Origin of the sequence: Micromonospora sp. NPDC049374 (assembly GCF_040677165.1) — a bacterium.
In the GTDB taxonomy this organism is placed as follows: Bacteria; Actinomycetota; Actinomycetes; order Mycobacteriales; family Micromonosporaceae; genus Micromonospora.
The window spans coordinates 170664-227479 of sequence record NZ_JBFAQH010000011.1; the positions used below are offsets into that span (position 1 = coordinate 170664).

At 70.6% G+C, this 56816-nt stretch carries 55 protein-coding genes and 1 riboswitch (2 of these 56 cut by a window edge); of the genes, 13 read left to right on the plus strand and 42 right to left on the minus strand.

The window, feature by feature from the left end; translation table 11 throughout:
- The 25 genes from AB0J93_RS19535 to paaA all read right to left on the minus strand — a co-directional run.
- Nucleotides 1-755 carry the beginning of an NADH-quinone oxidoreductase subunit M gene (locus AB0J93_RS19535; protein WP_363923699.1) on the minus strand. The gene continues 778 nt to the left of window position 1, outside the view, so only the first 755 of its 1533 coding nucleotides appear in the window; the start codon lies at nucleotides 753-755; its stop codon lies off the left edge, out of view.
- A gap of 79 nt (nucleotides 756-834) precedes the next feature.
- Entirely contained in the window at nucleotides 835-2781 is a 1947-nt protein-coding gene (gene nuoL / locus AB0J93_RS19540) for an NADH-quinone oxidoreductase subunit L (protein ID WP_363923782.1), read from the minus strand.
- A 24-nt stretch (nucleotides 2782-2805) separates the two neighbouring features.
- A complete protein-coding gene (nuoK, locus tag AB0J93_RS19545) occupies nucleotides 2806-3123 on the minus strand; it encodes an NADH-quinone oxidoreductase subunit NuoK (RefSeq protein WP_013731028.1) in 318 nt (105 codons plus the stop codon).
- Nucleotides 3120-3890, minus strand: a complete 771-nt coding sequence (locus AB0J93_RS19550) for an NADH-quinone oxidoreductase subunit J (protein WP_099847902.1) — start codon at nucleotides 3888-3890, stop codon at nucleotides 3120-3122. The genes nuoK and AB0J93_RS19550 overlap by 4 nt, the downstream gene beginning before the upstream one ends.
- The gene (gene nuoI / locus AB0J93_RS19555) at nucleotides 3887-4528 is read right to left on the minus strand and encodes an NADH-quinone oxidoreductase subunit NuoI (protein ID WP_363923703.1); all 642 of its coding nucleotides are present in this window, start codon (nucleotides 4526-4528) and stop codon (nucleotides 3887-3889) included. Before nuoI ends, AB0J93_RS19550 begins: the two co-directional genes overlap by 4 nt.
- Nucleotide 4529: 1 nt before the next feature.
- Nucleotides 4530-5876, minus strand: coding sequence for an NADH-quinone oxidoreductase subunit NuoH (gene nuoH / locus AB0J93_RS19560; RefSeq protein WP_363923705.1), 1347 nt, complete (start codon nucleotides 5874-5876; stop codon nucleotides 4530-4532).
- Complete coding sequence (locus tag AB0J93_RS19565; protein WP_363923707.1) at nucleotides 5873-8368, minus strand: NADH-quinone oxidoreductase subunit G; 2496 nt, start codon at nucleotides 8366-8368, stop codon at nucleotides 5873-5875. The genes nuoH and AB0J93_RS19565 overlap by 4 nt, the downstream gene beginning before the upstream one ends.
- Nucleotides 8369-8426: 58 nt before the next feature.
- Nucleotides 8427-9743, minus strand: a complete 1317-nt coding sequence (nuoF, locus tag AB0J93_RS19570) for an NADH-quinone oxidoreductase subunit NuoF (RefSeq protein ID WP_363923709.1) — start codon at nucleotides 9741-9743, stop codon at nucleotides 8427-8429.
- Nucleotides 9740-10780 (minus strand): NADH-quinone oxidoreductase subunit NuoE, encoded by a 1041-nt coding sequence (gene nuoE, locus AB0J93_RS19575; RefSeq protein ID WP_363923711.1) that lies wholly within the window; start codon nucleotides 10778-10780, stop codon nucleotides 9740-9742. Before nuoE ends, nuoF begins: the two co-directional genes overlap by 4 nt.
- A complete protein-coding gene (locus AB0J93_RS19580) occupies nucleotides 10777-12102 on the minus strand; it encodes an NADH-quinone oxidoreductase subunit D (protein ID WP_363923713.1) in 1326 nt (441 codons plus the stop codon). The genes nuoE and AB0J93_RS19580 overlap by 4 nt, the downstream gene beginning before the upstream one ends.
- A complete protein-coding gene (locus AB0J93_RS19585) occupies nucleotides 12099-12830 on the minus strand; it encodes an NADH-quinone oxidoreductase subunit C (RefSeq protein WP_363923714.1) in 732 nt (243 codons plus the stop codon). The genes AB0J93_RS19580 and AB0J93_RS19585 overlap by 4 nt, the downstream gene beginning before the upstream one ends.
- Nucleotides 12827-13504 (minus strand): NADH-quinone oxidoreductase subunit B, encoded by a 678-nt coding sequence (locus tag AB0J93_RS19590; RefSeq protein ID WP_117229654.1) that lies wholly within the window; start codon nucleotides 13502-13504, stop codon nucleotides 12827-12829. The genes AB0J93_RS19585 and AB0J93_RS19590 overlap by 4 nt, the downstream gene beginning before the upstream one ends.
- A 13-nt stretch (nucleotides 13505-13517) precedes the next feature.
- Nucleotides 13518-13883, minus strand: a complete 366-nt coding sequence (locus tag AB0J93_RS19595; protein WP_093404019.1) for an NADH-quinone oxidoreductase subunit A — start codon at nucleotides 13881-13883, stop codon at nucleotides 13518-13520.
- A 108-nt stretch (nucleotides 13884-13991) separates the two neighbouring features.
- Nucleotides 13992-15266, minus strand: a complete 1275-nt coding sequence (locus AB0J93_RS19600) for a geranylgeranyl reductase family protein (protein WP_363923715.1) — start codon at nucleotides 15264-15266, stop codon at nucleotides 13992-13994.
- A 134-nt stretch (nucleotides 15267-15400) separates the two neighbouring features.
- Nucleotides 15401-15610 carry a hypothetical protein gene (locus AB0J93_RS19605; RefSeq protein ID WP_363923716.1) on the minus strand — a complete coding sequence of 70 codons (210 nt, stop codon included), beginning with the start codon at nucleotides 15608-15610 and terminating at the stop codon, nucleotides 15401-15403.
- Between the two features lie 161 nt (nucleotides 15611-15771).
- Nucleotides 15772-16482: a demethylmenaquinone methyltransferase gene (locus tag AB0J93_RS19610; RefSeq protein ID WP_363923717.1), complete on the minus strand. Its 711-nt coding sequence runs from the start codon at nucleotides 16480-16482 to the stop codon at nucleotides 15772-15774.
- A 137-nt stretch (nucleotides 16483-16619) separates the two neighbouring features.
- The gene (locus AB0J93_RS19615; protein WP_363923718.1) at nucleotides 16620-17804 is read right to left on the minus strand and encodes a cell wall anchor protein; all 1185 of its coding nucleotides are present in this window, start codon (nucleotides 17802-17804) and stop codon (nucleotides 16620-16622) included.
- Nucleotides 17805-18315: 511 nt separating this feature from the next.
- Complete coding sequence (gene mqnC / locus AB0J93_RS19620; RefSeq protein ID WP_363923719.1) at nucleotides 18316-19506, minus strand: cyclic dehypoxanthinyl futalosine synthase; 1191 nt, start codon at nucleotides 19504-19506, stop codon at nucleotides 18316-18318.
- A 110-nt stretch (nucleotides 19507-19616) separates the two neighbouring features.
- Nucleotides 19617-20027 (minus strand): type II toxin-antitoxin system VapC family toxin, encoded by a 411-nt coding sequence (locus AB0J93_RS19625; protein WP_363923720.1) that lies wholly within the window; start codon nucleotides 20025-20027, stop codon nucleotides 19617-19619.
- Nucleotides 20024-20302 carry a type II toxin-antitoxin system prevent-host-death family antitoxin gene (locus AB0J93_RS19630; RefSeq protein ID WP_357581094.1) on the minus strand — a complete coding sequence of 93 codons (279 nt, stop codon included), beginning with the start codon at nucleotides 20300-20302 and terminating at the stop codon, nucleotides 20024-20026. The genes AB0J93_RS19625 and AB0J93_RS19630 overlap by 4 nt, the downstream gene beginning before the upstream one ends.
- Nucleotides 20303-20334: 32 nt before the next feature.
- Entirely contained in the window at nucleotides 20335-21474 is a 1140-nt protein-coding gene (paaE, locus tag AB0J93_RS19635) for a 1,2-phenylacetyl-CoA epoxidase subunit PaaE (RefSeq protein ID WP_363923721.1), read from the minus strand.
- The gene (paaD, locus tag AB0J93_RS19640) at nucleotides 21471-21947 is read right to left on the minus strand and encodes a 1,2-phenylacetyl-CoA epoxidase subunit PaaD (RefSeq protein ID WP_363923722.1); all 477 of its coding nucleotides are present in this window, start codon (nucleotides 21945-21947) and stop codon (nucleotides 21471-21473) included. Before paaD ends, paaE begins: the two co-directional genes overlap by 4 nt.
- Nucleotides 21948-21951: 4 nt before the next feature.
- Nucleotides 21952-22677 carry a 1,2-phenylacetyl-CoA epoxidase subunit PaaC gene (gene paaC, locus AB0J93_RS19645; RefSeq protein ID WP_363923723.1) on the minus strand — a complete coding sequence of 242 codons (726 nt, stop codon included), beginning with the start codon at nucleotides 22675-22677 and terminating at the stop codon, nucleotides 21952-21954.
- On the minus strand, nucleotides 22674-22961 hold the full coding sequence (paaB, locus tag AB0J93_RS19650; protein ID WP_093404003.1) for a 1,2-phenylacetyl-CoA epoxidase subunit PaaB: 288 nt from the start codon (nucleotides 22959-22961) through the stop codon (nucleotides 22674-22676). Before paaB ends, paaC begins: the two co-directional genes overlap by 4 nt.
- Complete coding sequence (gene paaA, locus AB0J93_RS19655) at nucleotides 22958-24019, minus strand: 1,2-phenylacetyl-CoA epoxidase subunit PaaA (protein ID WP_363923724.1); 1062 nt, start codon at nucleotides 24017-24019, stop codon at nucleotides 22958-22960. The genes paaB and paaA overlap by 4 nt, the downstream gene beginning before the upstream one ends.
- 357 nt (nucleotides 24020-24376) lie before the next feature.
- Here paaA and AB0J93_RS19660 point away from each other — a divergent pair, with 357 nt between their 5' ends.
- Nucleotides 24377-25354 carry a hypothetical protein gene (locus AB0J93_RS19660; protein ID WP_363923725.1) on the plus strand — a complete coding sequence of 326 codons (978 nt, stop codon included), beginning with the start codon at nucleotides 24377-24379 and terminating at the stop codon, nucleotides 25352-25354.
- Entirely contained in the window at nucleotides 25354-26286 is a 933-nt protein-coding gene (locus AB0J93_RS19665) for a serine hydrolase (RefSeq protein ID WP_363923726.1), read from the plus strand. Before AB0J93_RS19660 ends, AB0J93_RS19665 begins: the two co-directional genes overlap by 1 nt.
- A 149-nt stretch (nucleotides 26287-26435) precedes the next feature.
- Here AB0J93_RS19665 and AB0J93_RS19670 read toward each other — a convergent pair whose 3' ends face one another.
- From AB0J93_RS19670 to AB0J93_RS19680, 3 genes are read right to left on the minus strand one after another with little or no spacing between them, the layout of a single operon-like run.
- Nucleotides 26436-27287 (minus strand): menaquinone biosynthesis protein, encoded by an 852-nt coding sequence (locus AB0J93_RS19670; protein ID WP_363923727.1) that lies wholly within the window; start codon nucleotides 27285-27287, stop codon nucleotides 26436-26438.
- Between the two features lie 33 nt (nucleotides 27288-27320).
- A complete protein-coding gene (locus AB0J93_RS19675) occupies nucleotides 27321-28682 on the minus strand; it encodes an MFS transporter (protein ID WP_363923728.1) in 1362 nt (453 codons plus the stop codon).
- 41 nt (nucleotides 28683-28723) lie between these two features.
- Nucleotides 28724-29305, minus strand: a complete 582-nt coding sequence (locus AB0J93_RS19680; RefSeq protein WP_363923729.1) for a metalloregulator ArsR/SmtB family transcription factor — start codon at nucleotides 29303-29305, stop codon at nucleotides 28724-28726.
- A 173-nt stretch (nucleotides 29306-29478) separates the two neighbouring features.
- Here AB0J93_RS19680 and AB0J93_RS19685 point away from each other — a divergent pair, with 173 nt between their 5' ends.
- Together AB0J93_RS19685 and AB0J93_RS19690 are read left to right on the plus strand one after the other, a co-directional pair.
- On the plus strand, nucleotides 29479-31554 hold the full coding sequence (locus tag AB0J93_RS19685) for an AAA family ATPase (RefSeq protein WP_363923730.1): 2076 nt from the start codon (nucleotides 29479-29481) through the stop codon (nucleotides 31552-31554).
- 121 nt (nucleotides 31555-31675) lie between these two features.
- The gene (locus AB0J93_RS19690; RefSeq protein WP_363923783.1) at nucleotides 31676-32440 is read left to right on the plus strand and encodes a VOC family protein; all 765 of its coding nucleotides are present in this window, start codon (nucleotides 31676-31678) and stop codon (nucleotides 32438-32440) included.
- Nucleotides 32441-32491: 51 nt separating this feature from the next.
- Here AB0J93_RS19690 and AB0J93_RS19695 read toward each other — a convergent pair whose 3' ends face one another.
- The 7 genes from AB0J93_RS19695 to mqnE all read right to left on the minus strand — a co-directional run bounded on the left by AB0J93_RS19695 (nucleotide 32492) and on the right by mqnE (nucleotide 39825).
- Nucleotides 32492-33361: an ABC transporter ATP-binding protein gene (locus tag AB0J93_RS19695; RefSeq protein ID WP_363923731.1), complete on the minus strand. Its 870-nt coding sequence runs from the start codon at nucleotides 33359-33361 to the stop codon at nucleotides 32492-32494.
- Nucleotides 33358-34461 carry an iron ABC transporter permease gene (locus AB0J93_RS19700; protein WP_363923732.1) on the minus strand — a complete coding sequence of 368 codons (1104 nt, stop codon included), beginning with the start codon at nucleotides 34459-34461 and terminating at the stop codon, nucleotides 33358-33360. The genes AB0J93_RS19695 and AB0J93_RS19700 overlap by 4 nt, the downstream gene beginning before the upstream one ends.
- Nucleotides 34462-34488: 27 nt before the next feature.
- Nucleotides 34489-35424 (minus strand): ABC transporter substrate-binding protein, encoded by a 936-nt coding sequence (locus tag AB0J93_RS19705; protein WP_363923733.1) that lies wholly within the window; start codon nucleotides 35422-35424, stop codon nucleotides 34489-34491.
- Nucleotides 35425-35535: 111 nt separating this feature from the next.
- Nucleotides 35536-35596, minus strand: a riboswitch (cobalamin riboswitch).
- Nucleotides 35597-35768: 172 nt separating this feature from the next.
- Entirely contained in the window at nucleotides 35769-37649 is a 1881-nt protein-coding gene (locus AB0J93_RS19710) for a M14 family zinc carboxypeptidase (protein ID WP_363923734.1), read from the minus strand.
- 231 nt (nucleotides 37650-37880) lie between these two features.
- Entirely contained in the window at nucleotides 37881-38171 is a 291-nt protein-coding gene (locus tag AB0J93_RS19715; protein WP_093403985.1) for a DUF4229 domain-containing protein, read from the minus strand.
- Between the two features lie 37 nt (nucleotides 38172-38208).
- The gene (locus AB0J93_RS19720) at nucleotides 38209-38631 is read right to left on the minus strand and encodes a hypothetical protein (protein WP_363923735.1); all 423 of its coding nucleotides are present in this window, start codon (nucleotides 38629-38631) and stop codon (nucleotides 38209-38211) included.
- A 24-nt stretch (nucleotides 38632-38655) separates the two neighbouring features.
- Nucleotides 38656-39825: an aminofutalosine synthase MqnE gene (mqnE, locus tag AB0J93_RS19725; RefSeq protein WP_363923736.1), complete on the minus strand. Its 1170-nt coding sequence runs from the start codon at nucleotides 39823-39825 to the stop codon at nucleotides 38656-38658.
- 248 nt (nucleotides 39826-40073) lie between these two features.
- On the opposite strand from mqnE, the gene AB0J93_RS19730 reads away from it, so the two are divergent.
- From AB0J93_RS19730 to AB0J93_RS19745, 4 genes are all read left to right on the plus strand, one after another.
- Nucleotides 40074-41678: an NlpC/P60 family protein gene (locus AB0J93_RS19730; RefSeq protein ID WP_363923737.1), complete on the plus strand. Its 1605-nt coding sequence runs from the start codon at nucleotides 40074-40076 to the stop codon at nucleotides 41676-41678.
- 1674 nt (nucleotides 41679-43352) lie between these two features.
- Nucleotides 43353-43640: a hypothetical protein gene (locus AB0J93_RS19735; RefSeq protein WP_363923738.1), complete on the plus strand. Its 288-nt coding sequence runs from the start codon at nucleotides 43353-43355 to the stop codon at nucleotides 43638-43640.
- Nucleotides 43641-43837: 197 nt separating this feature from the next.
- The gene (locus AB0J93_RS19740) at nucleotides 43838-45382 is read left to right on the plus strand and encodes a DEAD/DEAH box helicase (protein WP_363923739.1); all 1545 of its coding nucleotides are present in this window, start codon (nucleotides 43838-43840) and stop codon (nucleotides 45380-45382) included.
- Between the two features lie 77 nt (nucleotides 45383-45459).
- Nucleotides 45460-46089 carry a putative glycolipid-binding domain-containing protein gene (locus AB0J93_RS19745; RefSeq protein WP_363923740.1) on the plus strand — a complete coding sequence of 210 codons (630 nt, stop codon included), beginning with the start codon at nucleotides 45460-45462 and terminating at the stop codon, nucleotides 46087-46089.
- Between the two features lie 72 nt (nucleotides 46090-46161).
- Here AB0J93_RS19745 and AB0J93_RS19750 read toward each other — a convergent pair whose 3' ends face one another.
- A complete protein-coding gene (locus AB0J93_RS19750) occupies nucleotides 46162-47049 on the minus strand; it encodes a GNAT family N-acetyltransferase (RefSeq protein WP_363923741.1) in 888 nt (295 codons plus the stop codon).
- A gap of 862 nt (nucleotides 47050-47911) precedes the next feature.
- On the opposite strand from AB0J93_RS19750, the gene AB0J93_RS19755 reads away from it, so the two are divergent.
- Together AB0J93_RS19755 and AB0J93_RS19760 are read left to right on the plus strand one after the other, a co-directional pair.
- On the plus strand, nucleotides 47912-48439 hold the full coding sequence (locus tag AB0J93_RS19755) for a DUF6232 family protein (RefSeq protein WP_363923742.1): 528 nt from the start codon (nucleotides 47912-47914) through the stop codon (nucleotides 48437-48439).
- Nucleotides 48432-48728, plus strand: coding sequence for a hypothetical protein (locus AB0J93_RS19760; RefSeq protein ID WP_363923743.1), 297 nt, complete (start codon nucleotides 48432-48434; stop codon nucleotides 48726-48728). Before AB0J93_RS19755 ends, AB0J93_RS19760 begins: the two co-directional genes overlap by 8 nt.
- A gap of 44 nt (nucleotides 48729-48772) precedes the next feature.
- Here AB0J93_RS19760 and AB0J93_RS19765 read toward each other — a convergent pair whose 3' ends face one another.
- Together AB0J93_RS19765 and AB0J93_RS19770 are read right to left on the minus strand one after the other, a co-directional pair.
- A complete protein-coding gene (locus AB0J93_RS19765) occupies nucleotides 48773-49864 on the minus strand; it encodes a PLP-dependent cysteine synthase family protein (protein ID WP_363923744.1) in 1092 nt (363 codons plus the stop codon).
- Between the two features lie 38 nt (nucleotides 49865-49902).
- Complete coding sequence (locus AB0J93_RS19770) at nucleotides 49903-50361, minus strand: Lrp/AsnC family transcriptional regulator (RefSeq protein WP_093403973.1); 459 nt, start codon at nucleotides 50359-50361, stop codon at nucleotides 49903-49905.
- Nucleotides 50362-50629: 268 nt separating this feature from the next.
- Between AB0J93_RS19770 and AB0J93_RS19775 the strand changes: the two genes are divergently transcribed.
- Nucleotides 50630-50899: a BldC family transcriptional regulator gene (locus tag AB0J93_RS19775; protein ID WP_281565634.1), complete on the plus strand. Its 270-nt coding sequence runs from the start codon at nucleotides 50630-50632 to the stop codon at nucleotides 50897-50899.
- 27 nt (nucleotides 50900-50926) lie between these two features.
- Here the strand turns inward: AB0J93_RS19775 and AB0J93_RS19780 are convergent, their stop codons facing one another.
- Nucleotides 50927-51556, minus strand: a complete 630-nt coding sequence (locus AB0J93_RS19780; RefSeq protein ID WP_363923745.1) for a UbiX family flavin prenyltransferase — start codon at nucleotides 51554-51556, stop codon at nucleotides 50927-50929.
- Between the two features lie 159 nt (nucleotides 51557-51715).
- Here AB0J93_RS19780 and AB0J93_RS19785 point away from each other — a divergent pair, with 159 nt between their 5' ends.
- On the plus strand, nucleotides 51716-52711 hold the full coding sequence (locus AB0J93_RS19785; protein ID WP_363923746.1) for a terpene synthase: 996 nt from the start codon (nucleotides 51716-51718) through the stop codon (nucleotides 52709-52711).
- Between the two features lie 76 nt (nucleotides 52712-52787).
- On the opposite strand, the gene mqnP is transcribed toward AB0J93_RS19785, so the two are convergent.
- Together mqnP and AB0J93_RS19795 are read right to left on the minus strand one after the other, a co-directional pair.
- A complete protein-coding gene (mqnP, locus tag AB0J93_RS19790) occupies nucleotides 52788-53783 on the minus strand; it encodes a menaquinone biosynthesis prenyltransferase MqnP (protein ID WP_363923747.1) in 996 nt (331 codons plus the stop codon).
- Nucleotides 53783-55243 carry a menaquinone biosynthesis decarboxylase gene (locus tag AB0J93_RS19795; RefSeq protein ID WP_363923748.1) on the minus strand — a complete coding sequence of 487 codons (1461 nt, stop codon included), beginning with the start codon at nucleotides 55241-55243 and terminating at the stop codon, nucleotides 53783-53785. The genes mqnP and AB0J93_RS19795 overlap by 1 nt, the downstream gene beginning before the upstream one ends.
- Before the next feature lie 311 nt (nucleotides 55244-55554).
- On the opposite strand from AB0J93_RS19795, the gene AB0J93_RS19800 reads away from it, so the two are divergent.
- Entirely contained in the window at nucleotides 55555-56442 is an 888-nt protein-coding gene (locus tag AB0J93_RS19800) for a transglutaminase-like domain-containing protein (RefSeq protein WP_363923749.1), read from the plus strand.
- Nucleotides 56443-56460: 18 nt separating this feature from the next.
- Here AB0J93_RS19800 and AB0J93_RS19805 read toward each other — a convergent pair whose 3' ends face one another.
- Nucleotides 56461-56816: the 3' portion of a carboxymuconolactone decarboxylase family protein gene (locus AB0J93_RS19805; RefSeq protein ID WP_363923750.1), read on the minus strand. It continues 205 nt past the right edge of the window; the window shows 356 of its 561 coding nt (coding positions 206-561); its start codon lies off the right edge, out of view; it ends in the stop codon at nucleotides 56461-56463.

Sequence of the window (56816 nt, forward strand, 5' to 3'; positions counted from 1 at the left end):
CCGACCAGCAGTGCGGCGGCACCGGCGGGGGCCGCGCCACCGGCGTCCGGCAGCCAGGTGTGGAACGGGAAGAACGGCGCCTTGATCGCGAACGCGATGAAGAACCCGAGGAACAACCAGCGCTCGGCGCCGGTGGAGATGTCCACCTCCGACAGCGCCACCCAGTCGAAGGTCTTGCCGCCGACCACCCACAGGCCGATCACGGCGGCCAGCATGAACAGGCCACCGACAAGCGAGTAGAGGAAGAACTTCACCGCCGCGTACTGCCGCTGGTGGCCGCCGTAGCTGCCGATCAGGAAGTACATCGGCACCAGCATGACCTCGAAGAACACGTAGAACAGGAAGACGTCGGCGGCGGCGAAGACGCCGAGCATCGTGCATTCGAGGACCAGCAGCAGCGCGAAGTAGACCGGCACCGACCGCTTGGACGACTCGGCGTCGTGCCAGGAGGCCAGGATCACCAGCGGCACCAGCACCGCGATCAGCATCAGCATGACAAGCGCGATGCCGTCGGCGGCGAAGGTGAAGTTGACCCCCCAGTTCGGGATCCACGGGTACGACTCGCGGAACTGGAAGCGCTGACCGTCGACCTGCCAGGTGACCCACATGGCCACCGACAGCGCCAGCACCAGCAGCGACCAGCCGAGCGCGACCTGCTTCGCCAGCGTCGGCCGGCTGCGCGGCAGGAGGGCGACGACCACGGCGCCGACAAGCGGCGCCACGGTGAGCACCGAGAGGAACGGGAAGTCGGACATTATGCGGCCTTACCTCCGTCGTCACTGTGCGGTCCGCCGGCGACGGCCGCCTGAGAGGCCGACAGCCTCAAGAGGTCGATCACGCCAACCACCCCGCCTGTACGGCCAGGAAGGCGGCCACCACCAGCAGCGCGCCGGTCAGGATCGAGGTGGCGTACGACCGGACGAAGCCGGTCTGCAACCGCCGGAGCCGGCCCGATCCACCGCCGACGCCCGCGGCCAGTCCGTTGATCAGCCCGTCGATGCCCCGGTTGTCCAGGTAGACGAGCGCCCGGGTGAGGAAGATGCCCGGCTTCTCGAAGACCGCCTCGTTGACCGTGTCGGTGTAGAGGTTCTTGCGGGCGGCGGTGACCAGCACCCCGGCCGGCTGCGGCGAGATCGCCGTGCCGCCCCGGAACAGGAACCAGGCCAGACCCGCGCCGATGACCGTGACCAGTAGCGCGAGCACGGTGATCGCCAGATGCGAGAGCACCGCCTCGTGCGGCTCGGTCTGGGCGCCCAGCCCGCCAGTCGCCTCCAGCCAGGTGGGAACCGGACCCGCCATCAGCGCACCCGCACCGACCGAGCCGATCGCCAGCAGGATCAGCGGGATCGTCATCAGCGGCGGCGACTCGTGCGGGTGTTCGATGTCCGTGGTCCACCGCTTCGGCCCGTGGAAGGTGAGCACGAACAAGCGGGTCATGTAGAACGCGGTCAGTCCGGCGCCGAGCAGCGCGGCGCCGCCGAACAGCCAGGCGGTCCAGCCCTCCCGGGCGAACGCCTCCACGATGATCGGCTCCTTGGAGAAGAAGCCGGAGAACGGTGGCAGGCCGATGATGGCCAGCCAGCCCGCACCGAAGGTCAGCCAGGTGATCTTCATGTACTTGGACAGGCCGCCGAAGCGACGGATGTCGACCTGGTCCTTCATGCCGTGCATGACCGAGCCGGCACCGAGGAACATGTTGGCCTTGAAGAAGCCGTGCGCCAGCAGGTGCACGATGGCCAGCGCGTACGCCGCGCCGCCCAGCCCGACGCCGAGGAACATGTAGCCGATCTGGCTGACCGTGGACCAGGCCAGCACCCGCTTGATGTCGTCCTTGGCGCACCCGATGATCGCGCCGATGAGCAGGGTCAGCGCACCGACGCTGACCACCACCAGCTGCAACGTGGCGTTCGCCGAGAAGATGATGTTGGAGCGGGCGATCAGGTAGACACCGGCGGTGACCATCGTCGCGGCGTGGATCAGCGCCGACACCGGGGTCGGGCCCTCCATCGCGTCCGGCAACCACGCCTGGAGCGGGAACTGGCCGGACTTGCCGGCCGCGCCGAGCAGCAGCAGCACGCCGAGCACCAGCACGGTGCCGCCGGCCAGCGCGCCGACCCCGTTGAACACCTCGTCGTACTGGGTGGTGCCGAGGGTGGCGAACATGATGAAGATGGCGATGGCGAGGCCGGCGTCGCCGACCCGGTTCATCAGGAACGCCTTCTTACCGGCGGTGGCGGCGGCCGGCTTGGTGTACCAGAAGGAGATCAGCAGGTACGACGCCAGACCGACGCCCTCCCAGCCGAAGTACAGCATCACGTAGTTGTTGCCGAGCACCAGCAGCAACATGGCCGCGATGAACAGGTTGAAGTACGCGAAGAACAGTCGGCGGCGCTCATCGTGCGCCATGTACTCGACCGCGTACAGGTGGATCAGGAAACCCACACCGGTGATCAGCAGGACGAAGACCCCGGCCAGCGGATCGAACAGCAGACCGAAGTCCACGTGCAGGCCGCCGACCGCGATGAAGTCCCAGAGGCTCAGCTGGACCGACCTGTTCTCCAGGCCGCGCAGGCCGAAAAAGTAGCTCAGGCCGAGCAGGAAGGCGGCGCCGACCGCGGCCACCCCGAGCCAGTGCCCCCAGCGGTCGGCCCGCCGACCGAGCAGCAGCAGGATCGCCGCGCTGACCAGCGGGATGGCCACCAGCAGCCAGACGCTGCTCAGCAGCCCGTCCGCCGTCGCGTACGAGACGGTCTCGGCCGGAGCAGCCTGGGCGTACGTCATGATTTCGTCCACCGGTGGGCCCCTCTAGTACTTCAGCAGGTTGGCGTCGTCGACGCTGGCGGAGCGTCGGGTGCGGAAGATCGCCATGATGATGGCCAACCCGACCACGACCTCGGCCGCCGCCACCACCATCACGAAGAACGCCATGATCTGGCCGTTGAGGTCACCGTTCATCCGGCTGAAGGTGACAAGCGCCAGGTTGGCCGCGTTGAGCATCAGCTCGACACACATGAACAGCACGATCGCGTTGCGCCGGACCAGCACCCCGGCGGCGCCGATGGTGAACAGCACCGCGGCGAGGACCAGGTAGTAGTTCGGCTCGACCGAGAAGAAGTCACTCATTTCTCAGTGCCCTTCAGCGTGGTCTCCTCGGCGGTCAGCTCCCGCACCGGCAGGATGTCCGGCGTGCTGCGCTCACTCAGCCGCCCGTCCGGCAGGCGGGCCGGGGTGGCGACCGACGAGGAGGTGGCGAAGACACCCGGGCCGGGCTTCGGGCCGGGGTAGTTGCCGGGCGCGAAGCGGGCCTTCATGGTGGCCACCTGGTCGCGCTTGTCCTCCTTGCGCCGCTCGACGTGCGCGAGGATCATGCCGCCGATGGTGGCGGTGATCAGCAGCGCCGCGGTGAGCTCGAAGGCGAAGACGTAGTCGGTGAAGAGCAACCGGGCGATGCCCTCCACGTTGCCGCCCGCGTTGGCCTGCTCCAGGCCGACCGGCGTGCTGCCCTGGGTGGCCCGGTATACCCCGCTGCCGAGCAGGCCGGCGAAGCCGAGCCCCAGCCCGATCGCCGCGATCCGCTGGCCGCGCAGCACCTCGATCAGCGAGTCGGAGGCTTCCCGACCGACAAGCATCAGTACGAACAGGAAGAGCATCATGATCGCGCCGGTGTAGACGATGATCTGCACCATGCCGATGAACGGCCCTGCCTGGAGTACGTAGAACACCCCGAGGCTGAGCATGGTCAGCACCAGCCACAGTGCCGAGTGCACCGCGTTGCGGGCGGCGACCATGCCGATCGCACCGGCCAGCGCGAGCGGAGCGAGGATCCAGAAGGTCACCGCCTCGCCGCCGGAGACCGCACCGGAGGCGGCGAGCAGCGTCGAGGTGCTCATGCCGAATCCCCCTTCTCCGCCTCGGCCCGCTGGGCGGCCTGCTCGGCACCGGGGAAGGTGACGCCCGGGTGCTCGTCCACCTGATAGCGGCCCGGCCCCATCGGCGAGCGCTCCGCCCCGGCGGAGGTGCCCGGGTTGGTGAGGCTGCCGATGTAGTAGTCCTTCTCGCTGTCACCCAGCCGCATCGGGTGCGGCGGCTGCTCCATCCCCGGCAGCAGCGGCGCCAGCAGCTGTTCCTTGGTGAAGATCAGATCCTGGCGGTTGTCCCGGGCCAGCTCGTACTCGTTGCTCATGGTCAACGAGCGGGTCGGGCACGCCTCGATGCAGAGCCCGCAGAAGATGCAGCGGGCGTAGTTGATCTGGTAGACGCTGGCGTACCGCTCACCCGGCGAGAAGCGCTGCTCGTCGGTGTTGTCGCCACCCTCGACGTAGATCGCGTCCGCCGGGCAGGCCCAGGCGCACAGCTCGCAGCCGATGCACTTTTCCAGCCCGTCCGGGTGCCGGTTGAGGATGTGCCGCCCGTGGTAGCGCGGCGCCGGCTTCGGCGGGGTGAACGGGTAGTCGGTGGTGACGACCTTCCTGAACATGTGCGAGAAGGTGACCCCGAAGCCCTTGAACGTTCCGGTGATCGCGCCCACGTCACACCTCCTCAGAGTCCTGGCCGGCGGGAGCGTTTGCCGGCTCCCGCTCGGCGACCATGCGCCGGGTGCGCGGGCTCGGTGGTACCTGGAGATCCATCGGGGGCAGCGGGAAGCTGCCCGGCGGCCGGTTGTCGACCTGCTCGACGAGCGTCGGCTTCGGCGTCGCCTTGCGGCTCGGCCAGAACAGCGCGGCGAGCAGCACGATGCCGGCCGGGATGCCGATGGCGTACATCCGGCTCTGGGTGTCCCAGTCGTCGATGGTGCGCAGGCCGGCGAGAACCACGATCCAGACCAGGCTGATCGGGATGAGCACCTTCCAGCCGAAGCGCATCAGCTGGTCGTACCGCAGCCGGGGCAGCGTGCCGCGCAGCCAGACGAAGACGAAGACCAGCAGGATGACCTTGCCGAAGAACCAGAGCAGCGGCCACCAGCCGGAGTTGGCCCCCGACCATATGGTGATCGGCCACGGCGCGTGCCAGCCGCCCAGGAAGAGCGTCACGGTGAAGGCCGACATGGTCACCATCGCGACGTACTCGCTGAGCATGATCAGCGCGAACTTGAGCGAGCTGTACTCGGTCATGAAGCCGGCCACCAGCTCCGACTCCGCCTCCGGGAGATCGAACGGCGGCCGGTTGGTCTCGCCGACGATGGAGATGAAGAAGACGATGAAGCTCGGGAAGAGCAGCAGCGCGTACCAGCCGGGCGTCTGGATGTCGGCGCCGAACAGGGTCAGCTCGGTCGTGCTGCCCTGGGCGGCCACGATCTCGCTCGTGGACATCGTGCCGGCGAGCATGAACACCGCCACGATGGACAGACCCAGCGCCACCTCGTAGGAGATCAGCTGGGCGGCGGACCGCAGGCCGCCGAGCAGCGGGTAGGTCGAGCCCGAGGCCCAGCCGGCGAGCACGATGCCGTAGACCGCCATCGACGAGAGGGCGAGCACCACGAGCACCGCGACCGGCACGTCGGTGACCTGCAACGGCGTCTGGTGGCCGAAGATGCTCACCATCGGGCCGAACGGGATCACCGACAGCGCGGTGACCGCGCAGATCACCGAGATGGCCGGGGCGAAGAAGTAGATGACCTTGTCCGCCGAGCGCGGGAGGATGTCCTCCTTGAAGGCCATCTTCAGGCCGTCGGCGAGCGTTTGCAGCAGGCCGAACGGGCCGAGCTGGTTCGGCCCGGGCCGGACCTGCATGAAGCCGACGACCCGCCGCTCGAACCAGACGCCGAGCAGCGTGCCGAGCAGGGCGACCACGAACGCGAAGACAATCTTGCCGAGGACCAGCCACCACGGGTCGTGGCCGAAGTCGGTCAACGACGGTGCCTGCGCCAGCGGGTTCATGCGATACCCCCGGAGGAGTTGAGGATCGGACCCGGCCGGCCCGCCACGTCGGCGGCGACCGGCTCGGTGGTGCCGGGTGCCGAGATCCGTACCACCGCACCGGAGGTAGCGCCCAGGCTGCGCCGCACGGTCGAACCGGGCGAGTTGGTGGGTAGCCAGACCACACCGTCCGGCATCTCGGTGATCGCCGCCGGCAGGGTCAACGCACCCCGGTCGGTACCCACCGTGACCGGGTCGCCGTCGGCGACACCGAGCGCCTCCGCGCTGCCCTTGCCCAGCCGGACCACCGGCGGGCGGGCGGTGCCACCCAGGTGCTCGTCGCCGTCGGTGAGGCTGCCGAGGTCGACAAGCTGGTGCCAGGTCGCCAGCACCGCCTCACCGGTGCCCGGCTGCGGCACCGCCCCCGGCTGCACGGTGGGCGCGGTCGGGCGGTCAGCCCGGGTCACCGGCAGGCTGCCCAGCTCACGCCGGACGGTCAGCACGTCCCCGGTGCCCAGCCGCACGTCCAGCTGGGCGGCGAGCGCGTCGAGCACCCGACCGTCGGTCATCGCGGCGGTGTCCAGCACCGCGTCGAACGGACGCAGCCGGCCCTCCCAGTCCAGGAAGCTGCCGGCCTTCTCCACCACCGGTGCGACCGGCAGGACCACGTTCGCCCGACGGGTGACCGCGCTGGCCCGCAGTTCCAGGCTGACCAGGAACGGCACCGCCTCCAGGGCCTGCTCGGCCAGGCGCGGGTCGGCCAGGTCGGCCGGATCCACCCCGGCCACCACCAGCGCGCCAAGCTGACCCGTGGCGGCGGCACCGAGGATGCCGTCGGTGTCCCGGCCGGCCTGACTCGGGATCACCCCGGCCGGAATGTCCCACGCCTCGCCCAACTCGGCCCGGGCCCCGGGCTCGGTGACCAGGCGACCGCCGGGCAGCAGGTTGGGCAGGCAGCCGGTGTCGACGGCACCGCGGTCACCCGCGCGCCGCGGCACCCAGGCCAGCTTCGCCCCGGTACGCGCGGCCACCTCGGCGGCGGCGGAGAGTCCACCCGGGACGGTGGCCAGCCGCTCGCCGACGATCAGGATCGCCCCTTCAGCGCTGAGCGCCTCGGCGACGGTGGCGTGCTCGGCGAGCACCCCGGCCTCCTCGCCCGGCACGACCCGGGCCAGTTTGGCGCCGAGCTTCTCCAGGCCACGGGTGGCGAACGGGGCGATCGCGTACACCTTCAGCTTGTTCTTCAGGTACGCCTTGCGCAGCCGCAGGAAGAGGATCGGGCACTCTTCCTCCGGCTCCAGGCCGACCAGCACCACCGCCGGCGCGTTCTCGACGTCGGTGTAGGTGACGTCGGTGCTGCCGGCGACCGTGCTGGCCAGGAAGTCGGCTTCCTCGCGGGAGGCCGGACGGGCCCGGAAGTCGATGTCATTTGTGTGCAACGCGACCCGGGCGAACTTGGCGTACGCGTACGCGTCCTCGACGGTAAGCCGACCGCCGGTGAGCACCGCGGCGCCCTGGCCCGTGTCCCGGGCGGCGCGCAGCCCCTCGGCGGCCACGCTGAGCGCCTCGCTCCAGGACGCCTCCCGCAGCTCGCCGGTGTGCTCGTCGCGTACCAGCGGGGTGGTGAGCCGGTCGGCGGCGCGGGCGTACTGGAAGCCCCAACGCCCCTTGTCGCAGTTCCACTCCTCGTTGACCTGCGGGTCGTCGCCGGCCAGCCGGCGCAGCACCTTGCCCCGACGCCAGTCGGTGCGCTGGGCGCAGCCGGCCGAGCAGTGCTCGCACACGCTCGGGCTGGAGACCAGGTCGAACGGGCGGGCCCGGAAGCGGTACTGGGTGCCGGTGAGCGCGCCGACCGGGCAGATCTGCACGGTGTTGCCGGAGAAGTACGAGTTGAACGGGACGTCGCCGTCCTCGCCCTCGGTCCCGTAGTCCTCGTCCCGGTAGATGTTGATCTCCTCGGCGGAGGAGCGGTTCATCAGGTCGATGAACTTGTCGCCGGCGATCTCCTCGGTGAACCGGGTGCACCGCTGGCAGAGCACGCACCGCTCGCGGTCGAGCAGCACCTGGGTGCTGATCGGCAACGGCTTCGGGTACTCCCGCTTGTGCTCGTGGAACCGGGAGTCGGAGCGGCCGGTCGACATCGCCTGGTTCTGGAGCGGGCACTCGCCGCCCTTGTCACACATCGGGCAGTCGAGCGGGTGGTTCACGAGCAGCAGCTCCATGATCCCCTCCTGCGCCTTCTTGGCGACCGGGGAGGTGAGCTGGGTCCGGACCACCATGCCGTCGGCGACCGTCTGGGTGCAGGAGGCGACGGGCTTGCGCTGCCCCTCCACCTCCACCAGGCACTGCCGGCAGGCGCCGGCCGGAGCCAGCAGCGGGTGGTCGCAGAACCGGGGGATCTCGGTGCCCATCTGCTCGGCGACCCGGATCAGCAGCGCCCCCTTCGGGGCGGTGACCTCGACGCCGTCGATGGTGAGGGTGACCGTCTCGGTCGGCTTGGCAACGTCCGTCACAGTGCTCGCCTTTCGCTCGCGGCTGCGGGGCTCGCTCCGCTCACTCCTCGCACTCGCATCAGTGGGCTCCCACCAACTGCTTGTCGGACAACTTCGGCGCGGTCCGTCCCTCGATGTAGTCGAGGTAGTCCTGCTTGAAGTACTTCAGCGACGAGGTCACCGGGCTGGTGGCACCGTCACCCAGGCCGCAGAACGAGCGGCCGAGGATGTTGTCGCAGGTGTCGAGCAGGGTGTCCAGGTCGTCCTGAGTGCCCTGGCCGGCCAGGATGCGTCGGTAGACCCGGACCATCCAGTAGTTGCCTTCCCGGCACGGGGTGCACTTGCCGCACGACTCGTGGTGGTAGAACTCCAGCCACCGGTAGGTCGCGTAGACCGGGCAGTCCTGGTCGGAGAAGATCTGCGTGGCCGTGGTGCCGAGGATCGAGCCGGCGGCGGCCACCCCCTCGAAGTCCAGCGGCACGTCCAGGTGCTCGGCGGTGAGCAGCGGCGTCGACGATCCGCCCGGCGTCCAGAACTTAAGGTTGTGCCCCGGCTGCATCCCGCCGGCCAGCTCGATCAGCTCGCGCAGGGTGATGCCGAGGCCGCACTCGTACTGGCCCGGGTTGACGATCCGGCCGGAGAGCGAGTAGATCATCGGGCCGGCGGACTTCTCCGTGCCCATCGACTTCCACCAGTCCGCGCCGCCCAGCACGATGTACGGCACGCTGGCGATGGTGCCCACGTTGTTGACCACGGTGGGGCTGGCGTACAGCCCGTGGGTGGCCGGGAACGGCGGGCGCAGCCGGGGCTGGCCCCGGAAGCCCTCCAGGGAGTCCAGCAGCGCCGTCTCCTCCCCGCAGATGTACGCGCCGGCACCCGAGTGGACCACCAGGTCCAGGTCGAAGCCGGTGCCGAGGATGTCCCGCCCCAGGTAGCCCTTGGCGTACGCCTCGTTCACCGCGTTGCGCAGCCGGCGGGCGGCGTGCACGGCCTCGCCCCGAATGTAGATGTAGGCCCGGTTGGCCCGGATCGCGTACGAGGCGATGATGACGCCCTCGACCAGCGAGTGCGGGTCGTGGGTCATCAGCGGCAGGTCCTTGCAGGTGCCGGGCTCGCCCTCGTCGGCGTTGACCACGAGGTAGTGCGGCTTGCCGTCACCCTGCGGGATGAAGCCCCACTTGAGACCGGTGGGAAACCCGGCTCCGCCGCGACCGCGCAGCCCGGAATCCTTCACCAGCTGGATCAGGTCGTCCGGGTGGGCCTTGATCGCCTTACGCAGCGCGGCGTAACCGTCCAGCTTCTCGTAGGTGTCGATCCGCCAGGCGTCAGGGGACAACCAGCGCTTGGTGAGCACGGGCGTCAACTTGGCCAGGGTCTCCGGCGCAGGCGTGGTCACTTCTGAGCCCCCTTGTCGTGCGCGGAATCCCGACCGCCGCCGGTCGACTCCGCTTCCCTGAGGTTGCGCTCCTGCGCCCCGGTGTCGTCACCGGCCGGCTTGGCGTCACCCGCCGGCTTGTTGGCCGCCGCACCAGCGGCCTCCGCGGCCCGGGCGTCGTCCCCCGCAGGCGGCTGCCCGTCGACGGGAACCTTGGTGCCGGGGGCGTCCGGCACGGCGGTCTTCGCGTCCGGCTGCCGGGTCTCGGCGGTACGCACCTGCGGCGACTTGCGGTCCGGTGCCGCGACGTCGGGTGCGGTGCTGCCGGTCGGCGCGGCCTTCGCCGGGGTGGCCGGTGCGGGCTTGTCGCCGGCCCGGCCGCTGCGGATCGGGGTGTTCGGGTCGAAGCCCGGCGCCGAGATGCCGTGCTGCTGGGCCAGTCGCAGGCCACGCAGCGTCGGCTCGCCCGGCACACCGTCGGCGACGGCGCCCTCCCGCTCGTCGGCGAAACCGGCGAGCTGGACCGCCATCTCCTTCAGGGTGCAGAGGCGGGCACCCCGGCTCGGCGTGGGCCGGCCACCGGCGCGCAGCTCATCGACCACGCCGACCGCGGTCTGCGGGTCGACGCCGTCGAAGAAGTCGTAGTTGACGGTCATCACCGGGCCGTAGTCGCAGGCGGCCAGGCACTCGGCGTGCTCCAGGGTGACCGTGCCGTCGGCGGTGGTCTCGTCGTGCCCGACGCCCAGGTGCTCGGCGAGGGTGTCGTAGACCTCCTGGCCACCGAGCACGTTGCACATGGTGTTGGTGCAGACACTGACCAGCCAGTCACCGGTCGGCCGGCGCTTGTACATGGTGTAGAAGCTGGCCACCGCGCCGACCTGGGCCTTGTTCAGGCCGAGCACCTCGGCGCAGAACGCCACGCCGGCCGGGGAGACGTAACCCTCCTCGGCCTGCACCAGGTGCAGCAGCGGCAGCAGGGCCGAGCGGGAGCGGTCCGCCGGGTAGCGGGCGATGATCTCCCGAGCCCGGGTCCGCGTCTCTTCGGTGAAGACAGTCACCGGTCACAACCTCCCATGACGGGGTCCAGCGAGGCGCCGCCGGCGATCACGTCGGCGATCAGGCCACCCTCGGCCATCGCCGGCAGGGCCTGGAGGTTGACGAAACTCGGCTCCCGGTAGTGCACCCGGTACGGCCGGGTCCCGCCATCGGAGACCGCGTGCACGCCCAGCTCACCGCGAGGCGACTCGATCGCCACGTACACCTGGCCCGGCGGCACCCGGAAGCCCTCCGTCACCAGCTTGAAGTGGTGGATCAGGGACTCCATCGACTGGCCCATGATCTTCGCGACGTGCTCCAGCGAGTTACCCATGCCGTCGACGCCGATGGCCAGCTGCGCCGGCCAGGCGATCTTCTTGTCGGCGACCATCACCGGGCCGGGCTTGAGCCGGTCCAGGGCCTGCTCGACCAGCTTCAGCGACTCCCGGATCTCGGCCAGCCGGACCAGGTAGCGGCCCCAGACGTCGCCGTCGGGGTGGGTCGGCACGTCGAACTCGTACGTCTCGTAGCCGCAGTACGGCATGGTCTTGCGCAGGTCCCAGGCCAGGCCGGCGGAGCGGAGCACCGGCCCGGTGACGCCGAGGGCCAGGCAGCCGGTGACGTCGAGCACCGCCACGTTCTGCGTCCGCTCCAGCCAGATCGGCTGGCCGGAGAGCAGGTCCTCGTACTCCTTGAGGCGCTTCGGCATGACGTTGAGGAACTCGCGGATCTTGACGATCGCCTCGTCCGGCACGTCCTGGGCGACGCCGCCCGGCCGGACGTACGCGTGGTTCATCCGCAGGCCGGTGATCAGCTCGAAGATCTCCAGGATGTACTCGCGCTCGCGGAAGCCGTAGAGCATGATCGAGATCGCGCCCAGCTCCATGCCCGTGGTGGCCAGCCACACCAGGTGCGAGGAGATCCGGTTCAGCTCCATCATGAGCACCCGGATGGTGTTGGCCCGCTCGGTGACATCGTCGGTGATGCCGAGCAGCTTCTCCACGGCCAGCGAGTACGCCGTCTCATTGAAGATCGGCGAGAGGTAGTCCATCCGGGTCACGAAGGTCGAACCCTGCACCCAGTTGCGGTACTCCAGGTTCTTCTCGATGCCGGTGTGCAGGTAGCCGACGACCGAGCGGGCCTCCCGGACCGTCTCGCCCTCCAGCTCCAGGATCAGCCGGAGCACGCCGTGCGTGGACGGGTGCTGCGGGCCCATGTTGACGACGATCCGACCCTCGTTGATCGGATCGACGCCGGAGACGACGTCGTCCCAGTCCCCGCCGGTGACGGTGAAGACCCGGCCCTCGGTCGTCTCGCGCTCGGTGGCGTAGTTCGACCCGGTCATTGGTAAGACCTCCGCTTGTCGGGCGGCGGGATCTCGGCGCCCTTGTACTCCACGGGCACACCGCCGAGGGGGTAGTCCTTGCGCTGCGGGTGACCCTCCCAGTCGTCCGGCATGAGGATGCGGGTCAGCGCCGGGTGACCGTCGAAGACGACACCGAACATGTCGTACGCCTCCCGCTCCTGCCAGTCGGCGGTCGGGTAGACGGAGGTGACGCTGGGCAGGTGCGGTTCCTCGACGCTGACGGCGGCCTCCAGCCGGACCTGACGCCGGTAGGTCATCGAGGTGAGCTGGTAGACGACGTGCAGTCGGCGAGCGTCGGCACCCAGGTAGTCCACCCCGGACACCGACGAGCACAGCTCGAAACGCAGCGCCGGGTCGTCCCGCATCACCTGGCAGACCTCGGCGATCCGCTCCGGGCGGATGTGCAGGGTCAGCTCGCCCCGGTCCACCACGACCTTCTCGATCGCCTCGCCGAACGCCGGGTACGCCTCCTCCAGCGCGTCCCGCACCTCGTCGAAGTAGCCGCCGTACGGTCGCGGCGAGTCCTCGATCTCGCGGTGCTGCCGGACCAGTCCGCCGAACCCGGAGACGTCGCCGCTGCCCTGGTTGCCGAACATGCCCCGGCCCGCCGGTGCGGCTGGCGGGAACTCGGCCGGGGCACCACTCGTCGCGCCGGCCGGCGTCACCGGAACCGGCACGCCGCCGGTGGTCGGCTTGTCGTCAGTCACTTGATCCCCCCGTACGGGTGGAGGTGGTTCTGGGCCTTCATCCAGTTCTCGATCCGCAGCTGCTCCTCGCGGCCCTCGCGGACGGCCTTCGTCCACTCGGCCCGCCGGGCCTTGTCGTTGCGGTACGACGACGGCATCGAGCCGTACGGCACCACCGGCACGTCACCGCGCGCCTCACGGGCCGCAAGCATCTTGCGGCCGTTCGGGCCGAGCGGCTCGTGGCCGATCTTCTCGCGCAGCTTGAGGATCGCGTCGATGAGCATCTCCGGCCGGGGCGGGCAGCCCGGGAGGTACATGTCGACCGGTACGACGTGGTCGACGCCCTGCACGATGGCGTAGTTGTTGAACATGCCGCCGCTGCTGGCGCAGACACCCATGGAGAGCACCCAGCGGGGCTCGGCCATCTGGTCGTAGATCTGGCGCAGCACCGGGGCCATCTTCTGGCTCACCCGGCCGGCGACGATCATCAGGTCGGCCTGCCGGGGCGAGGCCCGGAAGACCTCCATGCCCCAGCGGCCCATGTCGTAGTGCGGACCACCGGCGGCCATCATCTCGATCGCGCAGCAGGCCAGGCCGAACGTGGCGCCCCAGACCGACGACTTGCGCGACCAGTTGACCAGCTTCTCCACCGAGGTGAGCAGGACGCCGGCGGGAAGTTTCTCCTCGATACCCATAGCCGTTCCTTCCTCAGTCCCAGTCCAGGCCGCCGCGTCGCCACTCATAGGCGTACGCGACGAAGACGGCACCGATGAACACCAACATGGCGACGAACCCGAAGACCGGCAGGATGTCGAAGGAGACCGCCCACGGGTACAGGAAGATCATCTCCACGTCGAAGACGATGAAGAGCATCGCCGTCAGGTAGAACTTGACCGGAAACCGGCTACCGCCGATCGGCTGCGGGCTAGGCTCGATCCCACACTCGTAGGCTTCGAGCTTGGCTTTGTTGTAGCGATGGGGGCCGGCGAACCGGGCGGCGGCTATCGAGAACAGCGCGAAACCCGCGGCGAGGGCGAAGAGCCCGATGATGGGTACGTAAGGCGAGAGCGACATTTCTTCTCCTGCTCGTCCTTCCCTGCCCTCGGTGGTTGGCGAAATTCACACTATTCACATCCCACCCCGCGCCCTTCGGCGGGGGTGGACCTTGCCTGCTCCGCGCCCCTACACGGCCGGCGCGACCCGGGTCATCGCATTGATCACCCGGTCCATCGCGTCACCGCCACGCGGGTCGGTGAGGTTGGCCAGCAGCTTGAGCACGAAGCGCATCAGCGTGGGATGCGGCATGCCGTGCTTGGTCGCCACCCGCATGATCTCCGGACGGCCGATCAGCTTCACGAAGATCCCGCCCAGCCGGTAGTAGCCGCCGAACCGGGTCTTCAACTCCTGCGGGTACGCCATCAGGGCCCGCTCCCGCTCGACGCCGGCCGGCCGGGCCAGCGCCTGAACCGCGACCTCCGCGGCCAGTTCGCCGGATTCCATCGCGTACGCGATGCCCTCGCCGTTGAACGGGTTGACCATGCCGCCGGAGTCGCCGACGAGCATGACCCCCCGGGTGTAGTGCGGCACCCGGTTGAAACCCATCGGCAGGGCGGCACCGAGGATCGAACCCTCGGCGTTGGCCTCGTCGGTCATCCCCCACTCCGGCGGCGTGTTGGCCAGCCAGTCGGTGAGCAGCCGCCGGTAGTTCGTCTTGCCGAACGCCGTGGACGAGTTCAGGATGCCGAGCCCGACGTTTACCCGACCGTCGCCGAGGCCGAAGATCCAGCCGTACCCGGGCAGCAGTTCGTTGGTGCCCTTGGCCCGCAGCTCCAGCCAGGACTCCAGGTAGTCGTCGTCGTGGCGGGCCTCGGAGCGGTAGTAGCGCCGGACGGCGACACCGATCGGGCGGTCCTCCCGCTTGGCCAGCCCGAGGGCGAGCGGGAACCGGCCCGAGACGCCGTCCGCGGCCACCACCAACGGGGCGTGGAAGGTGACGGGTGCCTTGTCCGGCCCGTCCTCGCCCTGCACCCCGATCACCCGGCCGTCGCCGTCCAGCACCGGAGCGAGGACGTTCACGCTGGTCCGTAGCTTGGCCCCGGCCGACACCGCGCGCTGGGCCAGCAGGTCGTCGAAGTCGAGTCGGGTGCGCACCAGGCCGTAGTTCGGGAAGCTGGCCAGATCCGGCCAGTCCAACTCCAGCCGGACGCCGCCACCGATCACCCGCAGGCCACGGTTGTGCAGCCAGCCGGCCTCGGGGGAGGTGTCCACCCCCATCCGGATCAACTGCCGCACGGCCCGCGGGGTCAGCCCGTCGCCGCAGACTTTCTCCCGGGGGAACTCGGTCTTCTCCAGCAGCAGCACGCGTACGCCGTGCCGAGCCAGGTGGTACGCGGTCGCCGAGCCACCGGGACCGGCGCCCACGACGATCACGTCGGCGTCGTTCTCCACCGCGGTCATTAGCGCCTCCTCCCCGCCCTGCTCGTGAAATGCTTCACAAGCCAGCCGGGACGAGTCTATGACCGGCACCGTAAGCTCGCCTTGTTAGGTCGCCCTAACCTGCTGGACGCGAGTAAGACCCAACGACGTGGCGCTCAGCGGCGCGCCGGAGCGGCGCTGTCCAGGCTGGCGCGGATGGTCTCCGGCAGTTGCTCACGCAAGGTGCCGCCGGCGGCACGGTCCAGGGCCGCGAGCACCTCGGTCACCACCTGGCGGACGTCGGCGGGATCCGCTCCGGCCAGACCCCTGAGCTGCTCGACCAGCTCCGCGGCATCCCCGATGGCCACATTCTTCGGATCCGTCATGTCGGCCAGCTTAAGCCGCAAATGCGACACAATCGCCTTATTCCCCTAAATGACGCTATTACGGCCGCGCAATGCCGGGCGGACCGAGATCCCGTCCGCACGGAGGGATACCGGAACGGTCGCGTTCACGCCCGTACGGGCCGATGCAGGAACGGTCGCGCTCACGTCCGGACGGCGCGGTGCAGGGCCACCACACCGCCGGTCAGGTTGCGCCACGCCACCCGACCCCAGCCCGCCGCGGCCACCCGCGCCGCCAGCGCCGGCTGGTCCGGCCAGGCCCGGATCGACTCGGCAAGATAGACGTACGCGTCAGGGTTGCTGGAGACCGTCCGGGCCACGGCCGGCAGGGAACGCATCAGGTACGACAGGTACACGGTGCGGAACGCGGGATTGACCGGGGTGCTGAACTCACAGATCACCAGCCGGCCGCCCGGGCGGGTCACCCGGGCCAGTTCAGCCAGCGCGGCGTCGGTGTCGTTGACGTTGCGCAACGCGAAGGAGATGGTCACCGCGTCGAAGCTGGCATCGGCGAAGGGCAGCCGCAGGGCGTCTCCGGCCAGCAACGGCACCTGCGGGCGGCTGCGCTTGCCGGCGTACAGCATGCCGAGCGACAGGTCCGCCCCGACCGCGTACGCCCCGGACTGGGCGAGTTCCTCGGTGGAGACGCCGGTGCCCGCGCCCACATCCAGCACCCGGTCACCCGGTCGCAGGTCGAGCGCGGTGCGGGTGGCCCGTCGCCAGAACCGGTCCTGGCCGAACGACAGGACGGTGTTGGTCAGGTCGTAACGGGCCGCGACACCGTCGAACATCGCGGCGACCTCGTGCGGCTGCTTGTCCAGACTGGCGCGCTGGCCCTGCGGGGTACGGCTCACCCCTCCACTCTGCCAGCCCTGCGGTCGACGGCCCGCCCAGGGTCGAGGCGACACAGTGAGGGCGGGATGGTCACCCATCCCGCCCTCACTGCCGTGCGTTATGTGAACGGCCCGCGCGGGCCGATAGAGGACGAACCTCAGGCGTTCGTCTTCTCGTCACCCGGGGTCACCAGGACCACCCGGCGACGACGGGCAACCAGGAACATGGCCACACCGGCGGCCAGCACACCCGCGCCGACGCCACCGATCAGGCCGACCTGCACACCGGTGACCGGCAGGCCGGGACCGTCGCCGTTGTCGCCACCACCGGAGCCACCCTTGGCGGCCACGACCACCGCGAAGTCGTCGGTGTTGTCGCTCGGGTCGACGTCGTTACCCGAGAGACCCGTGACGTTCTGCGGCAGGGCCGACGTGGCGGCGGCCCGGAGGACGCTGGGGGCCTCCGGCACCGTCAGCGAGTCGATGGTGACCTTGCCACCGGTCAGGCTGCTCGGCTTCACACCGTCGGCGACCTTCACCAGGTTGTAGAACCGGGCACCGGAGTAGAGGTCGTCACCATCCTTGTCCTGCGCGGCCGGGATGAGGACCGCCTTGGTGTACTCGCAGGTCAGCGAGGTCATCTCGGCGTTGTAGGTGCAGTCCGGCTCCTTCTCCGCGAAGGTCGCGCCCTTGGGCAGCTGCACCTCGATGCGGAGACCGCTGGCGGCCTGGTCACCCTGGTTGAAGGCGGCGTAGATGAGCTGGCCGGTGTTGCCCGCGTACAGGTCGCCGACCTCGGTGATCGTGCCACCGTCGACCTTGACGGCCTTGCGGACGTCGTCGGCGACGACGGTCAGGTCCGGCCCGGCACCCTCGACCTTGACGTCCACGGTCACGACGTTGTCGGACTCGTCCGGGTCCGGGCCGCCGTGCAGGATCACCGCGGTGATGGAGCCGGCCGGGCCGACCTCGTTGCCCTTGCGGGTCAACGGGAAGAACCAGTCGACGTCCTCGCCGGCACGGATGGTGTCACCCTCGATGCCACAGAGGATCCAGCCGTCCTCGCGCGGGTTGCAGCCGCTCTCGTCGATGTCGACGAGATCGGTCTTCAGCTTGCTGATGTCGAGGGCGACGAGCACGTTCTTGGCGTCGACCTTGCTCTTGTTCAGCAGCGAGACGCTGGCGTCCTTGCCCGGCGCGCCGACCGCGATCGTGGTGCCGGTCGCCTTGATGGCGAGGTCCGCGGTGTCGTCGGCCAGAGCCGGCGCGGCGAAGGCGCCGGCCGCGAGGACGCCGGCGGCACCGGCGCCCAGGTACGCCGCAGCCCGGTTACGGAAAATCATTGAGGTGTCTCCCCGTGGGGGTGAAGGAAACGTACGGGCGGGGACGTTAGCGGTCAGCGATCACCCGCGCCACCCTGCATCACACCCGCCCCAAGCTGCTCAGCTAATGGCAACTTAAGGATTGTCCGGATTGATGGGCCTTGCTACCTGGTCGCGGCCCGGCACCTGGCCGTGGCAGCTTGGCGCTTCGAACCGGACGGATGATCCACCCGAGCCGTTCGGCTGACAACCGGTCGAGCCACCGCTGTGACGCAGCGCCCTAGCCGCAGTTACCCGCGGTGATCTCCCACCGCTTACACGCCACCCATCGACCCCGCCCCCGCAGCAGCCGCCCGAGACACCGCAACCCGCGCCGCCCCCGCGACCGGAAGGCCCAAGACGCCGCAACCCGCGCCGCCCCCGCGACCGGAAGGCCCAAGACGCCGCAACCCGCGCTCGCGGTGGCGGGGGGGGCGTGTGGTGGTTCCGGTGGCCGACCGGCGTCGGTTTCGCTGGTCGGGGTGGGCGTCGGTCAGCTTGCCTCGACCAGGGGCAGGGAACGGCCGGCACCGCCACCGGGCAGGGCGATCGACGAGAAGTGCGACACCACCCGGTCGTCGCTCGGGTCGTCGTCGGGCGTGTGGTGCACGGCCAGTCTGTTGTAGAGCGTGTCGCGCTGGGCGGGGATCCGGTCGGCAGAACGGATCATCCCGATCAGCTCGTGCAGGTTGGACCGGTGCCGGGCCCCCGCCGAAGAGATGACGTTCTCCTCCAACATGATCGAGCCGAGGTCGTCGACGCCCATGTGCAGCGCCAGTTGGCCGACGTCCTTGCCGGTGGTCAGCCAGGACGCCTGCAGGTGCGGCACGGTCTCGAAGAACAGCCGGGACACCGCCACCAGCCGCAGGTACTCCAGGGCCGTCGCCTGGGTGCGACCCTTGAGGTGGTTGTTCTCCGGCTGGTACGTCCACGGGATGAAGGCCCGGAAGCCCTGCGTACGGTCCTGCACGTCGCGGATCATCCGCAGGTGCTCGATCCGCTCGGCGGCCGTCTCGCCGGTTCCCATCATCATGGTGGCGGTGGACTCGACGCCCTGCCGGTGTGCGAGTTCCATGACCTCCAGCCAGCGCTCGCCCGACTCCTTCAGCGGCGCGATCGCCTTGCGGGGTCGCTGCGGCAGCATTTCGGCACCCGCACCGGCGATCGAGTCGAGCCCGGCGGCCTTGATCCGGGCGATGGCCTCGTCCAGGCTCACCCCGGAGACCTTCGCCATGTGCAGGATCTCGCTCGGCCCGATCGAGTGGATCGCGAGTTGCGGGTACGCCTTCTTGACCGAGGAGAACAGCTCCTCGTAGTACTCCACGCCGTAGTCCGGGTGGTGGCCGCCCTGAAGCATGACCTGGGTGGCGCCCAGCTCGACCGCCTCGCCGCAGCGACGCAGGATCTCCTCGGTCGGGTGGGTCCACCCTTCCTTGTGCTTGGGCGCCCGGTAGAAGGCACAGAACTTGCACGCCGTCACGCAGACGTTCGTGTAGTTGATGTTGCGGTCGATCAGGTACGTGACGACGTTGTCCGGGTACCGCCGCCGACGGACCGCGTCCGCCGCCTCGCCGAGGGCGTGGAAGGGGGCGTCGGTGTAGAGCAGCAGAGCTTCGTCGGGCGTGATCCGCCCGCCGTCGGCGCCGCGCTGCAGGATGTCGTCGATCTCCCGATTCACCGTCACGTCCCCGAGGGTACGCCGACCACCCGCCCAGCTCTCAGCGGCGCACTTGACCTGTGATCCATCCCCTGTCCGGCATGGGGTCGGACATCGGTCATCCCAGCGGGAAGTGCTCAGTCGACTCCCGGACTGGCTACCGGAAGCCCGATGCTCTTGGCCGCGTCCAGCAGCCGACGGTCGTACGTCACGAAGGCGACGAAGTCGGCGCCCGCCTGCTGGGCCAGGATCTCCGCCGTTGCCAGATGGATGGCATCGAGAGTGCGTAGCAGCGGTTCCGGGTAGGCGGCGGCAGTGGCCCGGACGGTGGCATCGATCTCGACCCGGTAGAGCCGGGACAACGCGGTCGGCACCCCCACCAGCGCCTGCGGGGCGGCGCGGCGTAACGCCCGGGACACCTCCACTTCGGCCAGCACCGACGAGACGAGCGAGGCCGAGCTGCGGTCGTTCAGCCAGCTGACGAGTTCCTCGGTCCCTGGTTCCCGGCGGAGCAGCTTGATGACGGCCGCCGAGTCGAGGTAGATCACCAGCGTTCCTCGTCCCGCGAGGCGGCGAGGACCGCTGCCGCGTCGACCGTGGGATCACCGAGTACGGGAGGCAGGGGCAGGGGCCCGGTGGACGCCGGGGCGATCGCGCGCCCCTCTGCCACCAACCGGCCCAGCAGGACGTCGCCTGCCACCACGGGCACCAGCCGAGCGATCGGTTCGCCCCGGTCGGTCACCTCGACTGTCTCCCCGGCACGCACCCGCGCCAGCACCTTACTCGTGTGCTGGTTCAACTCCCGCACTGCGATCTGCTCCACGGGAACGAGTGTAGAACGAAATGTTCTACACGTCACGCGTCGTAGTCGATGGTGAGGGTGTCGGTGAGCGGGCTGGACTGGCAGGTCAGCACGTAGCCGGCGGCCACCTCGTCGGGCTCCAGGGCGTAGTTGCGGGCCATCTCGACCTCGCCGGAGACGACCTTGGCCCGGCAGGTCGAGCAGACCCCGCCCTTGCAGGCGTACGGCAGCTCGCCGCGGACCTTCAGCGCCGCGTCCAGCACGCGTTCGTCGCGGCGCATGGTGAAGTTCGACGAACGTCCGTCAAGCATGATCGTCACGTCCGTACCGCCGGACGCGTCGTCCGTGCGGCGGACCGGCTCGGGCGGCGCGTCGACGTGGAACAGCTCGGTGTGCACCGCCGACTCCGCGACACCCCGCGCGGTCAGCACCGCACGAGCATCCACCACCAGGCCGTACGGGCCGCACAGGAACCACTCCTCGATCGCCTCGCCGGGCACGATGGTCTCCAGCAGTCGGCCCAGCCGCTCCGCGTCGATCCGACCCGACAGCAGCGGCGAATCACCCTGTTCGCGGGAGAGCACGTGCACCAGGTGCAACCGGGTCGGGTAGCGGTCCTTCAGGTCGGCCAGTTCCTCGGCGAACATCACGCTGCCGGCCGTGCGGTTGCCGTACACCAGCGTGAAGGTGCTGGCCGGTTCGACGGCCAGCGCGGTGGCGACCAGCGACAGCACCGGGGTGATGCCGGAGCCGGCGACCACCGCGCCGTAGCGGCGAGCCCGGTCCGACGCGAAGGCCGTGGTGAAGTGCCCCAGCGGGGGCAGCACCTCGATGGTGTCGCCGTGTCGCAGCGCCCCGCAGGCGTAGCCGGAGAAGGCCCCGCCCGGGATCTCCCGCACGCCGATCCGCAACCGCCCGTGCCGCGCCAGGTCCGTCGGGGTGGAGCAGATCGAGTACGAACGGCGCACGTCTCCGCCGGAGGCCGCACCGCCGTCACCCTCCGCGGCACCGGCTGCGGCCGGCAGGCGTACGGTCAGGTGCTGGCCGGCGCGGAAGGCGAAGGTCTCGCGCAGTTCCTCCGGTACCGCGAAGGTGATCGCGACGGCGTCGGCGGTGAGCCGGTCCACGGCGACGACGGGCAGCGGGTGGAACACCGGCCGGCGGCGGACCGGGCGGGTGATGGTGACAGTCACAGGGCCTTCACATGGTCGAAGGGTTCGGAGCAGGAGCGGCACCGCCACAACGCCTTGCACGCGGTGGAGCCGAAGCGGCTGAGCTGCTCGGTCTCCGGCGACCCGCAGCGTGGGCAGCGCACCGCCAGGGTGAGCGGAACGACGCCGTCGCGCCGGACCGGGGCGGGCGGGGCGATGCCGGCGGCGGCCAGCTTGGCCCGTCCGGCGTCGCTGATCCAGTCGGTGCTCCAGGCCGGGCTGTGCACCGTACGCACCTCGGCGTCCGGGTGACCGGCGGCGGCCAACGCGCGCCGGATGTCGGCGCGGATGACATCCATCGCCGGGCAGCCGGTGTAGGTGGGGGTGATCGTCACCACCACCCGGCCGGTGGCCGGGTCCACCTGCACCGACCGGAGGATGCCGAGATCGTCGATGGTGACCACCCGGATCTCCGGATCCACCACCGCCGCCACGGCCTGCCGTGCTCTGCTCATCGGTTCACCAGCGGGCCCCGGGGTGGGCGCGATGCACCACCTGCATCTCCGCGAGCAGGTACGACAGGTGTTCGGTGTGCACACCGTCGCGCCCGCCGGCCGGCGTCCAGCCGACTTCCGGGACAGCGAGGGTCGCCTCGGCGAGCACGGCGGTCACGGTGTCGTCGAATTCGGACCGCAGGGTCGCCGGGTCGACCGGCGCGTCCGGCCGTGCCGTGAACAACTCGTCGGCGTACGGCCAGATCTGGTCGACGCCGGCCTGCATCCGCCGGTGCGACTCCTCGGTCCCGTCGCCCAGCCGCTTCACCCACAGCGCGGCGTGGTCCAGGTGGTACGCGGACTCCTTGCGGGCCTTGCCGCCGATGGCGGCCAACCGCTCGTCCGGGCAGCCGGCCAGGGCGGTGTAGAGCGGCACCTGGTATGCCGCCAGGACGAGCAGCTTCGCCATGGTCACCGCGAAGTCACCGTTCGGCAGCTCGACCAACAGGCAGTTGCGGAACTCCCGGTCGTCGCGCAGGTACGCCAACGCGTCCTCGTCCCGGCCGGCACCCTCCAGCTCGCCCGCGTACGACAGCAGGAGCCGGGCGGCACCGAGCTGGTCCAGGGCTATGTTGGCCAGCGCGATGTCCTCCTCCATCTCCGGTGCCCGGGTGCTCCACTCGGCCAGCCGCTGGGCCGCGATGAGCGCGTCGTCGCCGAGGGCGAGGGTGAAGGGGAAGAGATCGCTCACAGGTGCGCCACCCCGTCGGGTACCTCGTAGAAGGTGGGATGGCGGTAGACCTTGTCGGCGGCCGGGTCGAAGAAGGCGTCCTTCTCGTCCGGGCTGGAGGCGGTGATGGCGCTCGCCGGCACCACCCAGATCGACACGCCCTCCTGGCGTCGGGTGTATAGGTCACGGGCATTGCGCAGGGCCAGTTCCGCGTCGGGTGCGTGCAGGCTGCCGACGTGGGTGTGCGCCAGCCCGCGCCGGGCCCGGACGAAGACCTCCCAGAGCGGGGTGTGTTGCCGGCTCACGCTGCCACCTTCTCCTTCTCCTTCGCCGCACGCTTGGCGGCGTACGCGGCGGCCGCCTCGCGCACCCAGGCGCCCTCGCTGTGGGCGCGACGCCGGTGCTCCATCCGCTGCCGGTTGCACGGCCCGTTGCCCTTGATCACCCGCATCAGCTCGTCGTAGTCGGGCTGGGTGAAGTCGTACGCCTGGCGCTCGTCGTTCCAGCGCAGCTCCGGGTCGGGAAGGCGCAGCCCGAGCGCTTCGGCCTGGCCGACGCACATGTCCACGAAGCGCTGGCGCAGCTCGTCGTTGGAGAACCGCTTGATCTTCCAGGCCATCGACTGGGCGGAGTGGGTGGAATCGCCGTCGGGTGGGCCGAACATGGCCAGGGACGGGTACCACCAGCGGTCCACCGACTCCTGGGCCATCGCCTTCTGCGCCGCGGTGCCGTGCGCCAGGGTGTGCAGGATCTCGTAGCCCTGACGCTGGTGGAAGGACTCCTCCTTGCAGACCCGGATCATGGCGCGGGCGTACGGGCCGTACGAGCAGCGGCACAGCGGTACCTGGTTGACGATCGCGGCACCGTCCACCAGCCAGCCGATCGCGCCAACGTCGGCCCAGCTCAGCGTGGGGTAATTGAAGATCGAGCTGTACTTCTGCCGGCCGCTGAGCAGCAGGTCGACCAGTTCGTCCCGGCTGACGCCGAGGGTCTCGGCGGCGGCGTAGAGGTATAGGCCGTGACCGGCCTCGTCCTGCACCTTGGCCAGCAGGATCGCCTTGCGCTTGAGGGACGGGGCGCGGCTGATCCAGTTGCCCTCCGGCTGCATGCCGATGATCTCGGAGTGGGCGTGCTGGGCGATCTGCCGGATCAACGTCCGCCGGTACGCCTCCGGCATCCAGTCACGGGGCTCGATCTTCTGGTCGGCGTCGACGACCTCGGCGAAGTAGGCGGCCAGGTCGCCACCCGGCTCGGCGGCGCCTCGGCCACGCTCCGCGGCCGCACGCAACGCCGCCTCCGCGGCCTCGACCTCACCGAGCAGGCCGCCGGACGGGTCCTCGCCCGGGAAGTCATTGCCATACATGTCCCCAGTGTTACAGCTAGGGGTTGAAGACGCCAGAGGGTGTCATACAAATTCGGGACTTCCCACCGTCACCTCCCGGTAGCCATCAGTGGCGCCGGTAACTATGAGTTAGGTCACGGATCAGCGACAAATCCTCGCAACGACCGCATAGCGGTTCGTTATCCCGTCTTCACGGCGAGTTGCCCAGTGTCGAGTCCTGGCATAACGCCGATCCGGACGTAGACTTCCCCCGTCACACCGATCGGCTGAAGACGATCGCCAGCTCAGGGCCGCTTCCCCCGACCCAGGCGATCCGCACCGGTCAGTCCTGGCAACAAGCCGGTCCCCCCGGCCCCGACATCTGGAGCTCACCCGCTCATGCGATCTCGCGTGACCATGGTGCTCGCCGCGACGGCGGTACTGCTCGGCGGCGTCATGCTGGTGCCGGCCGCGTACGCCCGGCTTTCCGCTGGCGAGGCGGACGCCGGCCCGGAGAGCGTCGCCGCGCCCACGCCCGCCCCACCGCCGCCACCGACCCTGGCCGCCGGCAAGGTCTCGGTGAACTTCAAGGGCGAGTTCTTCTCCTGGGCACTGCTCGACCGGGAGACCGACGAGCTCTCCGGCTCCAAGAACATGGCCGCGACCAGCTCGACCGAGTCGATGCTCAAGGCCTGGATCGTCGCCGACTACCTGCGCCAACTCGGCGACAAGGAGCCGCCCGCGGCGATGAAGAAGCTGGCCAGCCTGGCCATCCGGGACAGCAACGACGACGCGGCCAACAAGGTCTACGCCGCTGCGGGTGGTTCCTACCGGGCGCCGGCGAACGGCCAACCCGGCCCGGTGATCAAGCGGGCGATCAGCACCTGCGACCTCACCGACACCAAGCGCGGCAACGTCAGGGGCTACGAGGGCTGGTGGAGCTTCACCCGGATGTCCCCGCGCGACGCCGTACGTCTCGGTGACTGCATCGCCGACGGCACCGCTGCCGGGCCGAAGTGGACGAAGTGGCTGCTGGCCGAGATGAGCAAGGTTCGCGGCAGCACCGCCGCCAAGGACCAGAAGCCCAGGGAGGGCGGCGGCCGGTGGGGAATCGTCGACGGCCTGCCGGAGTCGATCACCAGCCAGGGCCCGGTCAGCATCAAGAACGGCTGGACCCCCCTCAACTACGACGGCAACTGGCACGTCAACTGCCTGGCCGTGACTGAGAAGTGGAGCCTCGCGGTGATGCTGCGTTACCCCCAGAGCAGCGGGCTCGACTACGGAGCGGACGTCTGCGCCAGCGTCGCCAGCCAGTTGGTGACGCCGCAGCCCGGTGGCGCCCTCAAGGTGCCGCAGCAGCCGATCGGGAAGCTCTGATGGCCGGCCGCAGCCGCAACGGCGAGACATCGCCGCTGCGCCTGATCGCGATCGCGGCCGTGTTGATCGGGCTGGTCCTTGTCTCGCTGCGCCTGCTGCCCGGTTCGCCCTTCGAGTCCACCGCCGCCGCCCAGTGGGGTCGGGGTGAGTCGCCGGCGGCCCGGGACGGCAGCCTGACCGACCGCAGCGTACGACCGTCGCCGTCACCCAGCCCCTCGCCGGAGCCCGAGCCGCTGCCGTTCGAGGCCAAGGAGATCGACCTGGACATCGACGGCTGGTACGCGTGGAGCGTGCTGGACCGCCGGTCGGGCGAGATCATCGGCTCGGAGAACATGGCCGAGACCAGCACCACCGCCTCCCTCATCAAGGCGTGGATCGTCGCCGACTACCTGCGCCGTACCGCCGACGCCGGGCAGACCCCGAGCGACGCGAAGTTGAGCGACCTGACCCGGATCATCCGGGACAGCGACAACACCCGCACCGAGCAGCTCTACACCCAGATCGGCCGGTCCGCCTCGATCAAGCGGCTGTTGTCCACCTGCGACCTGACCGACAGCAAGGTGTCGAGCGACCTCGGGTGGAGCCGTACCGAACTCTCCCCCCGGGACACCGCCCGCCTCGGCGAGTGCATCGCCGACGGCACCGCCGCCGGCCCGAAGTGGACCAAATGGTTGCTCAGCGAGATGCGCCAGGTACGCGGTGCCGGCGACTTCGGCATCCGTAAGGCGTTCCCGACCGCCGAGGCGAAGAAGATCGCCATCAAGAACGGCTGGGTCGACCGCACCCGTGAGCAGGAGATGCACGTCAACTGCCTGGCGATCGGCGACACCTGGACGATGGGCGTGATGCTCCAGTACCCGATCAACAAGGGCTACGAGTACGGCATGAAGAACTGCGAGAAGATCACCGAAGCCCTCCTCACCCGCCCCTGACCCCCACCGCGCCCCCCACCCGCGCCGCGCCGCACCCCCCGACCCGCGCCGATCTTGCACTTCTGGTCGCCGGAACGCGGCTTATGCCCGATAAGCGGCGACGAAAAGCGCAAGATCGCGGGGGAGGCGGGGAGGCGGGGAGGCGGGGGTCAGCGGGTGAAGAAGGTGGGGCCGGTGGGGGGTAGTGGGGGGGTTTCGCCTAGGGCGGCGGCGCGGCGGGCGAACTCACGGATGCCGGCGACCTGACGATCGCCGAGGGAGAAGTCCAGGGCCCGGAAGTACTCCGCGAGCGTGCTGGCGTCGAACGGCTCCCACCGGGCCGCCGACTCGGCGACCTGGTCCAGTTCAGCCAGGCACAGGTCACGCGACCGCAGGAACGCCTCGTGCACCTCCTTGACCAGCCCGGGATGGGCTGCGGCGAAGTCGCGACGGGCCGCCCAGACGGCGAAGACCATCGGCAGTCCGGTCCACTCCCGCCACGCCTGCCCCAGGTCGGTCACGGTCAGTCCCTGCCGGGGTGCCTCGTACATCGCCCGCAGCGCCACGTCGCCGATCAACACCGCGGCGTCGGCCTCCAGCAGCATCTGGGTCAGGTCCGGCGGGCACCTGAAGTACTCCGGACGGACCCCGTACCGCTCGCGCAGCAGCAACTGGGCGAGCAGCACTCCGGTCCGCGAGGTGGAGCCCAGCGCCACCCGGGCGCCGTCGAGGTCGGCCAGCGGCCGGGTGCTGACCAGGTTGACCGACAGCACCGGCCCGTCGCTGCCCACGGCCAGGTCGGGCAGGAGCAGCAGTTCGTCGGCATGCTTCAGGTACTCGACGAAGGTGATCGGCCCGATGTCCAGGTCACCGGCGACGAGTTGGGCGCTGAGCCGGTCCGGCGAATCCTTGCGCAGGTCGACGTCGAGCAGGGCGCCGGAGCGCATCAGCCCCCAGTAGATGGGCAGGCAGTTGAGGAACTGGATGTGCCCGACGCGGGGGCGGGCGAGGCGCTCGACCATGCCCCGACCGTATCCCCACCTCCCGTGACCTGCTCAGCCGGACGTCGCTGAAGTGGCCAACCCCGCACCCGCCGGCCCGGCTTTAGGTGGCCCCGCGTCCACCGGCTCGGCGCCCGCCGGCCCGGCCTGCGCGGGGCCTTCCGGTGTCGGCGGCTGCCCGATACGGGAGCGCTCGGCCCGCACCGCTCGGCGGACCGGTGCCACGAAGCCGAGCAGCACCAGCAGCCCGGCCGCACCACAGCCGACGATCAGCGGACGAGGTTCGGTCACCTCCAGCAGCAGACCACCGACCAGGTAACCGAACATTGCCGCCCCCTGCACCGCGGCACCCACGGCGGCGAAGGCCCGCCCGCGGGCCGCCTCGGGTACCCGCCGTGCCACCACCACGTTGTGGAAGACGTTGTCGCCGCCGTTGCAGAGGCCGCCGAGCAGCCAGAGCGGCACCAACAGCGCAGCCGTGGGGACCGTCACCGAGAGCAGCACCGCCACGCAACAGCCGCCGAGTAGCAGCAGGCCACCCTGCACCAGGGCACCGTCGTCGGTGAACCGCCGGGCCACCCGAGCGAAGATCCAGGCACCGCCGAGCACACCGAGCGTCCAGGCGCCGGTCACCAGGCCGTACACGGAGGCCGAGGCACCGAGGGTCTCGCGTACGTAGAAGACCTCGATGACGTTGATCGCGCCGACGGCCGCGATCACGCCGGCCAGCGTCGCCACCATCGCCGCCAGCAGCGGATCCCGCCGGAGCCGCCAACTCCCTGCCGTCGCGGCGTCGTGGTCCACCACCGCCGGGCCGCTGCCGGTCACCGCGGCGCGCCGCGCACCGCCCCTACGAGTACGGACGAGCAGCCCGGCGACGACGAGCGCCAGATAGCCGGCCGCGGCGATCAGCAGGGGTACCCGGGTGCCGAAGGCGCCCACCAGGAACCCGGCCATGGCCGGCCCGGTCAGCACACCGATCATGCCGGCGGTCTGGTTGAGTGCGGTGGCCCTGGGCAGGTCTTCGGCGCGCACCATGGCGGGCACCAGGGCGGCGAGCACCGGCTGGACGACGGCCAGGCCGCTGGCGAGCAGCGCGACCAGACCCACGACCAGCAAGGGGTGTCCGGCGTACGCCAGCGCTAGGCAGATCACCGACTGGGCCAGACCGGCTCCGACCAGCAGCGTCCGGCTGTCCACCCGATCGGCGAGCCGACCGGTCAGCGGGGCGAGCACCACGAGCGGCAGCGTCGCCGCCAACAGCATCCCCGCCACGGCACGGCCACCGGCGCCGGACGACTGGAGGGTCAGTGTCAGCGTGGTCGCCGCGAGGAACTGCCCGCAGGTGGCGAAGCCACGGGCGGAGGTAGCCAGGGCGACGTCGGCCCACCGCGACTCCCCAGATGTGAAAGACATATTTCGAAAGTAGTGCTTCACATCTGGTCGGCGCAAGCATGTCAGGCCAGCGGCACCGCCCGGTACTGGACGGCCACCCGGCGGGCACCCGGCGGCGGATCGGTCCGGGTGCGTTTCCGGTAGGGCTGGAGCAGGGCCGTCACGGCCTCGTTCAACTCCGTCAACTCCTCGGCGGTGAGTAGCAGCAACGACTCGCTCAGAATCGCGCTGCGATACCACTCCTCCGACTCGTCCGGAGCCCGGCGCAGCCAGTCCCGGCTGCGCTCCAGTCCCCGAGCCAGAAAGACCTCGACCAGGGTCTGCTCGGCGTCGCGTACCGACGGGTCAGCGTCCCGGCCGGCGTCGATGGTCCATTGCTGGATCGCGGCACGCCACAGCCGCTCCCGGGCGTCTCCCCGGCTCGGCGCCTGCTCCACCAGGCCGAACTTGGCAAGTGCCCGCAGGTGGTAGCTGGTCGCGCTCGGCGACAGGCCCACCACCTCGGCGCACTCGGTGGCGGTCACCGCGCCCTCGGTCGTCGCCAGGTGTTCCATGATCGCGAGCCGGGCCGGGTGGGCGAGCGCCCGCAGCGTCTGAGGGTCGCTGATCGTCACCCGGGGCGACTCGGAGTGCGGCTGCGTCATGCCCCCATGATCCCCGGCCGGAAGTAAAAGCGGTTGTCCACGGCACGCTCTCCAGTAGGCTGTTCGTTCCGCCCGACGGCCGCGGTGAGTAGCACCGCAGCGGACGTCCCCGCGCCGACCCACGAGTCGGAAACGCGAGCGGCAGCCTTCTTCCCGTGTCGAGGAGTCCGTGGATGAGCCTGCACGCCCAAAAGATTCCCCAGCCACCCGCACTGGACGACGAACTGGCCACCGAACGTGCGCACCTGACCCGGTCGCGGGCGGCGCTGCACCGGATGCGGGAACGCGCCGAGGCGCTCTTCGCCACCGGCGACAAGGTGGCCGGAGACGCGTACACCGCCGAGCAGCTCGGCCGGCACCTTGCCCGGCGGGTCGCCGAACTGGCCGACGACCCGCGTACCCCGCTCTTCTTCGGCCGGCTCGACTTCGGTGACGCGGATGCCGAACACGCCGGCCGCCGATACCACGTCGGTCGCCGGCACGTCACCGACGAGCAGGGCGAACCGTTGGTGCTTGACTGGCGGGCACCGGTCTCCCGCGCGTTCTACCGGGCCAGTGCCCGCGACCCGCAGGGCCTGGCGGTGCGCCGCCGGTTCGGTTTCAGCGACGGGAAGCTGACCAGCTTCGAGGACGAACACCTGGACCGGGGCGAGGAACTCGGCACGGCCAGCCGGATCCTCACCGCCGAGATCGAACGCCCCCGGGTCGGGCCGATGCGGGACATCGTCGCCACCATCCAGCCCGAGCAGGACGAACTCGTCCGCGCCGACCTGGCCGACTCGATCTGCGTACAGGGTGCCCCGGGCACCGGCAAGACCGCCGTCGGCCTGCACCGGGCGGCGTACCTGCTCTACCTGTACCGGGAGCGGCTGCGGCGGTCGAAGGTGCTGGTCGTGGGCCCGAACCGGGCCTTCCTCGGCTACATCGCGGCGGTGCTGCCTGCGCTCGGCGAAGTCGAGGTGGAGCAGGCCACCGTGGAGGATCTGGTCGACCGGGTGACGGTACGCGCGGTGGACCCGCCGGTCGTGGCCACCCTCAAGCACGACGCGCGGATGGCCGAGGTGCTGCGCCGGGCCGTCGACGCGTACGTCGGCGAGCCGGCGGAACCGGTGCTCGTCTCCGACGGCTCGTTCCGCTGGCGGATCGGGCTGGAGCCGCTGCACCGGCTGGTCCAGGACACCCGCGCGGAGCGCCTGCCGTACGCCGTCGGGCGGGACCGGGTCCGGGCCCGGGTGGTCGGACTGCTGCAACGGCAGGCCGAGGCGCGGCGGGCGGAGTCGCCGGGCGACGCGTGGCTGCGCCGGATGAGCCGGTCGAAACCGGTCACCGGATTCCTGGACGCCGTGTGGCCCGCGCTCACGCCGGACCGCCTGCTGCACGCGCTGTACACCGACCCGGACCGGCTCGCACAGGCCGCCGACGGCCTGCTCAGTCCCGACGAACAGCACCTGCTCACCCGCACCGCGTCGGGAGGTCCCACCACCGGTACCGGGTTGGGCCGGACGGCGAAGGCGACCCGGTGGACGGCCGCCGACGCCGTGCTGATCGACGAGGCGGCCGGCCTGCTCGAACGACCGGCCGGCTACGGACATGTCGTGGTGGACGAGGCACAGGACCTGTCTCCGATGCAGTGCCGGGTCATCGCCCGGCGCAGTGAACACGGCTCGCTCACGCTCCTCGGCGACCTGGCCCAGGCCACCGCGCCATGGGCGGCCAGCGACTGGCGGGAGAGCCTGCGCCACCTGGGCAAGCCGGACGCGACGGTGGTGCCGTTGACCATCGGGTTCCGGGTGCCCGCCGCCGTGCTCGCCTTCGCCAACCGGCTGCTACCGGCGCTGGCTGTCGACGTGCCGCCGGCCGAGTCGCTACGCGGTGACGGCGCGCTTGAGGTGCGTACCGTGAGCGATCTCGCGACCGCGACGGTGGCCGAGGTGCGGGCGGCGCTCACGCACGAGGGGTCGATCGCCGTGATCGCCGCCGACGGCACGGTGGACGAGTTGCGGTCGGCGCTGACCGAGGCGGGGGTGGAAACCGCGACCGCCGACGGGCCAGCCACCGGTGCGCGCGTCACGGTGATGCCCGCGACCCTGGTCAAGGGTCTGGAGTACGACCACGTCATCGCGGTCGAACCGGCTGCCATCGCGTCCGCCGAGCAACGCGGCCTGAACCGGCTGTACGTGGTGCTCACCCGGGCGGTGTCCCGGCTGTCCGTGCTGCACGCCGCGCCGCTGCCCGCGCCGCTGGGCTGACGCGGCCGGTGTCGCCAGTTCAGTTGATGTTCCGCCCGTTTCCACCCCGGGCCGCGGCGGACCGGTGCCACCATGCCGAGGAGGGCGGCCGGCCGGTCGCCGCAGGTCGGGAGGGGTGTCCGTGGTCAGCGTCGCACCGGGTACGCCCTGTTGGGCCGACCTGGCGACGCCGGGGCTCGACGCGGCCCGGCGGTTCTACCCGGAGCTGTTCGGCTGGACCGGCCGGGTCGACCCCGAGCCGGCGGCGGGCGGATACACGGTCTTCCTGCTGGGCGGCCGGGCGGTCGCCGGGGCGGGCCCGCCCGCCGTGCCGGATCAGGTCCCGATCTGGTCGACGTACGTGGCCACCGACGACGCGGATCTGGTCGCCGGCCGGGTACAGCGGGCCGGTGGACAGGTGGTGGTGCCGCCGTTCGAGGTCTTCGACCGGGGTCGGATGGCGGTCTTCACCGATCCGGCCGGGGCCGCGTTCAGTGTCTGGCAGCCGATGGCCTTCGCCGGCGCCGAGGTGTTCGACCTCCCCGGCGCGATGAGCTGGACCGAGCTGGTGACACCCGATCCGGACGGGGCACGGATCTTCTACGAACTGGTCTTCGGTTGGCAGCCGGAGGAGGAGCCGATGGGTCAGGTCGCGTACACCGGATGGCGGCTCGGCGACCGCCTGGTGGCGGGGATGATGCCCCCACTGAGTGGCGAGTTCCCGGCCGACTCACCGGCCTACTGGACGCTCTACTTCTCGGTCGTCGACGCGGACGCCACCGCCGCCCGCGCCGCCGAACTGGGCGGCACCATCCTGGTCCCCCCGCGCGACATCCCCGCCGGCCGCGTTACCGCCCTCCGCGACCCCCACGGCGCCCTCTTCTCCCTCATCGCCCTCACACCCTGACCCACCCCCACCGCCGACCCCGCCGATCATGCGGTTGTGGTTGTCGCTTTGTCATCTTTCACGGCTTTTATCAGGTGCCACAACTGCATGATCGGCGCCGGTGGGGCGGGTGGGGCGGGTGGGGAGGACGAGGGGGCCGTGGGGGCCGGGGATGACGCGGACGTGGGCGCGGTAGTGGCGGGCGAGCAGCTCCTCGGTCAGCACCTCGTCGGGGGTGCCGGAGGCGACGATGCGGCCGTCGGCGAGCAGCACCATGCGGTCGGCGTACTCGCCGGCGATGGACAGGTCGTGCATGGTGGCCAGCACCGTCAGGCCGTGCGTCCGACGTAGCTGGTCGACCAGTTCGAGGACCTCCTGCTGGTGGCCGATGTCGAGGGCGCTGGTGGGCTCGTCGAGCAGCAGCAGGGTGGCGCCCTGGGCCAACGCCCGGGCCAGGAAGACCCGCTGCCGCTCGCCGCCGGAGAGGGTGGCCAGTTCCCGGGCGTGGAAGCCGGCGAGATCCAGCCGGTCGAGCACCTCGTGCACCACGGCCAGGTCGGCGGCGGACTCCCGACCCAGCGGCGGGATGTACGGGTTACGACCGAGCAGCACGTAGTCCAGCACCGCCATGCCGGGCGGTACGACAGGCGACTGGGCGACCGTGGCCACCACCCGGGCCCGTTCCCGGCGACGCAGCTCGCCCAGGGGCGTACCGAAGAGCCGCACGGCGTCCGGCGCGGGGAGCAGGCCGCCGACGGCGCGCAGCAACGTCGACTTGCCCGCGCCGTTGGGACCGATCACCGTGACCCACTCGCCGGTGGTGACGGTCAGGTCGACTCCCGCGAGGATCGGCGAACCGTCCAGGCTGATCCGCAGGTCGCGCAGGTCGACGGCGAGGGCTGGCAGGGTACTGGACGACGACACGGGCGACGAGGCGCTCATGTCAGCACCCGTCGGGCCGAGCGCAGCACCACCACGAAGAACGGGCCGCCAAGCAGCGCGGTGACCACCCCGATCGGGATCTCCTGCGGTGCGGCGGCGGTCCGCGCCACCACGTCGGTCAGGGCCAGGAAGGCGCCGCCGAACAGCAGCGACAGCGGCAGGATCACCCGGTAGCTCGCCCCGGCGAGCATCCGTACGGTGTGCGGCACGATGATGCCGACGAAGCCGATCAGGCCGGAGGCGGAGACGGCGGCGGCGGTACCCAGCGAGGCCGCGGCGATCAGCAGGTACCGGGACCGCTGCGGGTGCAGGCCGAGGCTTGCCGCTTCGTCGTCGCCGACCGACAGCACGTCCAACTCCCGCCGGTGCAGCAGGATGACCAGGCTGGTCAGCAGGAAGTACGGCAGCACCAGCCGGACGTCCTGCCAGCCGGCGGTGGCCAGCCGCCCCAGCAGCCAGGAGTACACCTGCTGAATGCTTTCCGCGTGTCGTTGCAGCAGGTACGTCTGCCCGGCGCTGAGGAAGGCGGAGACGGCCACCCCGGCCAGGATCAGGGTGGCCGGGGAGCGGCTGCGTCCCCCGGCGGATCCGAGCAGGTAGGTCATCGCCACCGCACCGAGGGAGCCGACGAAGGCGGCCAGCGGGATGGTGGCCGGCAGGCCGCTCAACGCGCCGCCCGCGCCCACTCCCAGGGTCAGCACCACGGTGACCGCCAGCCCGGCCCCGGCCGCGACACCGAGCAGGTACGGGTCGGCCAGCGGGTTGCGGAACACCCCCTGGTAGGCGCCGCCGGCCAGGGCGAGCAGCCCGCCGACCAGCAGACCCAGCACCGCCCGGGGCAGCCGCAGCTCGGTGACGATGGCGATCTCCCGCTCGGTCAACCCGCTGTCCAGGTGTACCCCGGGCAGCAGGTTGAGCAGTTCGATCGCGACGCTGCCGGGCGGCAGGCTGACCGGGCCGAGCGAGACCCCGGCCAGCAGCGCGACGAGCACGGCGAGCACCCCGGTCGCGAGCCAACGCTTCCGCAGACCCGCCGGCCGGGGCGGGGTGGCCGCCCCGGCCGGCGCGACGGGGCGGCCGCGCTTCAGCACGTCGTGCATGACCCGGTCAGCGCCCGGCGGCCATCGTCACTGGGACGCCTTGGCGGTGGCGTCCGCGATGGTCCGCAGCAGGTCCACCACGCGCGGCCCCCACCGGGACGCGACGTCGTCGTCGAGTTCCACGATCTGGTCGTTCTGCACCGCGGTGAGCGAACCCCAGCCGCTGCGCGCCTTGACCGTCGCGGCGCTCTGCTGGCAGCACTTGACGTCGGAGAGGAAGACGAAGTCCGGGTTGGCGTCGACGATCACTTCCTGGGACAGCTGCGGGTAGCCGCCATTCTTGCCGTCGGCGTCGGACGCGTCCGCGATGTTCTCCAGCCCGGCGAGGCTGTAGATCGAACCGATGAAGGTCTTGCTGGTCGCGGTGTACAGCTCCGGGCCCAGCTCGTGGAAATAGGTGAGTGCCTCGGCCCGTTGCGGCACCTCGGCCACGATCTTCGCGATGTCGTCCTTCATCCGCTGGACCACGTCGGCCGCCCCGGCGGCGTTACCGGTGAGCGTGCCCAGCTCGGTGATCTGCCGGTACGAGTCGTCGAGGGTCTGCGCGGCCGGAGTCTGGTAAACCGGGATCTTGAGCTTGGTGAGCTGCTCGACGATCTTGTTACGGTCGTCGCTGAGCACCACCAGGTCGGGGTTCTTCGCCGCGACCGCCTCGGCGTTCGGCTGGTAGCCGGAGAGGTCCGTCTTCGGTGCGTCAGTGGGGAAGTTGGACTGGTCGTCGACCGCGGTGACCTGCGGGCCGGCGCCGATCGCGAAGAGCATCTCGGTGGCCGTGGCCGAGAGCGAGACGATCTTCTCAGGTCGCTGTTCCAGGGTCAGCGACCCGACGGTGACGGGGAAGGTGGCGGCGCTCGGGCTGCCACCGGCGGTGGGGGTGTCGGTGGTCTTCTCGGCGCAGGCGCCGAGCGCGAGCGCGGCCACCGCCAGGCTGGCGGCGAAGACCCTGGGGGTACGTCTGAACATCGGTCCTCCTGTCGGTCGAGGAGTGTGCTGCTTCGCCGACAGGGAGCCGGGGGCACCCGTCCGCGAGGCGCCCTTCCTCGAGAGCGCGGATCGCGACCACGCCCCAGGCGACCTGGCTCGTCCCCGGTAACGGGGCATCACAGTTGCGGGACAGCGCCGGTGTCTCACCGGCTTCGCTGGAACGGGTCGGTAAGACCGTAGCGCACGTCGCGTCGACGCCCCGCCGAGCAGTCCGCCGCGTTGCCGCACACCCGCCGGTGAGCCGCCGGAAGAAAGCCGGTCTGCCCGTTTGGTCCCTGGAACGGGGCCCCGCGCGAGGGGGTGTGGCGGGGCCCCGTCCGATTTCAGGAGGAGGTGATGGTGACGTTGTCCACAGCCGCTTCGACGAGGCTGGCGGTCGAGGTGTCAGCGGCCTCCACCAGGATCCGGATGGACTGGCCGGCGTACGGGGTGAGGTCGAGGTTCGACACCGTCCAGGCACCGTTGCGGTTGCTGGCCGCACCGGCCTGGGTGAGCAGCGTCGTGGTGCCGCCGCTGTGCACCACGCTGACCCGGAAATAGTCGGCCGACGACGAATTCGAGCCGTGCGCCAGGTACCACGCCAGCGACAGGGTCAACGTGCCGCTGGACGGCAGCGCGACAGCCGGCGAACGGGCACCCGTCACCCCGCCGTCGATGTCGTAGTCACCTGCGCCGCTGCCGGCGAGCCGGCCGGTCACCAGGTCGTTGCTGCCCGCGTACGGGGTGAGCTGCTTGGCCCCGCTGGAGCTGGTGGCCTGCGCGGCGCCCCGCTCCCACTGCCCGGTGGTCGCGGTGTCGGTGCCGTTGGGGTTGGTCGTCCAGCCGGTCGCGGTCTCGAAGGTGTCCGACCAGACCGTGGTTCCCCCGCCGCCGCTGCCGCAGTACTGCGCCTGCTTGCCGATGGCCCGGTACGGGCAGTCGGCGTACTCGGAGAGGATCAGCACCGCCTCACGGTTGCGCGAGGTCTGCTCCGGGATGACCTCGTCGGGCGGGTAGAAGCCGCCGCCGGAGGCCGAGCCCGGATACAGCTCGAAGGTGTACGCCCAGATGCCGTGCGTCGCCCACATCCAGTCGATGCTGCTGCCGTCGGTGATGTACAGGTCGCTGGACTGCTGGGGGGTGAAGCCGTTGGTCGCCGCCATCTGCTGGCCGATGGTGGCGAAGGTGTTGTACTGGTCGGCGCTCATCCCCGGGGCGGTGTTGTTGTACGTGTAGCCGTACGGCCAGAGCACCAGCTGGGAGTAGGTGTGGAAGTCGATGTTGGCCTTGATCTGCTGTACCCCGCCGACGACCCGGCTGTTGACGAAGTTGCGCAGCGCCTGCGTCTCGGGCGCGGAGAACGCCGACGGACCCCGGTAGGTGTCCGAGGAGGTGGAGCCGGACGAGCCGCCGCAGCACCCGAAGTTGTAGCTCCAGTTCCGGTTCAGGTCGGTCCCGACGTACGATGATCCGCTGTTGGGTTGGCGGTTCTTACGCCACGACCGGTAGGAGCCGGTGGCGATGTCGTACTCGCTGCCGTCCGGGTTGACCGAGGGCACGACCCAGATCTCCCGGCCGTTGACCAGACTGGTGATCCGGGAGTCGGAGCCGTAGTTGTCGGTGAAGAGGTCGAGCAGGTAGAGCGCCATCTCGACGGTCAGGTGCTCGCGGGCGTGCTGCTGGGCGTTGAACAGGATCTCCGGTTCGTTCTCGTCGGTGGCGACGTTGTCGGAGATCTTCACCGCGACCAGGTCACGACCCTCGTACGAGCTGCCGATACTGATCTTCCGCGCGATCGTCGGGTGATCGGCCACCACCTTGTTGACCGCGGCGATCATCTCCGGATAGTCGTGGTAGTTGGAGTCGGCCGACGGGAAGCCGAGGATCCCGACATCGCCGTCGGCCTGCCCCCGGTCGGTGGGCAGTGCGGCGATCGCCTCCAGCCGGAACCCGAGCCGGGTGATGGCGGCGGCCTCGGCCCGGGTGGCCGAGACGTGCAGCACTCCGTGCTCGGAGTAGTCGATGGCGGCGCCCGTACGGGCGACCGCGTTGCGGTCGGCGAGGGTCTTCGGGCCGAGCACCCGGTAGGGCACGGCGGCCGGTTGGGCGTCCCGGTTGGGCGCCGGCTCGGCGGAGACCGGTGGTGCGGCGATGGTGAGCAGGCCGAGCCCGGCGGCGACGATGAGCGCCAGGGCACGGCGGACTGGGATGGAACGGAAGGCCATGGACAACCTCCTGGAGGCGCGGGGATCCCCCGCTCGGTAGCGGACAGCCCACCACCGGTCACATGGTCATATCAATATTGATCGTTGTTTGGTCCATCCCAGCCGGATCCTCATGCCGGCAACATGTTTCCGCCGACCGGCACGCCAGGTAACCGGGTGCCAGGTTGCCGGGCCCAGGATTTGCCGCTGGCCGCTCGGTCCGGCCGCTCGGCCTGGCGAGGGCCCGGGCGCTCAGCCCTTCTCGTCGGTGGGCCGGTCACCGGTCGCGCCGTCGGCCTGGTCGTCGCCGGCCAGGGCGGACCGTAGCCGTTCCTTCTCCACGCGACGACGCTCGGCGGCCGCGGCCATCTCCTCGGCCATCTCGTCACGCCAGCCCTTGAGCAGGAAGAACGAGAGCGCTGCGGAGAACAGCAGCGCCAGGATCAACTTGAGGAAGATGTCCATGTCGACCGGCCAGAGGGCCGCCACCACAACCACGAACAGACCGATCCGGCCGAGCGTGTACTTGACCGCCGCACTCACGTTCGTTCGCTCCGCTCGCTCACGTCGTCACTCTGCCTCAGCCGGTCCGGTTGGCCAGCCAGCGCACCCCGGGAAACCAGATCATCGCGTACACCACGGTGAACGTGGTCGCGGCGAGCACGCCGGACAGCAGCGGCGGCAGCGCCGTCGCCACACCGGCCACCAGCAGCCCGGAGACCACTGCCATCGCCACGGCCACCAGCGCGGCCACCACCCGGGGCGCACCGAAATTCCAGGCCCGGAAGTCCTCCCAGAACAGCCAGGCGGGCAGGATCACGGCGAGCCAGCCGTTGGCTTGACCGAACTCACCCGCACCGAACCAGGCGAAGGCCACGTCGAAGAGCACCAGCACCAGCAGCCCGATGACCACCCCGGCCAGGCCGACACCCATCAGGTCGCCCAGGGTCCGGATCCGCCCGTCGGCATCACGGCGGGGAAACGCGCTCTGCTGCTCGGTCATCGTCGTGCCAGGGTACGCGTCGGGTCAGGCCCAGACCTGCTGCGGCTCGGCCCGGCGCTCGGCCAGCGTGGGCGCGGCGTCGTACTCGCGGACCACCTCATAGCGGGTGTTGCGCTCGACCGGACGGAACCCGGCGTCCCAGATGAGGTTCAGCAGGTCGTCGCGGTGCATGGTGTTCGGCGTCCCGTACGAGTCGGCGTCGTGGGTGATCTTGTATTCCACGACCGAGCCGTCCAGGTCGTCGACACCGAAGTTGAGCGAGAGCTGGGCCACCGACAGGCCGTGCATCACCCAGAAGCACTTGACGTGCGGGACGTTGTCGAACAGCAGGCGGGAGACCGCGAAGGTCTTCAACGACTCGGCCGGCGAGGCCATCGTGGTCCGGGCCTGGATCCGGTTACGGATCTTCCCGTCCGCCGAGTCGACGAAATCGTGCTGGTAGCGCAGCGGAATGAAGACCAGGAAGCCGCCGGTCTCGTCCTGCAACTCGCGCAGCCGCAGTACGTGGTCGACCCGGTGCCGGGGCTCCTCGATGTGGCCGTAGAGCATGGTCGACGGGGTCTTCATGCCCTTGCTGTGCGCCAGCCGGTGGATCCGCGACCAGTCCTCCCAGTGGCAGGCGTGGTCGACGATGTGCTGACGGATCTCCCAGTCGAAGATCTCCGCGCCGCCACCGGTGAGCGACTCCAGGCCGGCGTCCATCAGCTCGTCGAGGATCTCGTCGGCGCCCAGTCCGCTGATCTTCTCGAACCACTGCACCTCGGTCGCGGTGAACGCCTTGAGCTTGACGTTCGGCAGCGCGGCCTTCAGCTCGCGCAGCACCTTGGGGTAGTAGCGCCAGGGCAGCGTCGGGTGCAGGCCGTTGACGATGTGCAGCTCGGTGAGCTGCTCGTCCTCCATCTCCTTGGCCTTGCGGACCGCCTCGTCGATGCGCATGGTGTACGCGTCCTTCTCACCCGGCTTGCGCTGGAAGGAGCAGTACGCGCAGCTCGCGCTGCACACGTTGGTGAGGTTCAGGTGCCGGTTGACGTTGAACATCACCCGGTCGCCGTTCATCTCGGTGCGCCTGTGCTGAGCCAGCCGCCCCAACCAGGTCAGGTCGTCGCTGGAGTAGAGGGCGATCCCGTCCTCACGAGTCAGCCGCTCCCCCGCGTACACCTTCGCTTCGAGTTCGCGCTTGAGTCCGGCGTCCATCGAAAGCCCCGTCCCCTTTCACCTGCGGTCGCGACCGGGACGCGGTCGCCACCCGAGCCTACGTCGGCCACGCCGGCAACTCACACCGTGGTGGTCAGCAGCGAACTCTCAGCCTCCCGTTACCCGGCCAGACATCGACATAAGTGCACCGGGTGAGGTAAGACAGGGTGGGGCACGACACACACTGGTAGCGTCCCGAACCGCCGCGCCGACCGAGCGTGGCAGAGCAACGCCGGACGGGGAGCGGAATGATCGACAGCGCGGACGGACGGCAGCGGCGACGGGGTCCGGTGGTCTCACCGGTGCTACGCCCAGCGCTCTGGTCCGCCCTGCTCGCCGCGGTCGCCAGCACGGTCCTCGCCGCACCGGCGTACGCCGAGCCCGGCATCCCCGTCACGGTGCCCGACACCGGCTCCCGTCCCACGGCCACCGGTCCCCTCCAACTACCCGGCATGCCCGCCGGTACAACCCCGGGCCTGACGCCACCAGCGCTCGGCACTCCGGGCGCCAGCGCGCTGGAGACCCGGATCACGGCCGCGGAGGCGCGGGTCGCCGAGTTGGGCACCCGGCTCCTCGAACTCGAACAGCAGCGCAACGAGGTACAGACCCAGCTCCTCACCGCCGAGCGTGACCTGGAGTTCGCCCGGGGCGCGGTCCAGCAGGCGCAGCAGCGTGCCGACCAGGCCGCCGCCGAGGCGATCAAGGCTGCCGCCGCGCTTCCACCCGGCGGCTTCGCCACCGACCTGCGCGACCTGGATCTGCTCAGCCGGGCGAACCGGGGAGAAAAGGTCGGGCACGACACCGGCCCGGCCGCCGGCGAGCTGGCCCGCAGCCGGGCCGACGAGCAGGTGGCGACGCAGGCGCACGCGGCCGCCCAGTCGCGGCTTCAGGGCGTTCAGCAGCAGTACACCGCCACCCGGCAGGCACTGCGCGACGCCGAGGCGGAACTGATCAAGCTGCGCGACGAGAATTCCGCGCAGCTGGTGGAGTTGGCCCGCCAGCAGGAGGCCGCCGAGCAGCAACTCGGCGCCGACTACGTCGACCAGTCCGCCGGTGGGCTGGCCGCGCACCCCACGGCACTGGCCGCCGTCGCGTACGCCCGGAAACAACTCGGCGACCCGTACGTCTGGGCGGCCGAGGGACCGGACTCGTTCGACTGCTCGGGGCTGATCTGGGCGGCATACCGGTCGGCAGGTTACCGCCAGCTGCCCCGGGTCTCCCGGGACCAGTACCGCGCGACCAGCTCACGGACGGTGCCCCGCACCGCGCTTCTTCCTGGCGACCTGGTCTTCTTCGCCTCGGGCAGTAACTGGCAGAGCATCCACCACATGGGGATGTACATCGGCGGCGGCAAGATGATCCACGCGCCGACCACCGGTGACGTGGTGAAGATTTCCACGGTTCGCTGGTCCCGGCTCTACGCCGCGACCCGGGTGGTGGGCGCGGTTCCGGCACCGACGACATCGCCCACCCCGTCGCAGCCGCCGACCCCCAAGCCCAAACCGACGCCGAAGCCGACCAAGACGCCGACGCCGACGCCGACGCCGAAGCCCACCAAGACGACGACTCCCGCGCCCACTCCCTCGGACTCGACCACGCCGTCGCCGACCCCGACGGGCTCCACCACGCCCTCGGCAACTCCGTCGGCGACCACCACCCCGTCGGCGACCGGGTCTGCGACCACCACCCCGTCGGCGACGACCTCGGCCTCCGAGACCACCTCACCGACCCTCGGGGCCAGCAGCGTCGCTCCGACCACGGCCGCCAGCCAGGCCGACCCGACCACGGCGGCGAGCAGCGCGGCACCGGACGAGAGCGCTTCGGCCAGCCCGTCCACGGCCAGCGGACGGTGACCTGAGCCCGCAACGGCACGGCATTGCATCTGATCGGGGCTGGTCGATGTAGGTGCTGCCGGGCGGCCGATGACACCCGCGACGCGGTACGCACTCCGGGTGTGCCGCACGGGTGGAATGTGGCACGGTGTCACTCAGGCACTCCCGGTCCGGCGGTACGGGTCCGGTTGCGAGCGTGGCGCGGAGGCGACGATGACGCAGCAAGAGGTTCCGGCGGGGCCGGCGGGTAGGCCCCCTGCGCCCACCGCCGAGCCAGAACCCACCGCCACCGCCGAACCGGAACCCGCCCTCACCGCCGAGCCAGAACCGGCCCCCACCACCGAGCCAGAGCCGGCCACTGGCGATACCCCGGACCCGGCCGCCGATCAGCCGGCCCAACCACCCACCGCCCGTCCGACCCCGGACATCGCCGCCCGTCCGACCCCGGACATCGCCGTCCGGTCAGTGGGATCGGCCCGGGGCCGGGCAGGCGTCGCCAAGGTGACGGCACCCGGCGGCGTGAGTCACGGCCAGCCACCGTCCGGCGCCGGACTGACCGCGACCGGCGGGGGCACCACGTACCGGGCCACCGCCGGACCGGTGAGCACGAGCGCCGGACCGGTGCAAACGAGCGGAGGTGTCGCCCTCACCGGATTGGCTTCGGTGACCGGCACGGCCGGCGTTCCCGGCCAGCGGGAGACACCTCAGCCGAGCCAGGAGCCGGCGGCACCGAAACCGGCGCGGGCCAGCGTTCGGGTACCTGGGCTCAGCCGGGTGAGTGTGGACGAGGCGCAGTCCGTCGGCGGCGGCAGGGCGCCCGGTGTCTACCGGTCCGCTCCGGCTCAATCGGAAACGGCCAGGCCAGCCGAACCGGAGCCGGTCAAGCCACCGGAGCCCGCCCGGCCGCCCGAGCCGGCCGAACCGCCGACGCCACCCGCCCCCGAACCGGAACCCGCGCCCCATCCCCCGGTGCCCGGACCGGTCCCACCTGGGCCGACCCCGCCGTCGCCGTCGCCGGCACCGCCTTCCCCAGCACCGGCACCGCCGACGCCCGGTCCGTACCCGCCGGGACCGGCTCCCGTTCCGCCGCCCGACCCCCGTCCCACACCACCGGTTCCGGGTCCGCCGACACCGCCTCCCGGTCCGCCCGTACCGGCACCACCGCCGCCACCGGGTCCGATGCCGGCGCCGCCATTTCCCCCGCCACCGGCCACCGCCTGGCCCACAGCGGCCACCGCCGACACCGCCGGGCCCACAGCGGCCACCGCCATGTCCCGAACCGTCTCGCCCGGCGGCTCTGGCGAGGCCGAGGCGGCTCCCGTCGTACCGGCACCGGCGCTGCCTGTCTGGCCGCCACCGACCAACCCGGGCGGCCGGCGGGACGAGCCCGCGCCCAGTTCGCCGGGGGTCGCGCCCCGACCCTCGTCCCGTCCGGGACTGCGTCCGGGCTCCGCCGGGTCGCACGCAGGCTCCGCCGGGTCGCTCGCGGCGGTGGACGCGCCGGGCGGTGATCCGGGTGCGACTCGAACCCAGCGCAGCACGTCCGAACCCGCCGCGTGGGTCGGGACGTCCGCGACCGGATCGTCGCCGGGCGTCCGGTCGCACGGGCAGACGGAGCGCACGCACCGCCCGGCCGAGATCGAGCAGACGTACCGCCCAGCCGAAACCGAACGCACGCACCTCCCGGCCGGGGCTGTGCCGACGCAGCGCCCCGGCGGCTCCGACCTGAGCGCGTACTACGCCGGGCTGGAGAGCTCAGCGACGGTGGCCCTCCCGGCCGGGGAGCAGGAGACCTCCGGCTCGTTGACCGGGCACATCCTGGCTCAGGGCTGGGCGGACACGGCGGCCGAGAGGTCGCGGAGCACGCTCCGGGTCGTGATCCTGATGGCGGTCGCGCTGGGGGTGCTGGTGGCGATCAGCGTCATGGTGGTGCTCTTCGCGAACGACGCGCTGGCGGGCGCGGGCAGTGGCCTGTTGGGGTGACCGACGGCTCCGGATCGTTGGTGAGTCCGCCCACTACCCGACTCCGGCGCGGGTGGGCACGCCCCGACCGCCGTACACTGGTCGGTGATCACTGACCTGGCGCGTGACCACGCGCCCATGGGCGTTCTTGCGGAAGATCCGGCGGCCACGGCCGCAGCGGGACATCGCGAAGATGCGCCCCGCTTGAAAGGCATTACTTGACCACCTCCGCTGACCTCGGCATGCCCCCGTTCTCCCCCGACATTTCCGCCGCGCCGCAGCCGGCCGGCACGACCAACCCCGACACTCCGGTGACCTTCGACTCGCTCGGGCTTCCCCGGCAGCTGGTTCGGACCCTGGACCGACAGGGGATCACCACTCCGTTCGAGATCCAACAGGCCACCGTGCCGGATGCACTCGCCGGGCGCGACGTGCTGGGCCGTGGGCAGACCGGCTCCGGCAAGACCCTCGCGTTCGGGCTGCCGCTGCTGGCCCGGATCGCCGCCGGTGAGCGAGCCCGGCCCCGGCGTCCACGGGCTCTCGTCCTGGTGCCCACCCGGGAACTGGCCATGCAGGTCAACGATGCGCTGCTGCCGCTCGGCAAGGCCGTCGGCGTCTTCCTCAAGACCGCCGTCGGCGGGGTGCCGTACGACCGCCAGATCGATGCCCTGCGGCGCGGCGTCGAGGTGGTGGTGGCCACCCCGGGTCGGCTCGCCGACCTGATCGACCGGGGTGTGTGCCAGCTCGACGACGTCGAGATCACCGTGCTCGACGAGGCCGACCAGATGGCCGACATGGGTTTCCTGCCCGAGGTCACCGAGCTGCTGGCGAAGACGCCTGCCGACGCGCAGCGCCTGCTCTTCTCGGCCACTCTGGACGGTGACGTCGACACGCTTGTGCGGCGCTTCATGACCGACCCGGTCACCCACTCGACCGCACCGCCGACCGCAGCCGTGTCCACCATGGATCACCACCTGCTGTTGATTCCGCCGCAGGAGAAGTTCCCGGTTACCGCGTCGATCGCCGCGCGGGCGGGCCGGACCATCGTGTTCGCCCGTACCCAGTTGGGAGTGGACCGGCTGGTCACCCAGCTTGCCGCCGTCGGCGTTCGGGCCGGAGGGCTGCACGGAGGCAAGACGCAGCGGATGCGTACCCGCACGCTGGCGGAGTTCCGCGAGGGACGGACCAGCGTGCTGGTCGCCACCGACGTCGCGGCGCGGGGCATCCACGTCGACGGGGTCTCCCTCGTGCTGCACGTCGACCCGCCGAAGGACCCGAAGGACTACCTGCACCGCGCGGGGCGTACCGCCCGGGCCGGTGAGGCCGGCGCGGTGGCCACCCTGGTGCTGCCGAAGCAGCGCCGCACCACCCTGGCGATGCTGGAGAAGGCCGGCGTGGAGCCGGCCCAGTCCCGGGTACGCGTCGGTGACCCCGTGCTGGCTGAGCTGACCGGCGCGCGGGAGCCGAGCGGGGTACCGGTGCGTGAGGAGCCGGAACAGCCCCGTCGCAGCAGCCGGCCGGGCGGCCCCCGCCGCTTCAGCGACCGGCCCACGAGCGAGCGCCGCTACGCCGACCACGGCCACCGGGGCGAACGCCGCTTCTCGGAGCAGGCACCGGGCGACCGCCGTTACCACGAGCACCCGCACGGCGAGCGCCGCTTCGGCAGCGATCGGGGCGGTCGGTCGGAGGGTTGGGGCACGAACGACCGGCCGCGCGACGATCGGCGTGGGACGGGTGGCCGGTCCCGGGCCCGCAGTTACTGATCAACACGCGCCGCTCGCGGTGCTGGTCTTCGGCGCATACGCTGCCCGGCTCAGCCGGGTGGCGTAACGTCCGGCTCATGCCGACCACGCCGAAGTCGCTGCTATGGACCCGCACGGACACCGCCGGTGCCGAGCACGCCGTGGTCGACGACGGCCACGGCCTGACCGCACAGGGCACACAGTTGGCCGTCGACCCGGTTCCCTACACGTGTCGCTACCAGGTGACCACCGACACCGACTGGTCGAGTGTCCGCCTGGAGGTGGAGGTCGAGGGAGCCGGGTGGCGGCGCAGCGTACGGCTCGAACGGGCGACGCAGCGGTGGCGGGTGACCGCCGCCGAGCAGGGTGACCTCGACGCGGTCCTGACCGCCGCGGGGCACGCCCCGGCCGGGCTGCCCGGCGTGGAGGACCCGGACCGGTTGGCCGACGCCCTCGACGTGGATCTCGGTGGCTCACCGCTGTTCAACACGCTGCCGCTGCGTCGGCTCGGCCTGAACACCGCACCCCCGGACACCAGGCACTCGATAAGCGTGGCCTGGGTGCTGCTGCCCAGCCTCACCGTGCTCCCCGCCGAGCAGGTCTACACCGGGCTGGGCCCGAACCGGTTCCGGTACGCGAGCGGCGGCTTCAGCGCCGAGGTCGAGATGGACGCCGACGGCTACGTGCAGCGTTACCCAGGGCTGGCCGAGCGCGCCACGACACGCTGAGAGCGGACCTCGTTGACCGTAAGCTTGATCAGTCCGGTGTCGGCCGGGTCCTGGTCGGCGGCGTCGCGGTGATCATCGAGGACCGCGGCGCAGATCGGCCACCTCGTCTGACGGCGTGAAGCCGGCCGAGGCGTAGGTAGCTACGGCGCCGACGTTGGAACTCTGCACGCACACACTCGCGCTGGACGCACCCATGTCGCGAAGTGCCGCAGCGGCGGCAAGCGTGATCGCCGTGCCGTAACCGTGGCCTCGGTGACTGCGGTGGACGCCCATCGGTTCCAGAAGTCCTGGCCGCCCCGGGCCGGCTGACCACACTGCCGCGACTGCCACGGCGTCGTCGTTCTGATCGAATGCGGCGAGGCAACGTGCGTCAGCGTAGAACGGCCCACCGGCCATGGCGAGCCAACGCCCGACCGTGCGGCGTCGGTCGGCATCGCTGAAGGGTGAGCCGCGGAACGCGGACCAGTGGACGCCGACCCACACCTCGGCGCGATCGGGTTCGATCGTCTCGATGCGCAGACCGCAGTCCTTGACCGGGTCCGAGAGACCGCGGTGGAACGTTGTCCACGGCTCATCCCGCTCCCAACCCCGCTCCAGCAGCAACTGGGTGAGACGTTCCGCACCTCGGGCTTCGACTGTCGCACCGTCGGGATCCAGGACACGCCCTGGGGCGTCCAGATCAGCGGCGAGTTGGCGGGCCAGTGCCTCGTCATCACGCCAGTCGGGAGCGACGGCCATGCGCACCAGGTCGGGGCCGTCCAGCAGCCCGAGCGCGAGAACCTCCCCGTCGCGCAACCACATCCGGATGGCGGCCGCCGTAACCTCGGCACCACGTGACGAGTGCCAGCCGAGATCGCCAGAATGCAGATGCAGCGGTCCCTCGTCGTACTGCCACCGCTTGAGCGCGTCCACCGCTGGTGACAGCTCATCAACGCTCGGGGCGCTCAAGATGATGCTCATGGTGCACCCAAACCCAAAGAGCGGCCTGGCACCATCGATTTTCGAAGCAGCCGGTGCTCGTCACGGTCGCGGAATGTCTGTATCCAGGTCGTCACCAGGCAGTCGGAAGCCGATCCGGAACGACGAAGAACAACCACCGGTGACGAGGTTGAGGCGGCGTGTGTAATGGGATCGTCGGGCTTGGGCCAGTGGTGGTGTTCTTTCTGATCAAGAGGCTGTGTCGGCCGTCGTCGGGGTCGGCGTCGGTGCAGACGCCGTCGAGCCAGGCCCAGTGGTCGAAGCGCGGTCCCTTGGATCCGACGCCGGCCGATCGGCGTTGCCATGCCGTGGCGGGTGGGTCAGCGGCCACCTGGTCGGCGCGGACGCGGGTCTTGCCGCCGTCGAGCGGGACCAGGTGGCTGCGGGACACCGCCAAGACGTAGCCGATCTCGTGGTCGCGCAGGCCAGCGCGGAAGACACTGCTGTTGCCGTAAGCCTCGTCCGCGGCGGGCCAGCTGCGTGCCGCATGCCGGTCCGTTCGGCCGCGCGCCGTCGACCGTTAGCCCACACCCACCCGCAGCCGGGATGACTTCGCCTCGCCTTGTGGGGCCCACCTGCCGGCACGTCCGATGACCGCCCGACCACGGTCGGGGAAACGCTCTCTACCATTCGCTGATTGACAGCATCCATTTCTTCCGCCGAACAGGCGACAATTACCGGCTTGTCACCTTCCCGACAGTCCCGTCCATGGGACCGGATCGATCGCCGGAGTATGGTTCGCGTAATCAATTCGGAACCGGCTTTGTCACTCCGCGCCTCACACGCAATTAATCGACCGACTCGGGCGGCCGACGCCCAAGCGACCGCAAGGAGAGGAGCAAACGTGACGGAGCATTCCGGCGTCACACAGATAAGGGTCAACCGGGCCACTTTGTGGATCGGCGGCGACGTTTATCAGCTCAGCAGCATCGCCCGCGTCCGGTCGCTGATGTCCGAACCGGACCGCCGGGGTATCGGGCGCGCGATCGCCCGAGCCGGTGGCTGGTTCGCCGGCGGAGTGCTGCTGCTCTGCTGCGTCGGGCAGATGGAACTTCCGGGCTACGCGCTCGTCCTCGTCGCCGCCGTCGTGCTCGGCGTGGTCGCGTATCACGTATGGCGGGCGGTCCGGCTCGCCCTTCAGGCGACCCAGTACGCGCTGGTGGTCGAGACGAACGGGGCGACCAGCGCGGCGCTCGTGAGCACCGACCGCGCCATGGTGGAGGGTTTGGTCAACCTGATCGCGAACGCTCTGGAGAACCCGCCAGCCCGGGAAATCGTCCAGAACATCGACAACCGGAAACTGGTATTCGGAGACGAAATCAACATGATGGGCGGCGGCGTCCAGATCGGGAAGGTGGCACGCGGTGACTGAGCATGTCCACGGCGACCAGATAAACATGCGCGACGGCCAGGTGCAGATCGGCAAAATCGTCGGACCGGCATTGTCCGAGCTGATGCAGCTGATCGCCGTACTTCAGGAGAAAGGACACGTCGACAACCACGGCAACGTCGTCGACCAGGCAGCCGCCGCCGCTCACGTCGACGCGGAGAAGGGCCGCTTCGGCAACCTCGGCCGGGCAGTCGGCAGCGGATTGGGGCCGGTGTTGCAGAACACGATCGCCGGCACCGCGGCCCAGTTCATCGTGCGGTTGTTCCAGTGAGCGCCCCTGGCCGGCGGCTCAGGTCGGGCGCTCAGGTCGGGCGGTCAGCTCGGCCAGGAGCCGTCGGTCAGGAAGCGGTCGACGGTGGTCAGGTGCGGTGCCAGATCGAGGCACTGCCCGGCCACCCACTCGTCGGCGTAGTAGGAGTCGGCGTACCGGTCACCCGCATCGCAGATCAGGGTGACCACCGAGCCCGTCCGGCCGGCGGCCAGCAGTTCGGCGATCAGGCCGAAGGCACCCCACAGGTTGGTGCCGGTCGAGCCGCCCACCCGCCGGCCAAGCACCGCCGAGGCGGCCCGCATGGCCGCCAGGGAAGCCGCGTCGGGCACCTGCACCATCCGGTCCACCACCGAGGGCAGGAAGGACGCCTCGACGGTCGGGCGGCCGATGCCCTCGATCCGGGAACCCCGGCCGGTGCGTACCGACCAGTCGGCCGCCTGCCAGGCGGGGTAGAACGCGGAGTTCTCCGGATCGACCACGCAGAGCTTGGTGGGTAGCCGCCGGTAGCGGGCGTACCGTCCGATGGTGGCGCTGGTGCCGCCGGTTCCCGCGCCGACCACGATCCAGGCCGGTATCGGATGCCGTTCCAGGGCGAGCTGCGCGTAGATCGACTCGGCGATGTTGTTGTTGCCCCGCCAGTCGGTGGCCCGCTCCGCGTAGGTGAACTGGTCCATGTAGTGCCCACCGGAGTCCTCGGCGAGCCAGCGTGCCTCGATGACCACCTTCGCCGGGTCCTGGACCAGATGGCACCGACCGCCCTGGAACTCGATCTGGGCGATCTTCTCGGGCGAGGTGGAGGCGGGCATCACCGCGACGAAGGGCAACCCGAGCATCCGGGCGAAGTACGCCTCGGAGACCGCCGTGGAGCCGGACGACGCCTCGATGATCGTGGTGTCCGGCCCGATCCAGCCGTTGCAGAGCCCGTACAGGAACAGGGAACGAGCCAGCCGGTGCTTCAGCGACCCGGTCGGGTGGACCGACTCGTCCTTCAGGTAGAGGTCGATCCCCCAGTGCCGGGGCAGCGGGAAGGGCAGCAGGTGGGTGTCGGCGGACCGGTTCGCGTCCGCCTCCACGGCCGCGATCGCCTCGGTCACCCACCGCCGGCTGGCCTCGTCGCACCGGTCGAGATGAGTCACGCCGGGAAACCTAGCAAGCCGACAGGCGGTGCCGGGGCTCAGGCCGTCGGCGGAGCGACCGACTGCGGGCGGTTCTCCCACTTGGTCGACAGTGCGATGCCGGTACGGGTGGAGGCGACCCCGGGTGTCCGGTTCAGCCGTACGATCAACTGCTCCAACTCGGCGATGGTGCCCACCCGGGCCTTGAGCAGGAAGGACTCGACGCCGGCCATGAAGTAGCAGGATTCGATCTCGGGCATGACCCGGAACGCCTCCAACACGTCGTCGGTGTCCGCCCCGGAGTCCTCCACGATGCCGATCAGGGCGGTCACACCCAACCCGATGGTCTCCGGCTCGACCTCCGCGCGGTACGCCCGGATGACGCCCCCGGACTCCAGCTTTCCGACCCTTTCGTGCACTGCCGGAGCGGAAAGGCCGACCTGGCGGGCCAGTTCGGCGTACGACAGGCGGGCATTTCCGCGGAGCAGGTCCACGAGGTTGAGATCGATGGCGTCCACGGACTGTGACCCTAGTCGGCGCGGCGTGACACCCGGACTCCGGTATCCGTTCGGCCTGGCAGCGGGTGACAGTTCGCATACCCGGGGTTCGGAGGGCGCGACGCCGGTACCATTTACTAACTTCCCACTCAGTGCGTTTTTCGCGTTTGGCGGACACGCCAGGTCGCTGGTGCTGTAATTGCCATACGTCCCTCATGACGGCTCTGGGCTCGCACCGGCCGGGGGCAGTGTGTTCAGCCGGGGGCTTCGTCGACGCGAGGAGGGGGCTGTGGACACTGGAGATCGCCTGCTGACACCGGGTGAAGTCGCCGCACTGTTTCGGGTGGACCCGAAAACCGTGACGCGATGGGCGGCGGCGGGCCGGATCGGGAGCATCCGGACTCCAGGAGGGCATCGCCGGTTTCGGGAATCCGAGGTGCGAGCCCTGCTTGAAGGGGAGGGCATGCTGGACGAGGCGGACGAGATGGGTAGACCGCGTAACGCGGGCCCGGCCGCTTCGACCGGCCCTGCGGGACCGGCAAATGCCGGCATGTACTGAAGTGCGGGTCGGGACGCGGACCGGCCATCAGGTCCGGTCCGCGTTCAACTTTCCGGCCCACCGCTTGAACAGGGTGTGCGGCACATCGAGGGCGTCGAGCACCTTGCCCGCCACGAAGTCCACCAGCTGGGCTCCGGAGGCGGCGGCGCCCGCACCGTAGAAGCCGGGGCTGGCCGGCAGCACCACCGCGCCGGCATCATGCAGCGCGATCAGGTGTTCCAGGTGGCTTCGGGTCACCGGCGTCTCCCGGGGCACCACGACCACCCGCCGACGTTCCTTCAGGTTCACCTCGGCGGCCCGCTGCAACAGGTCCTTGGACAGGCCGATGGCGATGCCGGCGCAGGCCGCCGTGCTGGCCGGCACCACCACCATCCCGCGTACCGGATAGGAGCCGCTGCTCGGTCCGGCGGCGAGGTCGCCGGCGGGCCAGTGGCGCAGGTCCGCCGCGGCGATGTCCCGCCCGAGCCAGGCGGCCAGGTCGTCGGCCCAGTGAGCGTCGCGGAACGGCCGTCCGGTCTCGTCGAGGACGGTCAGCCGGGCCGCCCGGGAGACGATCAGGTCCACCGGCTCCCCAGCGTCGAGCAGACCGCGTACGACAGCGGCCGCGTACGGCGTGCCGGATGCCCCGGACACCCCGACCACCCATGGTTCGCGCATGCCCTCAGCCTGCCTGGTCACCGCCGGCGCCAGTCGGGCACCCCAGAAAGCGTGTCCGAGGTGCCCATGATCGCCGCAGGCTGAGCGGTTACGCCACCGATGCCCGGCGGGTCTGCGGGGGCCACCGGGAGCTGGCATGCTGCCCGGGACGGAAGCACCGTGGGGGCCGACCGGAAGGATGTGAAGATCATCTCGTCGTCGGCCGGCTTCGCCCACCACGTCCTGCCTTCGTTGCGTGCTGCCTGCCCCATCGCGCCGCAAATCTCCCCGTACGCCGACGAGGTGCAGGCTTGGCTGGACTCCGAGCTGCCGTTGGACGCGCCGACGCGGGAACGGCTGGGGCGGGCCGGTTTCGCCCGCTACGCCGGGCGGCTCTACCCCGATGCCACCGAATCCGACCTGCGCACCCTGACCGCGCTGTTTACCTGGTTCTTTCTGGTCGACGACGTCTGCGACGGGCCCGAGCGGACCGGCCTGCACGAGATCCGTGCCCTGCGGGACGGCACGGTCGCGCTGCTGCGCGGCGGTTTCCGGCTGCGGCACCCGGGTCTGGCCGGTCCGTTACGCCGGCTGCTGGTCAGCGCCTGGCGGGAGCCGCACCGCCGGATGCCGGCCCGCTGGCGGCTGCGCTTCGCCGACGCGGTCGCCCATCACCTCGACGGCACCTGGCGGGAAGCGGTCAACAAGGCGACCGGGTACGCGCCGGGCGTCGAGGAGTACGTCGAACTGCGCCGGGCGACCTCTGCGGCGTACGTGTCGTATCCGCTTGTGGAGTTCGTCACCGGCCGGCCGCTGCCCGACCCGGTCTACCACCACCCACGGCTGGGCCAGCTCCGCGACCTCGGCAACGATCTGCTCGCCTGGTACAACGACATCGCCTCGCTGGACCGGGACGTGGCCATCTCCGGCGGACACAACCTGGTGCTGGCGTTGGCCGCCGCGCACCGCGTGCCGGTGCCCGCCGCCGTCGAGCTGGCGGCCCAGCGTTGGCACGAGTCGATGCGCCGGTTCGTCGCCCTGCGCGCCACGATGCCCTCGTTCGGTCCGGCGCTGGACCCTGCCGTCACCGCCCACCTCGACGGGGTGGCCCGAGCCGTTCGCGGCACCATCGACTGGACCATGGAGAGTGCCCGCTACGCCGTGCCGGGCAGGTGACCGGGCAAGCAGCCCGAGCCGGCGGGCCGGTCAGGCCCGCAGGTCGAGCCGGCGGGCCGGCGGGCCGGCGGGCTGGTCAGGCCCGCAGGCCGAGCCGGACGACCAGGTCAAGCAGGGCGAAGGCGAACAGCGCGATGCCGACGAAGCCGTTGGCGGTGAAGAACGCCCGGTTGACCCGGCTCAGGTCGGTCGGCGTGACCACCAGGTGCTGGTAGCCGAAGGCGACCGCGGTGAGGGCCAGCCCGATCCACCAGAGCCAGCCGAAGCCGATAAGCACGCCGAACCAGCCGAACAGCGCGAAGGTGACCACGTGCGCGACCGTGGAGGCGTGCAGGGCGAAGCGCAGTCCGTAGCGGGCCGGCACGCTGTGCACGCCGATCTCCCGGTCGACGTCGGCGTCCTGGCAGGCGTAGATCAGATCGAACCCACCGATCCACAGGCCGACGGCGGCACCGAGCAGCCAGGCCGGCCCGGAGCCGGCGAACGTACCGGTCACCGCGAGCCACGCGCCGACCGGGCCGACCATCTGGGCGGCGGCCAGGATGGCGTGCGGCCAGTTGGTGAACCGTTTGCCGTACGGGTAGACCACCAGCGGGACCACGGCCAGCGGTGCGAGCGCCAGGCAGAGCGGGTTGAGCAGGGCGGCGGCGGCGAGGAAGACCACCAGGGCGACGCCCGCGCCGGTCCAGGCCGTGCGCAGGCTCACCGCTCCGGTCACCAGTTCCCGGTTGGCGGTACGGGGGTTCCGCGCGTCGATCCGGCGGTCCAGGATCCGGTTCGCGGCCATTGCGAACGTCCGTGCCCCCACCATCGCCACGGTGATCAACAGCAGATCCACCCACCGGACCCGCCCCCCGTCCACCCACATCGCCGCCAGCGCCGACAGGTACGCGAACGGCAGCGCGAACACCGAGTGCTCGATCGCCACGAGCCGCAGAAACGCCCCCACCCGCCCCCGCGATCTTGCACCTTCCGTCGGGACAGATCCGGGTGAAGCAGACGAATCGGCGACCGAAAGTGCAAGATCGCGAGGGTCGGTGGGGTGGGTGGGGTCGGTTGGGTGGGTGGGCATTAGATGCCGTATTCCTTCCAGCGCTTGTCGACGAGGGATACGACCTCGGGGGCCATGGTCATCTCCTCGGGCCAGCCCCGGTGGTAGCCCTCCTCGGGGAGCTTGCGGGTGGCGTCGATGCCGGCCTTGCCGCCCCAGAACTGCTGGTAGGACGAATGATCCAGGTGGTCCACCGGGCCCTCGGTGAGCAGCAGGTCCCGGGCGTAGTCGACGTTGCCGAAAGCGCGGAAGGCGACCTCTCGGTAGTCGTGCACGTCGCAGTCCTCGTCCACGATCACGATCAGCTTGGTAAGCGACATCATGTGCGCGCCCCAGATCGCGTTCATCACCTTCTGGGCGTGCTTCGGGTAGCGCTTGCGGATCGACACGATCGCGCAGTTGTGGAAGACGCCCGCGGCCGGCAGGTCGTAGTCGACGATGTCCGGGATCAGGAACCGCAGCAGCGGCGCGAAGATCCGCTCGGTGGCCTTGCCGAGCCCGTGGTCCTCCTGCGGCGGCTTCGAGGTGACGATCGAGTGGTAGACCGGGTCGCGCTGCATGGTCATCGCCTCGACGTGCAGCACCGGGAACGGCTCGACCGGCGTGTAGAAGCCGGTGTGGTCACCGAACGGGCCCTCCGGCAGCCGCTCACCCGGCTCCAGGTAGCCCTCCAGCACGATCTGCGCGTGCGCCGGCACCTGCAACGGCACGGTGAGGCAGTCGACCATCTCCACCCGTTCGCCGCGCAGGAAGCCAGCGAACAGGTACTCGTCGATGTCGGCGGGCAGCGGTGCGCTCGACGCGTAGCTGACCACCGGGTCGCAACCGATGGCGATGGCGACCGGGAGCCGCTGGCCGAGCCGCTCGGCGACGGCGTGGTGCGCGGTGGAGTTCTTGTGGATCTGCCAGTGCATCCCGAGGGTGTTGTGGCTGTGCTGCTGGAGCCGGTAGAGGCCCAGGTTCCGCTTGCCGGTCTCCGGGTGCTTGGTGTGGGTCAGCCCGAAGTTGTGGAAGATCCCGCCGTCACCCGGCCAGACCTGGAGCCCGGGCAGCCGGTTGAGGTCGACATCGTCACCCCGGTAGACCACCTGCTGGCAGGGGGCGGTCTTGACCTTCTTCGGCGGCATCGACTTGAGCTGCATGACCTTGCCGAGGCCACCCATCATGCCGGAGAAGCCCACCGGCAGTTCCGGCTTGAGCATCTCGCCGATCCGGTTGCCGATCTCGTCCAGCGACTCGACGCCGAGCGCCATCGCGGTGCGCTTCTCGGTGCCGAAGAGGTTGATCGCCAGCGGCATCTCACCCCGCGTGGGCTGATCGAACAGCAGCGCCGGCCCGTCGGCCCGCACCGTCCGGGTGACGATCTCGCTGATCTCCAGCGTCGGGTCGACCGGGACGCTGACGCGCCGCAGTTCGCCCTCGCGCTCCAGCGCCGCGAGAAAATCCTTCAGATCGGTGTACGGGAAGCCACGAGCCGCCATGCCCGCAAGTCTGTCCTACGTCCGCTGGTCCTGCCCACGCCGGGTGGCCGTACGCCCTGTGGCGCGCCCCACCCACGCCGCCGTCCGACGGCGGCGGCCTGCCGTCGTGCTCCGGCAGTGGCACGGCATCGCACGATGCGGTTCGTGGCTGGGCCGGGGTATGCGGGTTGGCCCTGTCGAGCTGAGAGCGCGTACGGATCGTCACGGGACGTCGCGATCGGGCGAATCCTGCGAGACTTGCGCCTGCGCGACCGCGCCCAGCTCGGCGACGCTCGCGGCCCGTCAGTCGCCGACCTCCGGAGGAGTGACAGATGGACCAGGATCGGACGAGACTGTCCCGCTACGCGCGGCCGGGACGGCTGACCTCTGCGGGGCCGTTTGCCTCGCTCCTCGACGCGGTGCCGTCGGAGCCGGCCGGGATTGCCCGGACGATCCAGGGGTTGCTGATCCACGAGCACATCGCTGGCGCCTACGGAGTCACGTTGACCGACGGCGACCGGCAGACCGTGCACCTACGGCCGGCCGACGAGATCCTCGCCCGCATCGCGGGAGGGCCGGACGACCAGCCGCTGACCGTTGCGCGTACTCCCGAGCAGCGGGTGGCCGGGAACTGCCGGCACTACTCGCTACTGCTGGTCACGGCGCTGCGGGCCCGGGGCGTACCGGCCCGCGCCCGCTGTGGATTCGGCGACTATTTCGTCGACGGCAGGTACGAGGACCACTGGGTTGCGGAGTACTGGCATGCCGAGCAACTGCGCTGGGTCATGGTCGACGCCCAGCTTGACGCGCGCCAGCGTGAGCTGTTCGGCATCGACTTCGACACCACGGACGTGCCACCGGGCCGGTTCCTGGTCGCCGGAGAGGCATGGGCCCGCTGCCGGGCTGGTGAGGCCGACCCGGACACCTTCGGGCTGAGCGTGGTCAACGAGGGTGGCTGGTGGTGGATCGCCGGCAACCTGATGCGCGACGCCGCCGCGCTGCACGGGGTGGAGCTGCTGCCGTGGGACGCCTGGGGCGCGATGCCCGCCCCCTTCGAGAAGATCGACGACGAGCGGGCGGCGCTCTTCGACGAGCTGGCCCGGCTCACCCGCGAGCCCGACGAGCACGCGGACGAGCTGCGCCTGCTGTACGCGGACGAGCGGCTGAACGTCCCCGCCACCGTCCGCAACGAAGTGCGCGACCGCGACGAACCGGTGTGACGACCGGTCCCGCCCCGGTCAGGCGGCCGGCTGCCACGCGTACGCGGCCAGGGGCGGGTCGATCGGCGCCCGGGTGAGCCGGTTGGCGAAGGTGGAGATGGTGTACGTGCCGACGCCGAGCACCACGTCCAGGGCGTGCCGGGGCTGGTAGCCGGCGGCCAGGAAGGCGGACAGCTCCTCGTCGGGCACCGCGCCCCGGTTGTCGAGCACGGCCAGGGTGAAGCGTCGCAGCGCCTCCAGCCGCTCGTCGGGCAGCGTCGCGCCCACGCGCAGCGCGTCGATCAGCTCGGCGGCGGCGCCGTGCCGGACGAGGGTGGCGGTGTGCATGGCGACGCAGAGGTGGCATTCGTTCCGGCCGGCGACCGTGAGCACCA

Coding starts and splice junctions, on each gene's coding strand:
- AB0J93_RS19750 (WP_363923741.1), bottom strand. CDS start 47,049: ATGAGCATCATCTTGAGCGCCCCGAGCGTTGATGAGCTGTCACCAGCG.
- nuoH (WP_363923705.1), bottom strand. CDS start 5,876: ATGAACCCGCTGGCGCAGGCACCGTCGTTGACCGACTTCGGCCACGAC.
- paaD (WP_363923722.1), bottom strand. CDS start 21,947: ATGAGCAGAGCACGGCAGGCCGTGGCGGCGGTGGTGGATCCGGAGATC.
- paaA (WP_363923724.1), bottom strand. CDS start 24,019: ATGTATGGCAATGACTTCCCGGGCGAGGACCCGTCCGGCGGCCTGCTC.
- AB0J93_RS19665 (WP_363923726.1), top strand. CDS start 25,354: ATGGCCGGCCGCAGCCGCAACGGCGAGACATCGCCGCTGCGCCTGATC.
- AB0J93_RS19615 (WP_363923718.1), bottom strand. CDS start 17,804: ATGATTTTCCGTAACCGGGCTGCGGCGTACCTGGGCGCCGGTGCCGCC.
- AB0J93_RS19670 (WP_363923727.1), bottom strand. CDS start 27,287: ATGGTCGAGCGCCTCGCCCGCCCCCGCGTCGGGCACATCCAGTTCCTC.
- nuoL (WP_363923782.1), bottom strand. CDS start 2,781: ATGACGTACGCCCAGGCTGCTCCGGCCGAGACCGTCTCGTACGCGACG.
- AB0J93_RS19720 (WP_363923735.1), bottom strand. CDS start 38,631: ATGACCGAGCAGCAGAGCGCGTTTCCCCGCCGTGATGCCGACGGGCGG.
- AB0J93_RS19780 (WP_363923745.1), bottom strand. CDS start 51,556: ATGCGCGAACCATGGGTGGTCGGGGTGTCCGGGGCATCCGGCACGCCG.
- mqnP (WP_363923747.1), bottom strand. CDS start 53,783: ATGCCCACCCACCCAACCGACCCCACCCACCCCACCGACCCTCGCGAT.
- AB0J93_RS19680 (WP_363923729.1), bottom strand. CDS start 29,305: ATGACGCAGCCGCACTCCGAGTCGCCCCGGGTGACGATCAGCGACCCT.
- nuoK (WP_013731028.1), bottom strand. CDS start 3,123: ATGAGTGACTTCTTCTCGGTCGAGCCGAACTACTACCTGGTCCTCGCC.
- AB0J93_RS19745 (WP_363923740.1), top strand. CDS start 45,460: ATGCCGACCACGCCGAAGTCGCTGCTATGGACCCGCACGGACACCGCC.
- AB0J93_RS19580 (WP_363923713.1), bottom strand. CDS start 12,102: ATGACCGGGTCGAACTACGCCACCGAGCGCGAGACGACCGAGGGCCGG.
- AB0J93_RS19795 (WP_363923748.1), bottom strand. CDS start 55,243: ATGGCGGCTCGTGGCTTCCCGTACACCGATCTGAAGGATTTTCTCGCG.
- AB0J93_RS19730 (WP_363923737.1), top strand. CDS start 40,074: ATGATCGACAGCGCGGACGGACGGCAGCGGCGACGGGGTCCGGTGGTC.
- AB0J93_RS19660 (WP_363923725.1), top strand. CDS start 24,377: ATGCGATCTCGCGTGACCATGGTGCTCGCCGCGACGGCGGTACTGCTC.
- AB0J93_RS19705 (WP_363923733.1), bottom strand. CDS start 35,424: ATGTTCAGACGTACCCCCAGGGTCTTCGCCGCCAGCCTGGCGGTGGCC.
- AB0J93_RS19710 (WP_363923734.1), bottom strand. CDS start 37,649: ATGGCCTTCCGTTCCATCCCAGTCCGCCGTGCCCTGGCGCTCATCGTC.
- AB0J93_RS19700 (WP_363923732.1), bottom strand. CDS start 34,461: ATGCACGACGTGCTGAAGCGCGGCCGCCCCGTCGCGCCGGCCGGGGCG.
- AB0J93_RS19600 (WP_363923715.1), bottom strand. CDS start 15,266: ATGACCGCGGTGGAGAACGACGCCGACGTGATCGTCGTGGGCGCCGGT.
- AB0J93_RS19685 (WP_363923730.1), top strand. CDS start 29,479: ATGAGCCTGCACGCCCAAAAGATTCCCCAGCCACCCGCACTGGACGAC.
- AB0J93_RS19605 (WP_363923716.1), bottom strand. CDS start 15,610: ATGACGGATCCGAAGAATGTGGCCATCGGGGATGCCGCGGAGCTGGTC.
- AB0J93_RS19695 (WP_363923731.1), bottom strand. CDS start 33,361: ATGAGCGCCTCGTCGCCCGTGTCGTCGTCCAGTACCCTGCCAGCCCTC.
- AB0J93_RS19595 (WP_093404019.1), bottom strand. CDS start 13,883: ATGTCGCTCTCGCCTTACGTACCCATCATCGGGCTCTTCGCCCTCGCC.
- AB0J93_RS19800 (WP_363923749.1), top strand. CDS start 55,555: ATGGACCAGGATCGGACGAGACTGTCCCGCTACGCGCGGCCGGGACGG.
- AB0J93_RS19550 (WP_099847902.1), bottom strand. CDS start 3,890: ATGAGCACCTCGACGCTGCTCGCCGCCTCCGGTGCGGTCTCCGGCGGC.
- mqnE (WP_363923736.1), bottom strand. CDS start 39,825: ATGGACGCCGGACTCAAGCGCGAACTCGAAGCGAAGGTGTACGCGGGG.
- AB0J93_RS19675 (WP_363923728.1), bottom strand. CDS start 28,682: ATGTCTTTCACATCTGGGGAGTCGCGGTGGGCCGACGTCGCCCTGGCT.
- AB0J93_RS19590 (WP_117229654.1), bottom strand. CDS start 13,504: ATGGGTATCGAGGAGAAACTTCCCGCCGGCGTCCTGCTCACCTCGGTG.